Origin of the sequence: Blattabacterium sp. DPU, assembly GCF_011290385.1 — a bacterium.
Taxonomy (GTDB): domain Bacteria; phylum Bacteroidota; class Bacteroidia; order Flavobacteriales; family Blattabacteriaceae; genus Blattabacterium.
The window spans coordinates 257,988-314,907 of sequence record NZ_CP049785.1 but is presented as its reverse complement, the minus strand read 5'-3'; the positions used below and the strand labels follow the sequence as shown (position 1 = coordinate 314,907).

The window sequence follows — 56,920 nt, the reverse complement described above, 5'->3', positions numbered from 1 at the left end:
AAAAGGTATTCCAAATAAAGATAAAAGACTTTTAGCTTCTTCATTTTTTTTTGCAGAAGTAACAAATGTAATATTCATACCCATATTTTTCTTAATTTTATCAATATTTATTTCAGGATAAATAACTTGTTCTACAATTCCCATGTTATAATTACCATGATTGTCAAAACTACTTTTTTTTACTCCATTAAAATCCCTTACTCTAGGTAAAGAAACAACAATAAGTCTTTCTAAAAATTCATACATTTTTGTTCTTCTTAAAGTGACTTTTACACCTATAGGCATTCCTTTTCTAAGTTTAAATCCTGATTCATCATGTCTAGAATAACAGAAAATAGCCTTCTGTCCTGTAATATATGTTATTTCGTTCATAGAATAATCTATAATTTTTTTATCTGAAACGTAAGAACCTACTCCTTGATGAATTACTATTTTTTTTAGTTTGGGAACTTCCATAATAGAATTATATCCAAATTTTTTTTTTAAAATGGAAACTATTTTTTCTTTATAAAGTTTTTGTAATTTAGATTGATAAATCATTTTTTTCAAATTCTTTTCAAATTAGATAAATGTATAGGCGCTTCTTTTTCTATAATTCCTCCTTTAGGTTTTTTTGAAGTAGGTTTAGTATGTTTTTTAATCATATTGATTCCACTTATAATCGCTTTGTTTTTTTTTGGAAAAATTTTTACAATTATCCCTTCAGAACCTTTATGGTTTCCTGATAAAATTAACACTTTATCTTCTTTTTTTATTTTCTTCATATAAAAATATTTTTTACAAAACTTCTTGTGCTAAAGAAATAATTTTCATATATTCTTTTTCTCTAAGTTCTCTTGCGACAGGTCCAAAAACTCTTGTTCCCATTATTTCCCCAGAAGGGTTAATTAATACACAGGCATTATCATCAAAGCTTATATAAGATCCATCTTTTCTTCTTGTTCTATTTTTTGTTCTGATAACCACAGCTTTACAAACTTGTCCTTTTTTAACTGTACTACCTCCAGGAACGGATATTTTAACTGTAATTACAACAGTATCACCTAATGAAGCGTATCTTTTTTTAGATCCCCCTAAAACTCTAATAATTAAAGCCTCTTTAGCTCCTGTATTATCTGATACTTTACACCTAGATTCTTGTTGTAACATTATTTTTCATATTTTTCCAATATAGAAACTAATCTCCAACATTTTCTTTTGCTTATAGGACGTGTTTCCATAATGCTGACTTGATCTCCATTTTTAGATATATTTTCCTCATCATGAACCATATATTTTTTATTTTTTGTAATACTTTTTCCATAATATTTATGTTTTACCTTCTTCATTTCATATACTACAATAGTTTTATTCATTTTATCACTTATAACAGTTCCTTGTCTCTGTTTACGAAGATTTCGAATTTTTTTTTCACATTTATGTTCTTTTATCATTGATTTTTTTATTATATTTAGTTTTTAATTGAGCAATATTTCTCCTAAGAAATCTAATTTTCATAGGATTTTTAAGCGTTTTAATATGATGATGAAATTTCATATTTTGATAATTTCTTTTTTCCTTATCAATTTTTTTTATCAAATCATGAATCGTAAAATTTTTTACATCTAAACTATTCATAATTTTATTTCATTAGAAAAAATAAATTTCATTTTTATAGGAAGTTTCTGAGCTGCTAATCTTAAAGCTTCTTTGGCTACATTCATTTCTACTCCATTTACCTCAAATAAAATTCTACCAGGTTTAACTACAGATACCCAAAATTCAACAGGTCCTTTTCCTTTTCCCATACGTACTTCTTGTGGCTTTTTTGTAGCTGGTTTATCGGGAAAAATATTAATCCATAATTGTCCTTCTCTTTTCATATATCTTGTAGCAGCAATTCTTGCTGCTTCTAATTGTCTAGAAGTAATCCAAGCGCCTTCTAAAGCTTTAATACCGTATAATCCTCTGGAAAGAAGAATTCCTTTTTTAGCATTTCCACGGATTCTTCCTTTTTGTTTTTTTTTATATTTTGTTTTTTTGGGTTGTAACATTTAATAATTCATTTATTTTTTTTTCTATTAAAATGATGAAATTTATGAGCTTTTTGTTTTTTTTGAATTTCTAGTAAAGGAGACAATTCTCTTTTTCCATATATTTCTCCTTTCATTATCCACACTTTAATTCCTATACTTCCATAAACAGTATGAGCAACCGACATATGATAATCTACATCAGCACGAAAAGTTCCAAGAGAGATCCTTCCTTCTTTATAAGTTTCACATCTAGCCATTTCTGATCCATTAAGTCTCCCAGAAATTTGAATTCTTATACCTTGAGCATTCATTCTTATAGCAGAAAGAATAGATAATTTTATTGCTTTTTTATAAGAAATACGATTTTCTAGTTGTCTTACCAATCCCTTGGCAACTAATGGAGCATCTAATTCAGGACGTTTAACTTCAGAAATATTAATTTGAACTTCTTTTTTGGTAAGTTTTTTTAATTCTTTTCTTACTGTATCTACTTCATCTCCTCTTTTTCCTATAACAAGAGCGGGTCTAGATGTTCTTATTGTTATTGTTATAAATTTTAAAGTTCTTTCTATAAAAATGCGAGAAACTATTCCTTTTGGAAATCTTGCTTCTATATATCTTCTTACTTTAAAATCTTCTTGTATTCTATCTTTATAATTGTTACACCAACTAGACTGCCATCCTGTTATAATTCCAAGACGATTAACTATCGGATTTGTTTTTTGTCCCATAAAAATAATTATGTTTCTTTTTTTTGATCTAAAAAAACTATAATGTTACTTGATCTTTTTCTTATTCTATGTCCTCTTCCTTGAGGAACAGGTCGTAATCTCTTTAAAGTTTTACCTTGATTAACTCTAATTTCTTTTATATATAAAAATTCTTTTTTTTTAGAAGAAGACTGATTATATTTTTTTTCCCAATTAGATAATAAAGAAAGAAGTAATTTTTTGAAAATAAGAGAAATTCTTTTTTTTCTGCTATAAGTTAGTAAATCTAAAGCTTTAAATATTTCTTGTTTTCGTATTAAATTTGCTATCAATCTCATTTTTCTAGGAGAATTTCTTATTCCATTTAAAGAAGCGGAAACTACATTAGTCTCTTGTTCCATATTCTCCTAATTTTTTATTTTCAATTTATTTTTAGATCCAGCATGTCCTCTAAAAGTACGAGTAGGAGCAAATTCTCCAAGTTTATGACCTATCATGTTTTCTGTAATATATACAGTAATAAATTGCCTTCCATTGTGAACAGCAAAAGTTTGTCCTACAAAATCAGGCAAAATAGTAGAAGGTCTAGACCAAGTTTTAATTATGGTTTTTTTATCTAGTTTAATATTATTTAATACTTTCTTATATAGTTTTTGAGATACATATGGTCCTTTTTTTAAAGATCTTGCCATAATTATGAAATTATTACTTTTTTCTTCTTTGTAAAATATATTTATCAGAATACCGCTTTTTAGAACGAGTTCTAAATCCTTTAGCTGGTTGTCCTTTTCTATTTCGAGGTATTCCGCCAGAAGCTTTTCCCTCTCCCCCTCCCATAGGATGATCTACAGGATTCATAGCTACTCCTCGTGTTCTAGGTCTTTTTCCTATATGTCTTTTCTTTCCAGCTTTTCCATATATTTCTAACTGATGGTCAGGATTCGAAATAACACCAATGGTAGCCATACAGTTTATCATTATCATCCTAATTTCACCGGAAGGAAGTTTAATTGTTGCATATTTTTCATCTTTTGCAATCAATTGAGCAAAAGATCCTGCACTTCTTGCTATTTTAGCACCTTGTCCAGGTCTTAGTTCTATACAGGATATATTAGTTCCTAAAGGAATATCACTTAAAAAAGTAGAATTCCCTATGTTAAAAGGTACATTTTTACCGGAAATTACTTTTTGTCCAACCTTAAATCCTTCCATTGCAACAATATATTTTTTTTCTCCATCTTCATAATGAAGTAAGGAAATAAAAGAAGATCGATTTGGATCATATTCTATAGATTTTACAATTGCATAAATTCTAAATTTTTTTCTTTTAAAATCTATTATTCTATATTTTTTTTTATGACCACCTCCAAAATAACGCATAGTCATACGACCTACATTATTTCTTCCTCCAGACTTACATTTTCCTCTTACTAAAGTTTTTTCGGAATTATCATTTGTGAGTTGATGAAAAGAATTTACAATTCTAAAACGTTGACCGGGTGTTACAGGTTTTAATTTCTTGATTGACATTAAATTTCTTTTTGATTTAAAAAATCAATTTTTTGATTTTCATAAAATTGAACAACAACTTTTTTTATTTTATTAGTTTTTCCATAAAGAAATCCTTTTTTTGTATACTTAGATTTATCTTTTCTAGGATAAATCATAGTTCTAATTTTCTTTATAGAAAATCCCAATAATTTTTTGATCTCTTTTTTTATTTGAATTTTATCACAATTTATATTCACAGAAAAAACATAACAATTATATTTTTCTCCTCGATAAGATTTTTCTGTAATAAAAGGTTTGATCAAAATCATATTTTCAAAAATTGAAAAATTTTTTTATAGAATTTTCAGAAAAAATAATATATGGAAAATTCATCAATGAGAAACAATCTAATTCATTTACGTTTAATAATCTAAAATTTTTCAAATTTCTAGAAGATAAATACAAATTTTTATTTGTTTTTTCAATTATCATTAATGACTTTTTATTTTCTAATTGCAAAGATTTCAATAAATTTAAAAAAAATTTAGTTTTTGGAACATCTAATTTTAGATTTTCTATAATCAAAATTTTATTTTGAATTAATTTTTGTTCAATGATAAATTTTTTAACTATATTTTTAGTACGTTTGTTTAATTTTATTAAATATTTCCTTGGTTTAGGACCAAAAACTCTTCCTCCTCCTCTGAAAATAGGATTTTTTATATCACCTTTTCTAGAACCTCCAGTTCCTTTTTGTCTATGTAATTTTCTAGTACTTCCAGATAATTCTCCTCTTTCTTTAGTTTTATGTGTTCCTTGACGTTGAGCTAACAAATATCTTTTAATTTCTAAATATATAGAATGATTGTAAGATTTTTTTAAAAAAACATTATCACGAAATTCTATTTTTTTATCAGTATAATTTCCTTTTATGTCTAAAATTTTTAATTCCATTCTTTTTTTTGAATCATTAAATATGAATTTTTATTTCCTGGAACTGCCCCTTTTAAAATCATAATATTATGATTAATGTCTATTTTCAATATTTTTATATTTTTGATGGTAACACTTTTATTTCCCATTCTTCCAGCCATTTTTTTTCCTTTAAAAACACGTGATGGATCAGATCCAGCTCCTATTGATCCTGGAGCTCTTAAACGATTATGTTGTCCATGAGTTCTTTCCCCCACTCCTGAAAAATTATGTCTCTTAATTACACCTTGAAAACCTTTTCCTTTAGAAATTCCTTTTACATTAACTAATTCTCCTTCTTTAAAAAAATCTATATTAATTAAATTTCCTAAAATAAAATCAGATACTTTATTTACTTTAAATTCCAATAATTTTTTCTTGGGTGACAATCCTGCTTTTTTAAAATGATTTAACAAAGATTTATTAATTTTCTGAATTTTTTGATCATCTATCCCCAATTGAATAGAAGAATAACCATCATTTTCTATTGTTTTTATTTGAACAATATAGCAAGGTCCAGCTTGTACAAGTGTACATGGTACATTTTCTCCATTCTTTAAAAAGATACTAGTCATTCCTATATTTTTTCCTATTAATCCTACCATATTTTTATACTTTTATTTCTGCTTCCACTCCACTAGGCAATTCTAATTTCATTAATGCATCTACTGTTTTAGATGAAGCATTATGAATTTGCAATAGTCTTTTATGAGTTGGTAGAAAAAACTGTTCTCTTGATTTTTTATTCACATGAGGAGAACGTAATACCGTAAATATTTTTTTTTCAGTAGGCAAAGGAACTGGACCATTCAATACTACTCCCGTAGGGAGTACAGAATTTACAATTCTTTCGGCCGATTTATCTAATAAATTATAATCATATGATTTTAATTTAATTTTTATATCATGACCCATAGTATATTAATTTTTTTCTACTATTATTTTTTTATTTTTTTGTTTTGATTTTTATTTTCTATAATATTATTTATAACATTTTCAGGAACCGTTTCATAATGAGAAAATTCCATAATAGAAGTTCCTCTACCAGAAGAAAGGGTTCGTAATACAGTAACATATCCAAACATTTCTGATAATGGAACTAAAGCTTGAATTACTTTTATATTATTTTTACTATTCATATCTTGTACAATCCCTCGTCTACGATTTAAATCTCCTATTACATCTCCCATATTTTCTTCTGGAATTAAAATTTCCAATTTCATAATTGGTTCTAACAAAACAGGTTTAGCTTTTTTAGCCGCTTTCCTAAAACCTAATTTACCGGCTAATTCAAAAGATAATTGATCAGAATCAACAGAATGATAAGATCCATCTAAAATAGTAACTTTAGCACTATCAATTTCGTATCCAGATAAAGGACCATTTTTCATCATTTCTCTAAATCCTTTTTCTATAGAAGGAATATATTCTTTTGGAATATTTCCTCCTTTTATTTTATTAATAAAATCTAAACCAGATTTACCTATGTTTCCGGGTTCTAATCTAAATAATATATCAGCATATTTTCCTCTACCTCCTGTTTGTTTTTTATAAATTTCTCTATGTTCCACTAAATCCGTTAGAGCTTCTTTGTATTCTACTTGAGGTTTTCCCTGATTAACTTCAACTTTAAATTCTCGTTTCATTCTATCTACTATTATCTCCAAATGAAGTTCTCCCATTCCAGAAATAATGGTTTGACCTGTATAATTATCCGTTCTAACTTGAAAAGTAGGATCTTCTTCCATTAATTTAGATAATGCCAAACTCATTTTATCTATATCTGATTTATATTTAGGTTCAATAGCTAATCCAATTACTGGATCAGGAAATAATATTTTTTCCAATAAAATTGGATATTTTTCATCACATAAAGTATCTCCTGTTTTAATATTTTTAAATCCTACTACAGCTGCTATATCTCCAGCTCCAATTTTATCAATTGGATTTTGCTTATTTGCATGCATTTGATATATTCTAGAAATACGTTCTTTATTCCCTGACCTTGCATTAAAACTATAAGAACCTGATTTTATTTTTCCAGAATAAACTCTGAAAAAAGCTAATCTACCTACGAAAGGATCACTTGCTATTTTGAAGGCTAAAGCCGAAAAAGGCTCATTTTCACTAGGTTTTCTTTTTTCTTTTTTCTGACTAATAGGATTAATTCCTACTATATCTTTGACTTCAAGAGGAGAAGGCAAATATCTACATATAGCATCTAATATGGTTTGAACTCCTTTATTTTTAAAAGAAGAGCCACATAAAATTGGAATTACTTTCATTTTTATAGTATTTTTTCTTAAAGAAAAAATAATATCTTCTTGTGAAAGAGAAGAAGAATTTTTATTTCCATATAAAAATTTTTCCATTATTATATCATCATGTTCAGATAATGTTTCAAGTAGTTGATTTCTATAATCATTTACTATATTTTTCATATTATCTGGAATAGGAATTTTTTGATAAGTCATTCCATAATCTTTTTCATCCCAAATAATAGCTTGATTAGATATCAAATCTATGACTCCCTTGAAATCGTCTCCTATTCCAATAGGAACTTGAATAGGAACTGAATTTGCTCCTAGAATCTTTCGTATTTGATAACAAACATTGAAAAAATCAGCACCTTGTCTATCCATTTTGTTCACAAAAGCTATTCTAGGAATCGAATATTTATCTGCTTGTCTCCATACAGTCTCAGATTGAGGTTCTACTCCATCTACAGCACTAAATAAAACAATCATGCCATCCAAAATTCTCATGGATCTTTCCACTTCTACAGTAAAATCAACATGACCTGGAGTATCTATAATATTGATTTGATATCTTTTTTCATTATATATCCATTCACAACATGTTGCAGCAGAAGTTATGGTAATTCCACGTTCCTGTTCTTGTTGCATCCAATCCATAGTAGCAGCTCCATCATGAACCTCTCCTATTTTATGATTTATACCTGTATAAAATAAAATTCTTTCTGTAGTAGTGGTTTTTCCCGCATCAATATGTGCTGCTATTCCTATATTTCTTGTATACCTCAAATCTTTTGCCATAAATAACTAGAATCTAAAATGCGAAAAAGCTTTATTTGCCTCAGCCATTTTGTGAATATTATCTTTTCTTTTCACAGCTTCACCTTGTTCTCGAAATGCATCCCATGTTTCATAAGCTAATTTATGAGCCATTGTTTTTTCATTTCTAACAGAAGCACAAGATATTAATAATTTCATTGCTTTTGTTATTTTACTATTAGAAGAAACAGGAACGGGAACTTGAATGTTAGATCCTCCCATACGACGGCTTCTAACTTCTACATGAGGCATCACATTTTTTAATCCCTCTTTCCATATTTCTAATGCAGATTTTTCTTCTTTATCCTTTATAATATCTATTTTTTCCATAGCATTATAAAATATACTATAAGCTATATTTTTTTTACCATTTTTCATCAAATGATTTACAAAACGTGTAACTAAAGAATCATGAAATTTAGGATCTGGAAAATATATTTTTTCTTTTTTTCTAACTTTTCTCATTAATATTTTAATCTTTTTTAGTTATTTTAGCTCCATATTTACTTCTACTTTTTTTTCTACCATTCACTCCAGCTGTATCTCTAGCTCCTCGCACTATTTTATATTTTACGCCTGGTAAATCCTTTACCCTTCCTCCTTTTACTAATACTATTGAATGCTCTTGAAGATTATGTCCTTCTCCTGTAATATAACTAATTACTTCTCTTCCATTTGTAAAACGAACACGAGCTACTTTTCGCATGGCAGAATTTGGTTTTTTCGGTGTAGTAGTATAAACTCTAGTACATACTCCTCTTTTTTGGGGACAAAATTCTAAAGCTATAGATTTTCGTTTTTTACAAATGGGGACTCTTCCTTTTCTAATTAATTGCTGTATGGTAGGCATATTCTATATTTAAAATGCAAATTATGTTATTTAACAATAAGTTACAAAACTTAAAATTAATGAATATTAAATATTATGTAATATGAATTTTTTTATTTTGAAAAAAATCTTCTTCTAATGATTTAATATTAAGTTCTTTATATATATATTGAAAAGTTGAGAGTAAACAAGGTAATCCATCTACAATAGCTACATTGTGTTCATAATGAGCTGAATTTTTTTTATCTAGTGTAGTCACCGTCCATCCATCTTTATGAAAAACAATTTTAGATGAGCCAATATTTACCATTGGTTCTATGGAAAGAACTAATCCTTCTTCCAACTTAAGTCCTTCTCCCTTTTTTCCGAAATTTGGAATTTTAGGATCTTCATGCATATTTTTACCTAATCCATGACCTACAAGATCTTTTACTACATTATATCCATTTTTTTCAATAAAAGATTGGATTGAATAACCTATATCTCCGATATTATTTCCATATTTACAATTAGATATTCCAATATAAAGAGATTTTTTAGAACAATCTAAAAATTTTTTTGTATTATAAGACACTTCACCTACTTCAAAAGTATAAGCATGTTCTCCATAAAAATTATTCATATAAACACCACAATCTATAGATAGTATATCTCCTTCACATAAAGGATCTGGATTTGGGATTCCATGTACAACTTGATTATTTGGAGAAACACATAAAGTGTTTGGAAAATTATATAATCCTAAAAAAGCTGGAATTCCATTATGATCACGAATAAAACTTTCTGCTAATTTATCAAGATAAAGGGTATTTACTCCTGGTTTTATTTCTTTAGCTAACATTCCTAATGTTTTAGAAGCTAAAAAGGCACTTTTTTTTATTAATATTATTTCTTCAATAGTTTTCAAGTGTATCAAAATATTGTTATTTTTTATATTTTCTAATCATAGAAGTTCCACTCATAATTTTAGGAATAGGAAGATCCATTAATTGTAAAATAGTAGGTGCTACATCTGATAAAACTCCTTTTTTTCTTAAAAAAATATTTTGTTTTTTTATATCTTTTCCTAAAAGAATAAAAGGAACTAATGATGTAGTATGTGCTGTATGAGGACTTCCGTCTGAATTTATCATGTATTCTGCATTTCCATGATCTCCTACTATGATTACTGTATATGAATTTTTTATAGCTTCTTCAGAACAAGATTTAACACATTGATCAACAAATTCACACGCTTTTATTGTTTCTTTCATTTTTCCGGTGTGTCCTACCATATCTGGATTTGCAAAATTCATACAAATAAAATCTGATTGTTTATTATTTAATTCAGGAATAATTTTATTTACTATATTTTCTGCACTCATTTCAGGTTTTAAATCATAAGTAGCAACTTTAGGAGATTCACATAAAATTCTTATTTCTCTATCAAAAGGTGTTTCTTTTCCTCCTGAGAAAAAAAAAGTTACATGTGGATATTTTTCTGTTTCGGCTATACGTATTTGTTGTTTTCCTTCTTTTTCTAAAATATCTCCTAAAGTATTCGATAAATATTCTTTTTCAAAAAGAACATGAATTCCTTTATATTTAGAACTAAAATTAGTCATAGTTATATAAGACAAATTTAATTTTTTAGTTTTTGAAAAAATAGTATTTTTTTCTGTAAAAAGTTCTGTTATTTGTCTAGAACGATCAGGACGAAAATTAAAACAAAAAACAACATCTTTATTCTTTATTTTTGAAATAGGAACTTCATTTTCATCAACAATTATTAAAGGAGATAAAAATTCATCTGTTATTCCATTATTATAAAATTTCTCTATGGTTGAAAGAACATTTTTAGTATAAATTCCTTTTGAATAAACCATTGCATCGTACGCTTTTTTAGTTCTTTCCCATCTCTGATCTCGATCCATCGAATAATATCTTCCCATAACAGTAGATAATTTTCCAACATATTGTTTATTTATATTTAAAAGTTTTTTTATATAAAAAATACTCTTTTTTGGAGAAGTATCTCTTCCATCTGTGAAAGCATGTATAAAAACATCTTTTATTTTTTTTTTATGAGCTATTTTTAATAAATAAAAAAGATGATTTATATGAGAATGAACACCTCCATCAGATAACAATCCAATAAAATGAATTCTCTTTTTAGAAAGAGAGATTTTATCAAAAAAAATATTTATTCTTTTTAGAAATGAATTATCTTCTATAGAAGTATTAATTTTTTCTAAACTTTGAATAATTTTACGTCCAGATCCCAAATTGATGTGACCAACTTCAGAATTACCCATTTGTCCTTTAGGTAATCCAACATCATATCCAGATGCTTTTAATTTACTACAAGGATAATTTTGATAACAAAAATCAATAAATGGAGTATAAGCTCGTTCTATTGCAGAAGAATAATAATTTTTAGAAGAAGAAAGGCCCCAACCATCCATAATTATTAATATTAATCTTTTCATTAAATTCTTAAATATTTATTCTTTTAAATATATTTATTTTTATATTTTTATCGTATTTATCTAAATATTTTTGAACAGATATTTCATTATTTTTTATAAATTTCTGATTCAAAAGGGTATTTTCCGATAAAAATTTTTCAATTTTACCTTGTAACATTCTTTTTTTTATAACATCAGATTTATTTTTTTTTTGTATTTGATTTTCAAAAATTTCAATTTCTTCGTTTATTAATGATCTAGGAATTTTTTCTTTATTAATAGCTATAGGATTCATAGCGGTTATATGCATAGCTATATTCTTAGCTACAGATATATCATTTATTTTATTTGAAAAACCTACTAATGTTGCTATTTTATTAGTATGATGAGTATAATTTATCACAAATGGAGCATTAATTTTTTCAAAAATTTTTAATTCTAATTTTTCTCCTACAATTCCCATTTGATTTATAATCATTTTTTGTATAGTTTCATATTTATCATACGAACTATGTAAAAAATCAATTTTATTATTAAATAATAATGAATGTTTAGAAAGTATGGATAAAAAATATAAAAATTCAGAACTTTTGGATAGAAAATCGGTTTCACAACTAATTCCTATGATTGTTCCACAAGAATAATTAGAATTAATAGAAGAAAGAAGAGCACCATCTTTCATATGAAATGAAGAACGGGTCACTGCTATTTTTTCTCCTTTTTTTCTTAAAGTTCGGATAGCATCATCGATATTTCCTTTAGAATAAATCAATGCTTTTTTACAATCCATAACTCCAATTCCTGTTATTTTTCTAAGTTCATTAATTTTATGAATGGAAATTTTCATAATTTTTTATTTTTATCTTCACGTTCATTTTTATGAATGGAAATTCCATGTTGAATAGCTTTTGATATAAATTTTAAAATAATATCTATAGACTTGGAAGAGTCATCATTAGAAGGAATCGGATATTGAATATCGTTAGGATTTGTGTTAGTATCTACCATAGCAAAAATGGGTATTTTTAATTTTTTAGCTTCAGTTAAAGCTATTTTTTCCTTATTAGGATCCACTAAAAAAACCCCACCTGGTATATGATTCATGTTTGAAATACTTCCTAAATTTTTATATAGTTTGGTGTATAAACGATCAATTAATAATCTTTCTTTTTTAGACAAGGTATCAAAAGTTCCGTTTTTTTTCATTTTTTCTATATTATTCATTTTTTTTACAGACTTACGAATTGTTGTAAAATTAGTGAGTAACCCTCCTAACCATCTTTCTGTTATGCAAGGCATATTTATACTTTTTGCATAATAGCATACCTTTTCTCTAGCTTGAGCTTTTGTCCCTACCAATAATATTTTTTTTCCATTTATTACTATTTTTTTTAAAACATGGCAAGCTTCCTCTAATTTTAAAATTGTTTTTGTTAAATCTATAATATGAATTCCTCCCTTTTTCATAAAAATAAAAGGACGCATATTAGGATTCCATTTTCGTGCAATATGTCCAAAATGAACTCCAGCTTTCAATAAATCTTGAGTATTGATTTTCATTATGTTTTTGTTAATTTAATATTCTAACGTTTTGAAAATTGATATTTTTTTCTGGCCTTTTTTTGCCCAAATTTTTTTCTTTCTACTTCTCTTGAATCACGTGTTAACAATCCTTCAGACTTTAGTTGACTTCTATTTTTTATATCAAGTTGACAAAGTGCACGAGATATAGCAAGACGAATTGCTTCTGCTTGTCCATTAAATCCACCACCAAAAACTTTGATATTTATATCAAATTGATTTAATTTTTTTACTATTTCAATAGGATATAAAATTTTTTTGTGAAGATATTTCGGAAAATATTGATCTAATTCTTTAGAATTTATAGTAATTAATCCATTTCCTACTTTTAAATATATACGTGCAAGAGATCTTTTTCTTCTTCCTATAGTATGTATCATAATTTTATAATTTTAATAAAATAGGTTTTTGGGCTTTATGTTTATGTTCAGATTTTGGATATACATGTAAATTTTTTAATATCAATCGCCCTAAACGATTTTTAGGTAACATTCCTTTAACTGATTTATATATTATATTTCTTGAATCTCTATTAAATAAATTTTGAATAGAAATTGTTTTTTTTCCACCAGGATAACCTGTATAATAAATATATTTTTTATCATTCCATTTTTTTCCAGTAAGTTTAATTTTGTCAGAATTAATAACGATGACATGATCTCCACAATTTACGTGTGGAGAAAAAAAAGGTTTGTGTTTCCCCATTATAATATGAACAACTGTAGTGGATAAACGACCCAAAATTTGACTTGTTGCATCTATTATGATCCAAGATTGTATTACGTTATTTTTTTTAGCTGAAATCGTTTTAAAACTCAAAAAATCCATATTATTTTATTTAGTTTGATTAATATAAGAAATTTAAAAATTTTAATGAATGACTTTTTGTCATAAAAAAAATTTTTTATAAAAGCTTTTTATTGTCAGAGTTTCTATTCCTTTTATTTATAACATTATGGCATAATGATTGGAGTGCTATTCAATGAAATTAACATATGAAAAAAACGTAACAAAATGAGTAAAATTATAGGAATAGATCTAGGAACAACAAATTCTTGTGTCGCTGTTATGGAAATCAATGATCCTGTTGTTATCCCTAATTCAGAAGGAAAAAGAACTACCCCATCTATAGTGGCTTTTGTTGAAGGAGGAGAAAGAAAAATAGGTGATCCCGCAAAAAGACAAGCTGTTACTAATCCTCAAAAAACTATTTTTTCAATAAAAAGATTTATGGGGAGAATGTATTCAGAAGTCACTGAAGAATTGAAACATATTCCTTATAAAGTAATAAAAGGAGGAAATAATACTCCTCGTGTTGATATAGAAAAAAGATTATACGCTCCCCAGGAGATATCTGCTATGATTTTGCAAAAAATGAAAAAAACAGCTGAAGATTATCTGGGAGAAGAAATTAATAGAGCAGTGATTACTGTTCCTGCTTATTTTAATGATGCACAAAGACAAGCAACGAAAGAAGCTGGAGAAATAGCAGGATTAAAAGTAGAAAGAATAATAAATGAACCTACTGCTGCTGCTTTAGCATATGGATTAGACAAAAGTAATCAAAATAAAAAAATTGTTGTATACGATTTAGGAGGAGGAACTTTTGATGTTTCTATATTAGAATTGGGAGATGGAGTTTTTGAAGTTTTATCAACTAATGGAGATACTCATTTAGGAGGTGATGATTTTGATCAAGTTCTCATTAATTATTTAGCTAATGAATTCAAATCCAAAGAGTCCTTGGATTTAAGAAAAGATCCTATGGCTTTACAACGTTTAAAAGAAGCGTCTGAAAAAGCTAAAATAGAATTATCTTCTTCAAATCAAACAGAAATAAATCTTCCTTATATTACAGCTACAGAATCAGGTCCTAAGCATTTGGTTTTAACATTAACTCGTTCAAAATTTGAACAATTATCCGAAAAATTAATACAACGTTCTATAAGTCCTTGTTATAAAGCATTGAAAGATGCAAATTTAACTACTAAAAATATAGATGAAGTGATTTTAGTAGGAGGATCCACACGTATTCCAAAAGTACAAGAAGAGGTAGAAAAATTTTTTGGTAAAAAACCATCTAAAGGAGTAAATCCAGATGAAGTCGTCGCTATTGGAGCGGCTATACAAGGAGGAGTATTAACAGGAGATGTACAAAATGTATTATTATTAGATGTAACACCTTTGTCTTTAGGAATTGAAACTTTAGGAGGCGTTTTTACTAAACTTATAGAATCTAATACAACTATACCAACTAAAAAATCAGAAATTTTTTCTACAGCATCTGATAACCAATCAGCCGTAACCATACGTGTAGGACAAGGCGAAAGACCTATGTTTAATGATAATAAAGAAATAGGTCGTTTTGATTTATTAGATATTCCTCCAGCACCCAGAGGAATTCCTCAAATTGAGGTAACTTTTGACATAGATGCGAATGGAATACTTAATGTATCTGCAAAAGATAAAGGAACAGGAAAAGAACAGTCTATACGTATTGAAACCTCCTCTGGTTTAAATCAAGAAGAGATAGAAAAAATGAAAAAAGAGGCAAAAGAAAATGCCCAAAAAGATGAAAAAATAAAACAAGAAATAGAAAAATTAAATGCGGCAGATAATCAAATATTTCAATCTGAAAAACAATTAAAAGATTATGGGGATAAATTATCTGAAAATAATAAAAAAAATATAGAAAATTCTTTAAAAAAATTGAAAGAAGCTCACTTTAAAAAAGATTTTACTTCTATTGAAAATTACATGAAAAAATTAAACGAAGCTTGGACTAATGCTTCTCAAGAAATTTATAATACAAAAAATGCAAATCAACAATCAAATAAAAAAGAAGATGAAGAAAAAAGTAATAAAGGAAATGGAAATGTACAAGATGTAGATTATGAAGAAGTAAAATAAAAAAAATGAGTTTGTTATAAAGGGAGTTTGTTATAATGGAATAATGGAAATCATAGTTATTCCTCCAATAACTTTTTCTCCCTTTTTTACTAAAATTATAGAATTTAATGGTAAGAAAATATCAACCCTGGATCCAAATTTAATAAATCCAAACTCTTCTCCTTTTTTCACTATAGAATTTTTTTTTGCATAAATAATAATACGTCTAGCCAAAAAACCAGCTATTTGTCTAAATAATATTTTTTTTCCTTTATTTGTTTCTATTACTGTTGTTGTATGTTCATTATGTAATGAAGATTTAGGTAGCCAAGCTATTATATATTTTCCAGGATGATATTTCACATAAATAATTTTTCCAGAAACAGGAAATCTATTAACATGTACATTAAAAGGAGACATAAAAACAGAAATACATATACAGTTTTTATGGAAAAATTCATTTTCAAAAATTTTTTGTATACTCAAAATTTTTCCATCAGCAGGGGATATGATTATTTCTTTATTTTCATTTTCATAAATTCCATTAAAATTTCTTTTTGGATTTCTAAAAAAAAAAATTAAGAAAAAATAAAAAATAATAAAAAAACATGATAAAAAAACAAAAATTAGTCTAGAAAATAAATAAAAAGAAAAAAATATTAATAATAATATGATGATTAGTGTATATTTTAAAAATGACATTCCTTCTTTATGAATCATGATTATAAAATTTTATAATTTTTTTTAGAAAATATAAATAAGACTTGTTACTATAGTGGCTACTATAGGAATTACAAAAATAAAACTATCGAATCTATCCAAAAATCCTCCATGACCAGGAAACAAAATACCTGAATTTTTTACACTACAAGATCTTTTAATTATAGATTCTACAAGATCTCCTATAGTAGAAAAAATGGGGACCGAAAAAGATAAAATAAACCAATATTTTTCTCCCCATGTTTTGTACAAAAAAAATCCTAATATTATACAAGAAAATAAACCTCCAATAACCCCTTCTATTGATTTTTTTGGAGAAATAGATATAGCTATTTTCCTTTTCCCCCATTTCTTTCCTATTAAATAAGATAAAGAATCATTTGTCCATATTAAAATAAATATTCCTAAAATTAATTGTTTACCATGATCTATTATTGTATATATGTAAGAAGCTAAATAGAATGGCATAATTACATATACTAAACCAAAAATTAGATGACTTACTTGCCCTATTTTTTCTTTGTGAGAATATTTTTTAGAGAATAACTGAATTATTAAAAAAATTATAGAGTAAGGAATAAAACAAATTATGTATGGAATTAATCCTTTTTCCTTTTCAAGAAAAATATCGATGAAAATCGATAATAAAAAAAATGGAAAAGTAATTTTAATTAAAACTATGTTTGTTTTTAATATTAATAACAATTCAAATAAACAAAAAAAAGACAATATCATCATTACTATTCTGAATATTTTTTCTCCTTTTTCAATGGAAAAAATAATTGTAACAACATAAATTAAACCAGTGAAAATTCTTATTATAATGTCTAAATATTTTTTTTTTTTCATTAGTATAAAAATCTAAGTACTTTGATTAACAGTACTTAACATATCACCAATTTCATCAGGATAAGGTCTTTCTCCAAATATTTTTTTCAAATCTTCTCTAAAAATAACTTCTTTTTCCAATAATTCATTGGCCAACATAGATAATTTTTTTTCATTATTCTTCAGTATATTTTTAGCTCTTTGATATTGTTCTGTTATAATTTTAGATATTTCTTCATCTATAATTTGAGCCGTTTTTTCACTATAAGGTTTAGAAAAAGATAATTCGTTTTGTCCTGTAGAATCATAATAGGAAATATTTCCTATTTTTTCATTTAATCCAAAAATAACCACCATAGACTGAGCTTGTTTAGTGACTCTTTCTAAATCATTTAAAGCTCCAGTAGATATATTACTAAATATGATTTCTTCTGCTGATCTTCCCGCTAACAATGCACATATTTCATCTTTCATTTGTTCTGGAGTTGTTAATTGTCTTTCTTCTGGAAGATACCATGCAGAACCTAAAGATCGACCTCTTGGAACTATAGTCACTTTTACTAGAGGGGCTGCATGTTCTAATAACCAACTTATTGTAGCATGCCCCGCTTCATGATAAGCGATTCTTTTTTTTTCATTGGGTTTAATGATTTTATTTTTTTTTTCTAAACCTCCAATAATACGATCTATTGCATCAAGAAAATCTTGATTTTTTATTTGAGAACTATTTTTTCTAGCTGCAATAAGAGCAGATTCATTACAGACATTAGCAATGTCTGCTCCACTAAATCCTGGAGTTTGTCTTGATAAAAAATCTATATCTACATTTTCAGACAATACTAATCTTTTGAGATGAACTCGAAATATTTCTTTTCTTTCATTTAATTCCGGGGGATCTACTAATATAGTACGATCGAAACGACCCGGTCGAAGTAAAGCTTTATCCAAAATATCGGATCGATTAGTAGCCGCTAATACAATTACATTAGTATGAGTTCCAAATCCATCCATTTCTGTTAAAAGTTGATTTAAAGTGTTTTCTCTCTCATCATTAGATCCAGCTATGCTACTTTTTCCACGAGCTCTTCCTATAGCATCTATTTCGTCTATAAATATTATACATGGAGATTTTTCTTTAGCTTTTTCAAATAAATCTCTTACTCTGGAAGCTCCTACTCCAACAAACATTTCTACAAAGTCTGATCCAGATAAAGAAAAAAAAGGAACTTTTGCTTCTCCAGCTACAGCTTTTGCTAATAATGTTTTTCCTGTTCCTGGGGGTCCTATCAATAAAGCTCCTTTAGGAATTTTTCCTCCTAGTTTAGTATATTTTTGGGGACTTTTTAAAAAGTCTACTATCTCCTGAACTTCTTCTTTAGCTCCTTCTAACCCAGCAACATCTTTAAATGTTATTTTTACATTATCATTTTCATCAAATAATTTAGCTCTAGATTTTCCTATATTAAATATTTGTCCTCCAGGGCCTCCACTAGCAGATCCTATTCTTCTAAATAAAAAAATCCAAAAAATAATCAATAATATAAAAAATATACCATAATCAAATAAAAATTTAGTTATGGTATACTCTTGTTGATTTTTAAAATCAATAATAGTATTTAAATTGTATTTTTTTTTGTATTCTTCAAATTTTTTCTGAAAAAATTGTAAATCTCCTATTTCAAATTCATATTGTAATGACTGTGTCATAAATCTTCTTCCAGATTCATGATTATTAATAATATTATGATTGGAATTATTAAATGGTAAAAATTCTTTTTTTAAATATACATATACTATTTCTTTATGTTTTACTATAATCTTTTCAACTTCTCCTTTAGATAGAATATCAAAAAAAGTATCCTGATCTATTTTTTTGGGATTAGAAAAAGAAGATTTAAAAAAAAATATACCCAAAAATATAGCAAATATAACTGCGTATACCCAAAAAAAGTTACTTTTACTTTTTATTTTTTTATCTATCATATAAATTTCCTCATTACTTAATTTTTTTAAATAAGAATTTTATTCAATATTATGATTCCAAATATTTTCTATATTATAATACAATCTTATCTTTTTTTGAAAAATATGGACAACAATCGAAATGTAATCAACTAAAATCCATTCTCTATTTTTTAATCCTTCAATATGATATGGTTTTTTTTGTAATTTTTCAATTGTTATTTTTTCTATGGATTGAGAAATAGCATATACTTGATTATGAGAATCTCCATTACAAATAACAAAATAATCACAAATAAAATTTTCTTTGTTTTTTAAATTTATAATAGATATATCTTTTCCTTTAACCATTTGAATTCCTTCTATGATTTTATTTAATAACAAAACAAAAATTATTATTTTTTAATTAATATAAACAAAAATAAGGTTTTCGTTTCAAAGAAATTAAATTTTACAAACAATATAAAACATTTTGAAAAAATTTATTTGGCCTATAAATCTAATTGTGTTGGAAAAAATTAATTCTACAAATCAGTATGCCAGAAAATATATTTCTGAATATAATTGGACAGTTATTTGGACAATGAATCAAACTCAAGGAATAGGAATGGATCAAAAATTATGGTATACAGAAAAAAAAAAAAATTTAACTTTTAGCATTATTTTGAAACCCATTAAAATTTTATATGCAAAAAAAAAACATATAATAAATATTATTACAAGTAATGCTATACATAAAATTTTATCTAAATACTATAATCAGAAAAATAAAGAAAAAATTTGGATTAAATGGCCAAACGATATTATTGCGAATAATAAAAAAATAGGTGGAATTCTAATAGAAAATAGTATTTTTTCCCAAAAAATTCATACAATTATTATTGGAATAGGCTTGAATGTGAATCAAGAACAATTTTCAAAAAATTGGAATGCTTCTTCTTTAAAAAAAATTTTTGATCTAAATTTTGATTTAGATTCCTTGTTTTACACAATTATATATTACATTCAAAAAGAATATCTTTTTTTCACAATTTTAGGAGAAAAATTTATACGAAAGTATTATCTTACACATTTGTATCTAAAGGATCAAATTTCCATTTTTTATATTTATAAAACAAACAATTACATATTAGGAATAATACGATCTATAACAGATCAAGGTTTTTTAATAATAGAATTTAACAAAAAATTCTATTTTTTTGATCATAAAGAAATAAAATTTATTCCTTCATAGGATTTTTATATTTTTTATTTCCTATTTTTTTAATCATCTCTTTCCAAGAGTTATGTTTTATCATTTTTTTTTCTTGAATTTTTAAAAAAATTTTTTTTTCATCTAATATTAATTCCTTAATAAAAAAGAAAAATCCAATGTTAATTATATTAGATATAAAATAATATAAAGATAATGCAGAGGCATAACTATTTATAAAAAATAACATAACAATAGGCATTAAATATAATAAAAAATTCATATCCGAAACAGAAGAATTATTCTCATTTTGAGAAAAATCATTTTTTCCATCATTACTAAGTTTTGTATATACTAATAATGCTAAAGAATATAATAGAGTTAATAAACTTACATGATTTCCATAAAAAGGAATGAAGAAAGGTAATTTTAAAATTGAATCATATGAAGTTAAGTCCTCTACCCACAAAAAAGATTTTCCCCTCAAATTAATTAAAGTAGGAAAAAATTTAAATAAAGAATAAAAAATAGGAATTTGAAATAATGTAGAAATACATCCAGACATTGGATTGATTCCTACATTATGATATAATTCCATTATAGCTCTCTGTTTCTTCAATACATCTCCCTTATATTTAGAATTTAATTTTTCTATTTCTGGACGAATCAACTTCATCATGGCACTTAATTTATATTGTTTGTAAGTAATCGGATACAATATAAGTTTCACGACTATAGTCATCAAAATAATAATAATACCATAATTTAAATTTGTTCTTTCCAAAAATTGAAAGACTACTAAAAAAAAATATTTATTAATCCATTTAAGAAACCCCCATCCAAATGGAATTATATTTTCAAAATTATTTTGATATTTTTTTAATAAATTCAAATCTAAAGGACCAAAATAAAATCGAAAAGAAGAATGAATTTCTTTATTTTCATTTGTATTTATAAATGTATTTAATTGAATTTTTTTTAAAAAAGATCCAGAAAAAAAATTTTCAGATTTAATAAAAACATTTTTTAATTTTTTATCGGGAATAAAAATAAAAGAAAAAAATTGTTGTTTATGAGCTATCCAATTTGTTTCATCTATATTTTTATCTTCTGTTTTTTTCTCAGATAAATATTTTACAGAAGAAATAGAATTTTCATTAAAAATAGAATAATAAACTTGAGTATAAGAATTTTCCCAATCTCTATCCTTTTCTAAGGATAAAATATTATGTTCTAATCTTAAATGACATCTATATCCTTCCTTAAAAAAAGAAGAAAAATTTTGAGTTCTAATAGAAAAATGAATATCATATTGATTTTCTCTTATTTTATATATATAATCTATAAATCCTTTTCCATAAGGATTAGTAGCTCTCATTATTAGGATTTTTATTCCATTTTTTTCATTTTTTACGAATAAAAAAGGTTTAAAATATAAAAGGTTTGTATCAATATTAAATCCTTTTTTATTTTGAAAAAATAATTTGTATTCTAGACTAAAATTTTTTATTAAATAAAGGTTTTTAGCATGATGTGATAATGAATCATCATATGATTTATATTTTTTTAAAATAACATCACTAATAATTCCTCCTAAACTAGACAGTTTAAATTTTAAAACATTATTTTCTAATAGAAAAAAATTATTTTTTTTATTGTTATCTGTTCTAAAAATTTCTTTTTTTACAACAAATTTTTTATGGTTAAAATTTAATTCTTTTTCTTTATATTCTTTATAGTTGTTAAAATAAGTAAAAGTTATTAAAACAAATAATATAAGAACTAATCCTATGATAGAGCTATAATCTAAATTTCTATTCCTCATATATAAGAAGAATTCTGAGAATCTATAGATACTTGTATAAAATTAGTAAATAAGGGATGTGGATTTGTTACTGTACTTTGATATTCTGGGTGATATTGAACTCCTAAAAAAAAAATATGATTTTCTAATTCTAATGCTTCTACTAAACCTGTTTCCGGATTGATACCAACTGCTTTCATTCCAGCATTAGAAAAATATTTTAAATAATTATTATTAAACTCATATCTATGACGGTGTCTTTCAAAAATTTCTTTTTTTCCTCCATAAATAGAAAATATTTTAGATCCTTCTACAAGAGAACATTTCCAATTTCCTAAACGCATTGTTCCTCCTATATGAGTTGATTTTTTTTGTTTTTCCATTAAACTTATTACTGGATGAGATGTATTCGGATTAGTTTCATGACTCTCTGCTTTTTTGAATCCCAATACATTTCTAGCAAATTCTACTACAGCAATTTGCATGCCTAAACATATTCCAAAAAATGGAATTTCATTTTCCCTTGCATATTTTGCCGCAAGTATTTTTCCTTCTATTCCTCTATTTCCAAATCCTGGAGCAACTAAAATTCCTGAAATTCCTTTAAAATATTTTTTTAAATTTTTTTCTTTAATCATTTCTGAATAAATCCATTTTATATTAACATAAGTTTCATTTTCTGTTCCTGCATGAATTAAAGCTTCTATAATTGATTTATAAGAATCGTGTAAAGAAACATATTTTCCTACTAATGCTATTTTAGTCTCAAATTTTGGATTTTTATGTTTTTTAATAAAAATTTTCCATTTTTTTAGATTTGGAATAGGAAGAGTAGATAGATTTAAATGATTTAATACTACTTCATCAAAATTTTGTAAATGTAATAAACAAGGAATTTCATATATAATTTTGGTATCTATTGATTCAATAACATGTTTTGGTTTTACATTACAAAATAATGCCAATTTTTTTCTAATATTATTGGATATATGTTTCTCTGTTCTACAAACTATAATGTCTGCTTGTATTCCATTTTCCATCAAATTTCGGACAGAATGTTGCGTTGGTTTTGTTTTAATTTCTCCAGTAACTGTTATATAGGGAAGTAATGTTAAATGAATAACTAATCCATTAAATTTTCCTAATTCCCATTTTAATTGACGTACTGATTCAATATAAGGTAAACTTTCAATATCTCCTACAGTTCCTCCTATTTCAGTAATAATAATATCACAATTACGAGATTCTCCAAGAATTTTAATCCGTCTTTTAATTTCATTAGTAATATGAGGAATAACTTGTACAGTTGTTCCTAAATAATATCCTTTTCTTTCATTATCTATTACAGTTTTATATATTAATCCAGATGTTACATTATTTTCTTTAGTTGTCGGTTGATTTAAAAATCGTTCATAGTGTCCTAAATCTAAATCAGTTTCTGCTCCATCTTTTGTAACAAAACATTCTCCATGTTCATAAGGATTTAAAGTTCCCGGATCTATATTAAAATAAGGATCTAATTTTAATATAGAAACTTTATACCCTCTAGCTTTCAATAACATACCTAATGAAGCAGAAATAATTCCTTTCCCTAACGAAGAAGTTACACCTCCTGTAACAAAAATATATTTTGTTTTCATCAAAATAACAATAAAACAACCCAATTGGGTAAAAAATATGAATAACCTAAATAAATAATTATTATTCAAAAAACAGGAATTTATGATTTTTTTTTTATATTTACCAAACTAGGGACAAGTCCTACACAATCAGCTCCCTATAACTCCTCCAGGGTGGGAACACAGCAAAGGTAATTAGGTAGTAGCGATGTGATGTAGTTTAGCTTGTCCCTTTAAAAAGAAATCTCTGTATGGAAGATTCATTAAAATGTAATTTTTGTGGTAGGAATAAAAATAATATTACTTTTCTTGTATCAGGAATAAATGGACACATTTGTAATTTATGTATAGAAAAAACTTATTCCATAATTCATAAAAAATTTTATGAAAAAAATACTCATAAAAATAATAACGAATTTATCGAAATCAAAAAACCTAAAGAGATTAAAACTTTTTTAGATCAATATGTTATAGGACAAAATGAAGCAAAGAAAATTCTGTCCGTTGCTGTTTATAACCATTATAAACGCATTCAAAAACAAAATAGTACAAAAAAAAATATAGAAATAGAAAAATCTAACGTATTATTAATTGGAAATACAGGAACAGGAAAAACATTATTAGCAAAAAGTATATCAAAACTATTAAAAGTTCCTTTTGCTATAGCTGATGCAACGACTTTGACTGAAGCTGGATATGTGGGAGAAGATGTAGAATCTATTTTAACTAAATTATTACAATCTGTTAATTATGATATAGATTCTGCTGAAAAGGGAATTATTTTTTTAGACGAAATAGATAAAATTTCTAGGAAAAGTAATAATCCTTCTATTACTAGAGATGTATCGGGAGAAGGAGTTCAACAAGCATTACTTAAAATATTGGAAGGATCTGTAATTAATGTTCCACCCCAAGGAGGAAGAAAACATCCAGATCAAAAAATGATACAAGTAAATACTGAAAATATATTATTTATAGGTGGAGGAACTTTTGATGGAATGGAAAAAATTATTTCTGACAGAATAGAAAAAACATCTATAGGTTTTATCACTAAGAAAAGAAAAAAAATAGATAGTGAAAAAAATGGTTTAGAAAATAATATTCTTGCTGAAGATTTAAAAAAATTTGGATTAATTTCTGAAATAATCGGAAGATTTCCTGTTATTACCTATTTAAATCCATTAAATAAAAATATGTTAAAAAAAATCTTAGTTGAACCTAAAAATGCTTTAATCAAGCAATATAAAAAATTGTTTGATATGGATCATATATCTTTAAATATAACAGATGAAGCACTAAATATTATAGTAGATCAAACTTTACAATTAGGGTTAGGAGCTAGAGGATTACGAACATTTTGTGAAAAAATATTTGTAGATTATATGTTTGACATAGAAAATATTCAACCAACACTAAATATAGATCAAGATATTGTAAAACAAAAACTTTTTTGTTCTTAAAAAATTATTTTTTAATCATTTCCCATAATTTTTGTATTAATTCAGATAATCCTTCTTTTGTAAAAGAAGAAATAAATACAATATCTTCTTTGAATTTATTAAAAAAAGATTCTCTTATTTTCTTTTTTTTTTCATCTTTTATTAAATCTGATTTAGATATTGCTAATAAACGTTTTTTTTTCAAAAAATTCGAGTTAAATTTTTTTAATTCATTTAATAAAATAAAGTATTCTTTTTTTTTATTTTTCGTATCTGATGAAATTAAAAATAATAAAACAGAATTTCGTTCTGCATGTCTTAAAAAATCATGTCCTAATCCTTTTCCTTCGGAAGCTTTTTCTATAATTCCTGGAATATCAGCTACTAAAAAAGAATTAAAATCTGTTTTCACTACTCCTATATGTGGAATTGTAGTTGTAAAAGCAAAATTTCCTATTTTGGGTTTTGCTCTTGTAATTGTTGAAAGTAAAGTAGATTTTCCAGTATTAGGAAAACCTATAAATCCTACATCTGCTAAAATTTTCAATTCTAAAAAAATCCAATTTCCTTTTGTTTTAATTCCCGGTTGTGCATAATAAGGAGATTGACAAATTGAATTTTTAAAAAAAACATTTCCTTTTCCACCTTTCCCACCTCTGAATAAAACTTCTTTTTGAAAATTTTGGGTTATTTCCATTATTATATTTTTTTTTTCATCTTTTACTATAGTACCTATAGGTACTTCTATTAATAAATCCTTTCCATTTGCTCCAGTTATATTATTTCCTTTTCCAGGAAGTCCAGATTTAGCTATCCAATGTTTATGATATCTTAAATGTAAAAAAGTATGAATATGAGAATTTCCTTGAATAAGAATATTTCCTCCTTTTCCTCCTGATCCTCCATCAGGCCCTCCTCTATTTACAGATTTATCCCTATAAAAATGAATAGATCCTGACCCTCCATCTCCACTTTTACAAAAAATTCTTATAAAATCTACAAAACAATTTTTCATGAAATTATTTTTATAAAAGATTTATAATTTTCTTTTCTACAAAAAAAGAAATTTGTTCAACAGATAAAGAAGCATTTAATCTTATTATATTATTTTTCCATTTATAATTTTTCCATATTAAAGAAGTTTCTTTTTCGTATTCTTTTATTCTTCTTTGAACCGTAATAATATTCGTGTCATCATTACGATAACTCGTTTTTCCTCTTTTTAATAATCTATTTATTATCAAATTTTTTTGAATAAAAAAATAGAAAATTATATTAATTTTTCCTAAACAAAATTTTTTTAATATTTTTTCTAAAGAAAAGATTTGATTTTTAGTTCTAGGATATCCATCATAAATAATTCCTTTAGCATTAAAATATTTTTGTATTTCTATGTAAAACATATTTGTAGTAATTGCATCAGGAACTAATATTCCTTTATTTATGTAACAACTTGCTAGTTTCCCCAGATTAGTTTTTTTTTTCATATGATCTCTAAATATCATTCCAGTAGATAGGTGTATGAAACCAAATTTATTTGATATGATTTTAGCTTGAGTTCCTTTTCCACAACCTGGTGGGCCAAACAATATAATATGTATCATAAAACAATAAAATTATGAATTTCATGTAAACATGTAAAAAAAGTAGATGTATAATCCGTATTATATGCGGAAATATAGAAGAAAGTAATATATTTTTAATTGATTTATTTACAAATGAATAGACTTACCATAAGCGTTAGCTATAGATTCTACAATAGATTCACTTAATGAAGGATGGGGATGTATACTTCCTAAAATTTCATAGCTAGTTGCTTCCAATTTTCTAGCAACTACCACTTCTGAAATCAAATCTGTAACATGATTTCCTATCATATGACATCCTAACCATTCATCATATTTTTCATCAAAAATGACTTTCACAAAACCATCAGTATTTTCATCAGAAATAGATCTGCCTAAAGCACTAAAAGGAAATTTTCCTATTTTAATTTGAAATCCTTTTTTTTTAGATTCTTGTTCTGTATAACCTACTGAAGCAATTTCAGGAAGCGAGTAAACACATTTTGGAACATTATTGTAATCTATTTTTTGACAATTTAAACCTTTTATATTATCAATGCAATTTATGGCTTCATGCGATGCAATATGAGCTAAAGAAGGAGTTTTAATAACGTCTCCGATTGCATAATATCCATCTATATTTGTGCGGTAATTTTCATCTACGACTATAAATCCTTTTTCTGTTTGAATTCCTATTTCATCTAATCCAATACATTTTATATTGGGAATAACGCCTGTAGCGTATAATATAATATCTGCTTTTAATACAATATTTTCTGATTGGGTTTTGATTTCTACTTCATAATTTTCATTCTTATAAATTATTTTATTTATACTAGAGGACACATAGTTTTTAATTCCTATTTTATTAAAAGAATATTTTAAATAATCAGAAATATCCTGATCTCCATTAGGAAATAAATTAGAACATATTTCGATAATCGTTACTTTTGTTCCCATAGAATGATAAAAATAAGCAAATTCTAATCCTATTGACCCAGAACCTATGATTATTATTCTTTTTGGTAAAGAAGATAAGGATAAAGCTTCTCTATATGTTATAATTTTTTTTTCATTATATTGAAATTTTATATTTTTATCAATTTTTGGAATCGCACCAGTAGCAATAATAATATGTGAGGCAGAATGTTCTTCTTCGCTTTTTTTATTTTTGAAAATTTCTATTTTTTTTCCTTTTTTTAACCGTGCTTTTCCATAAATTACATGAATTCCATTTTTTTTCATTAGAAATGAGACTCCTTTTTTTATTTTATCAACAATTTTTCTACTTTTAGAAATAATTTTAGGGTAGTCTATTTCAATACTTTCATTTTTTATTCCAAATAATTCTCCATTTTTTTTTATGGATTGTAAAATTTTTGCGCTATTCAAAAGTGATTTAGTAGGAATACATCCCCAATTTAAGCAAATACCTCCAAGAGATTCTTTTTCTACCACAGCTGTTTTCATTCCAAGTTGTGCTGCTCGTATGGAAGCTACATACCCCCCAGGTCCACTTCCTAAAATAATAACATCGAAATGCATAATCGTAATATTAATAAAATAAATTTACAGATTTTTCTATTTTTATTGATTGTATAAATTATTATAAAATAAGAGTTATTTATTAAAAATGTTATAAATTTGCAATTATACTAATGAAACATTTTTATGAAATTTTTTATAGATACAGCTAATTTAGAAGAAATTGATGAAGCAAGATCATTGGGTATGTTGGATGGTGTTACAACAAATCCATCTTTAATATCAAAAGAATCTGTATCCAATCAAAGAGATGTTCACAAACATTATATATCTATATGTAAACGTTTAAAAAATGACGAAAATGTAAGTATAGAAGTCATTAGCACTAGTTATCATGATATGGTAAAAGAAGGAGAAGAATTAGCTCTTCTACATCCAAAAATTGTAGTAAAAATACCCATAACAAAAAATGGAATTAGAGCTATTAAACATTTTTATAATAAAAAAATAAAAACTAATTGCACTCTTATTTTTTCTATGGGACAAGCTCTATTAGCGGCTAAAGCTGGAGCTAGTTATATTTCTCCATTTTTAGGTAGATTAGATGATGTATCTTATAACGGATTAAATTTAATACAAAACATAAAAAATGTGTATGATACTTACCATTTTAAAACAAAAATATTAGCAGCTTCTATACGGAATCCTTTACATATTACAGAATGTTCTAAAATTGGAATACATGCCGTGACTTCTCCTATAAATGTCATTCGTTCTTTATTGAATCATCCATTAACTGATATAGGATTGAATAAGTTTATAAAAGATTTTCAGAATAAAATAAATTAAATTTTTATTTTTTCAGATAATAAATATTGAATAGAAATAGATGTAGCTTTTGGAAGTTTTTCATAAAATCTGGATAACTCAATTTGTTCTTTATTTTCAAAAATTTCTTCCAGATTATTTTTATTTATAAAATTGAATTCCTCCAACTTATTATATAAATCTTCTTTGATTTGATTGTTTATTTTTTGGCTTATTTTTTCCAAAATACATATAGTTTCGTATATATTTTTTCCTGATTTTTTTTCTAATTGAACACAATCTATAGTCTCTGTATTTATTGGAACATTAACATCTTTCAAAAAATTCATCATAATTTTTTATTTTTATGGATATTTTTCATGTCTTTGTCAAATAAATATAATCCACCTTTATCTCCCCCTATTAATTCGATTTTATCCAAAATCATTTTAATCAAAGCTTCTTCTTCTATTTGTTCTTCAACATACCATTGTAAAAAATTATATGTAAAATAATCTTTTTCTTGCAAAGAAACTTCTACTAAAGAATTTATTTCTTTGGAAATTTTTTGTTCATGTTCAAATAATTTCAAAAACAAATCTTTTAGAGATATATATGTTATATTAATAATTGATATATTATTATCCAAAAAAACATTTCCTCCTCTTTTATTAATGTATCTAATCAACTTTAACATATGGATTCTTTCTTCATTTGAATGATCATATAAAAATTCACATATTCCTTCATAACCTTTTTTTTCTATACAAGAAGCCATATATAAATATATATGAGAAGATTCTAATTCTCTATTTAGTTGTCTTATTAATCCTTTTTGTATTTTTTCATTGAACATAATTCATTATTATTTAGTAAATGTAATATTTTTTTTCTTAAATAATGAGATCCAACTAACAATGGTAATCTTACATATGAATTACATATTCCTATTATATCTAATAAAGTTTTGATTCCTGTAGGATTTCCTTCTTCATAAATAATATCTATAATCTCAATAATATTATAAAAGATAGAAAAAGCTTTTTTAACATTATTCTCCTCTCTTGCTAAGGAGACCATATTAGAAATTTTTTCAGGAAGTCCTTGAGCAATCACAGAAATAAGACCTTCTCCCCCACCTAAAATAACTGGTAATGCCATAAAATCATCTCCTGATATTACACTAAAATTTTTGGGTCTATTCTTTAAAATATTATAAGATTGCAAAATATTTCCTGACGCTTCTTTTATTCCTATTATATTTTTGAAATCATGAGATAAACGTAAAACCGTATCCGGTATAATATTAGATCCAGTTCTCTTAGGTACATTATACAGAATAATATTAGCCTCCGTACAATTAACAATAGATTTGAAATGTTGATATATTCCTTCTTGAGATGGTCTATTATAATAAGGAGAAACTGAAAGAATAGCATAAAAATCAGATAAGTTTTTTATGCTATTTATTTTTCTTATAACATTTTCTGTATTATTTCCTCCTATTCCCAATACTAAAGGAAGTTGTTTATAATTAGTACTTTGAATACATTTTACAACATCCCATTTTTCTTCTTCTTTTAGAGTAGCTGTTTCTGCTGTTGTTCCCAATGCAACTAAATAATCAACATTATTATCCAAAACATATTTTACAAGTTTTTCAAGTCCATTGAAATCAATTTTTCCATCCTTTTTAAAAGGGGTAACTAACGCTACACCTGTTCCGTATAATTTTTCCATATATTAGTAGTATATATTAGCTTCATTATAAATTAATTAATCATTTTAAAATAAAACAGATGTAAGCGTATATAAACACGAAATAATGATTAAAAACGACTAATAGTCTCTTCTTATTCTTGGCCTTGCTACAGATACAATAATATTCCTCCCCATAAGTTCTGTTCCATTTAATTTTTCTATAGCTTGTTTTGCATTTTCTTCATTTGACATTTCTATAAAACCAAATCCTTTACTTTTTTTATTTGATGTAGATTCATCAAAAATTATTTTAGCATGAGTCACTTCTCCTACAGATTCGAAATATTTTTTTAATTCTTGTTCTGTCATATCATAAGATAAATTCCCTACGTATAGTTTCGTATTGTCCATATTAAAAATAAATTGTTTTAAAAGCAAATTTAGAAAAATATTTTTTCTAAAAAAGAAAAATATATTACTTAATGCAAAAGAAAGCAATTTAAATAATTGATTTATTTTATTATTGCAAATAATTGATAAAATTCAAAAATTTTATTTTTAAATTTTTCAATAAATGTTAAAGAATATCTTTAATGAATAATTTTTCTATTGTATCATCATTATTAGATAATGATTTTTATAAGTTTACCATGCAAAATGCTGTCATAAAATTATTTCCATTTGCAAAAGCGAAATATGAATTTATAAATAGAGGAAGTCATCCTTTTCCTAAAAATTTTGCTAAAATATTGAAGGAAAATTTAAATAAAATGGCTTATTTAAAACTTTCAAATGAAGAAAGAATCTATTTAGAAAAATATTGCCCTTATTTAGATTCTTCTTATTTAGATTTTTTAAATAAATATCAATATAATCCAAAAGAAGTAAATATTCTTCAAAAAGGAGAAAATATACAAATGCATATAGAAGGATTATGGAGTAGTACTATATTATGGGAAGTTCCTTTAATGGCGATAATGTCTGAACTATATTATAAATTAACAGGAGCTAGAAAAATATCCGAAAAAAAAATAACGAAAATAACTAAAGAAAAATTAAAAAAATATAAAAAATTACAAGTTAAAATTGTAGAATATGGAACAAGAAGAAGATATTCTTATAAAGTCCATAAATTAGTATTAAAAATATTAACAGAAGAAGGCCCTCCTTTCTTCATAGGAAGCAGTAATGTTCATTTTTCTCATATCTTTTCAATTAAACCGATAGGAACTCAAGGACATGAATGGATTATGTTTCATGCAGCAAAATATGGATTTAACATAGCTGATTGTGTAGCTATGGAAAATTGGTTGAACATTTATAAAGGAAATTTAGGAATAGCTTTATCCGATACATATACATCCCCAATTTTTTTTAAAAACTTTAATAAGAAACTGTCCAATCTTTTTAAAGGAGTAAGACATGATAGTGGAGATCCTATTTTTTTTGCCAAAGAAACAATAAAACATTATAAAAAATTTAAAATAAATCCTATAAGAAAAAAAATTATATTTTCGGACAATCTAGATCCACATAAAGTGGCTTATATTTCTTCTTTTTGTAGAAATAAAATAAATACCTGTTTTGGAATAGGAACTAATTTCACTAATGACGTAGGTTTACCTTCAATGAACATTGTCATAAAAATGGTTAAAGCTCTTCCAAAAAAAAAATGGATATCAGTGGTAAAACTTTCTAATGTTCAAGAAAAATCTACAGGTGAAAAAAATATGATTTTTTTAGCCAAAAAAATTCTTCATATATAAGAAATAGTTATTATTTTACTATGTCATAATGACATTAATATATTTAAAAAATATATGAAAAATAAAAGTTTTTATATTGAAAATTATGGTTGTCAAATGAACATATCAGATAGCGATATTGTTACTTCTATTTTATCAAACCATGGGTTTGTTTTATCTGAAAACGTAGATAAAGCAGATATAATATTGTTAAACGCTTGTTCTATTAGAGAAAAAGCAGAATTAGCTATAAAAAAAAAATTAGAACAATTAAAATTTTTTAGAAAAAAGAAAAAAATTTGGATTGGAATTATAGGATGTTTTTCAAAACAAATTAAAAATTTTTTATTGAAAGAAAAAATAGTAGATTTTTTCGTAAATCCAGATTCTTATAGAGAAATTCCTAATTTTATTTATTATTCTATAATGGGAAAACAATATTTTTATGATAAAAAGAAAAAAAATGAAACTTATGCTGATATAAATTTTGTAAAAAGAAAACAAAATGATCAAAAAATAACAACTTTTTTAAGCATAACAAGAGGTTGTAATAATATGTGTACATTTTGTATCGTTCCTTTTACTAGAGGTAGAGAAAGAAGTCGAGATCCATATTCTATAATTGAGGAATGTAAACGTTTATATCATAATGGATATAAAGAAATAACTCTTTTAGGACAAAATGTAGATTCTTATTTATGGATAGAAGAAAATAGAACTGTAGATTTTTCACAACTTTTGGATTTTTTAGCTAGAGAAATTCCTTTTATGAGAATTAGATTTTCTACATCTAATCCTCATGATATGTCTGATAAAGTATTAAAAGTAATTTCTCAACATAAAAATATTTGTAAACATATTCATTTACCTGTTCAATCTGGAAGCAATAAAATATTAAAATTAATGAACAGAAAATATACACGAGAAAAATATCTTTTTTTAGTTAAAAAAATTAAAAATATTATACCTGGATGTTCTATTTCTCATGATATAATGACTGGATTTTGTAATGAGAAAGAGGAAGATCACCAGGATACTATAAGTTTAATGAATAAAATTAAATATAATTATGGATACATGTTTTCTTATTCTCCTAGACCTGGAACTTATGCATATAGAAAATTAAAAGATAATGTACCTGAAAATATTAAAAAAAGACGATTAAAAGAAATTATTGATTTACAAAGAAAACATTCATTTTATAGGATGCAAGAACATTTAGGAAATGTAGAAGAAGTTTTAGTAGAAGGAGAATCAAAAAAAAATAACCAATATTGGTATGGAAGAAATACACAAAATATAGTTGTAGTTTTTCCTAAAAAAAACTTAAATATAGGGGATTTAGCTCATGTAGAAATAACAAATGCTACATCTGCAACTTTAATAGGAAAACATTGAAAATGATGTAAAAAATAAAAACATGGAATCCATCTTTATCCAAAATGTTAAACAAAAATTTGGAATTATTGGATATGATTATGCTTTGCATAGAGCCTTAGAAAAAGCGACACAAGTAGCTCCTACTGATATTTCTGTATTAGTTCTTGGAGAGAGTGGAGTAGGAAAAGAATTTATTCCAAAAATTATTCACCAATATTCTTCTAGAAAACATCATGATTATATTGCGGTAAATTGTGGGGCTATTCCAGAAGGAACTATTGATAGTGAACTTTTTGGACATGAAAAGGGATCTTTTACAGGAGCTACAAATATGCGAAAAGGTTATTTTGAAGTAGCAAATGGAGGTACTATTTTCCTAGATGAAGTAGGAGAATTACCCTTAACAACACAAGTCCGTCTTCTCAGAATATTAGAATCTGGAGAATTTATGAAGGTAGGGTCTTCTAAAATTCAAAAGACTAATATACGTATTGTAGCAGCTACTAATTTAAATATGACAGAATCAATACAAAAAGGAAAATTTAGAGAAGATTTATATTATCGTTTAAATACGGTACAAATTAATGTGCCTTCTTTACGTTCTCGTAAAAATGATATTAAATTTTTATTAAAAAAATTTTCCAATGATTTTTCAGAAAAATATCATATGCCTCCAGTTATATTTACCGAAGAATCTTTAAATTATTTAGAAAATTATTCTTGGCCTGGAAATATTAGACAATTAAAGAATTTTGTAGAACAAATTTCTGTAGTGGAAACTAAACGTGAAATTTCTGCAAAAAAATTAAAAGAATATATTCCAGAAAATATTCCATCGATATCTTTTTCTAATCATCATGTACATAATGTAATAGATACATCTTTTCATAATAGAGAAAGAGATTTTCTTTATAAAATTCTATTTGATATGAAACAAAATTTGAATGATTTAAAAAACATTACTTTTCAATTGATTAAAAATAATTCTAATGCTAGATTTATTGAAAAAAATCAACCACTTATGGAAAAAGTTTTTGGAAAAATAATTGATAATAGAAATGATTCAATTTTTCAATTAGAAGATTCATCTAAATCAAAAAAAGATTTAGATTATGAAGAAGTAGAAGAAAATTTATCGAAAAATAATTTATCTTCTTTTTCTTTACAAAAAAAAGAAATAGAATTTATTCGAAAAGCCTTGAAGAAAAATAATGGAAAAAGAAAAAAGGCAGCAAAAGAATTAGGAATTTCAGAAAGAACATTATATAGAAAAATTAAACAGTATGGATTATAAAAAAATTATTTTTTTTTTCATGTTTTTTATGATAGTCAGTTGTTATCATTCATCTTTTTCATCATTATTTGATGCAAATAAGACAATAGAAATAGGAGATATTTCAGAAGTAGTTAATATACCTAAAAGATCTATTTCTTTTGATTTTAAGAAAAGTATTGAAGAATATATTATGAAACATAATCCTTCTAATTTAGTATTGAAAAATGGGGATGTTGTTTTGGAAGGTGTTTTTCTACATTATGCCATTATTCCAATGGAAAATTATCCGTTAAAAAAAATTAAAGTAACAGCGAAAATATCTTACAAAGATCAAATTGAACCTGAAAAAAGTTGGGAAGAAAATTTTACTGTATCCGAAGAATTTTATAATAAAAAAAATCTTTTTTCAAAAGAAATTATTGACAAAATAATAGAAAAATTAACAATTCAGGTATATCATAAAATATTTCACGATCCAAATAATAATTGGCAAATCACAAAATAAACATATGGAAAACATATCTATAATTATATTTGGATTTTTTATCATTATAATGTGTCTTTTACTTATATTGATGATTTTAGTACAAAATCCTAAAAAAGAAAGTATTCATCAATCTTTTATGGAGAAAAATTTTAGATTTTTTGGAATTAAGAGAACAAATACATTTTTAGAGAATATTACTTGGATTTTGTCTATTATTATATTTTTTTTAATTTTATTTTTCAATTTTTTTCTAAAATCAAAACATTAAATAAAATATGCCATAATGGCATTTAGTCTCGTTAAAATAAAAAATTTTTCATTTGGCATGTTTTTGGCTAATTTGATAATTAGAACCATTAACCTTAAAAATTATTTATAATATGGTGGAAGTAAAGATTAAACCTTTAGCAGATCGCGTTCTCGTACAACCTGATCCTGCTGAAACAAAAACTGCTTCAGGTATTATTATTCCTGATACAGCCAAAGAAAAACCACAAAAAGGAACCATAATAGCAGTAGGAAAAGGAAAAAAAGATGAACCCATGAATTTAAAAGAAGGAGATAGAGTTTTGTATGGTAAGTATTCTGGTACAGAATTGAAATGGGAAGGAGAGGAATATCTTATAATGCGAGAATCTGATATAATAGCTATTATATGATTTATTTTTATAATTAAGGTAAATTCATTAAAATTTTAAAAAATTATGGCAAAAGATATTAAATTTGATATTGAAGCAAGAGATAAACTAAAAAAAGGAGTAGATGCATTAGCCAATGCAGTGAAAGTAACTTTGGGCCCAAAAGGAAGAAATGTTGTATTACAAAAATCTTTTGGGGGGCCTCAAATCACTAAAGATGGAGTTACCGTTGCTAAAGAAATAGAATTAGAAGATCCTATAGAAAATTTAGGAGCTCAAATGGTTAAAGAGGTGGCTTCTAAAACTAATGATGTAGCTGGAGATGGAACTACAACTGCTACTGTATTATCTCAAGCTATTGTTAGAGAAGGGTTGAAAAACGTAGCAGCTGGAGCTAATCCTATGGATTTAAAAAGGGGAATAGATAAAGCTTTAGAAGTTGTTATATTAGATCTAAAAAGACAATCTAGAGAAGTTGGTGGAAATACGGAAAAAATAAAACAAGTCGCATCTATTTCTGCAAATAATGATGAAAAAACTGGAGCACTGATAGCTGACGCTTTTGAAAAAGTAGGAAAAGAAGGAGTAATTACTGTTGAAGAAGCAAAAGGAACAGATACATCTGTAGATGTAGTTGAAGGAATGCAATTTGATAGAGGATACCAATCTCCTTATTTTGTGACAAATACTGAGAAAATGATAACAGAATTTGATCAACCTCAAATTTTATTATCTGATAAAAAAATAGCAGCAATGAAAGATTTGTTACCTATATTGGAACCTGTAGCTCAATCTGGTAAACCATTATTGATTATATCCGAAGAAGTAGAAGGTGAAGCATTGGCAACATTAGTTGTTAATAAAATACGAGGAACTTTAAAAGTTGCAGCTATTAAGGCTCCCGGATTTGGAGATAGAAGAAAAGCTATGTTAGAAGATATTGCTATTCTTACAGGAGGAACTGTAATTTCTGAGGAAACAGGAAGTAAATTAGAAGATGTTAAGTTGCATATGTTAGGAAAAGCAGAAAGAGTAATTATAGATAAAGATAATACTACTATAGTTAATGGAGGTGGAAATAAAAAAGATATTAGAGCACGTGTAGATCAAATTAAAGCTCAAATAGAAACAACTACATCCGATTATGATAAAGAAAAATTACAAGAACGTCTTGCAAAATTAGCTGGAGGAGTAGCTGTCCTTTATGTTGGAGCGGCTTCAGAAGTTGAAATGAAAGAAAAAAAAGATAGAGTCGATGATGCGTTGAATGCAACTAGAGCTGCTGTGGAAGAAGGAATAGTAGCTGGAGGTGGAGTAGCTTTAGTTCGTGCTATAAAATCTCTATATAACACAACAGGAGATAATGCAGATCAAGATACTGGTATACAAATAGTAAGAAGATCACTCGAAGAACCTTTACGTCAAATTGTAGCTAATGCAGGAGGAGAAGGATCAGTAGTTGTGGCTAAAGTAGCAGAAGGAAATGGTGATTTTGGATATGATGCAAAAATTGGAGAATATAAAAATATGATAATGGAAGGAATTATAGATCCAACTAAAGTAGCAAGAGTAGCATTGGAAAATGCCGCTTCCGTATCAGGTATGTTGTTAACTACTGAATGTGTTGTTACAGAAATAAAAAAAGATGAACCTAATATAGCTCCACCAATGCCAGGAGCTGGAGGTGGTGGAATGGGTGGAATGATGTAAAAAGATGTAAAATTAAAATAGTGTCTTGTAAGACACTATTTTTCAAATCCAATCAAACAAATCCAATCAAATCCAATTTTTCTGTATTTTTAGAGTTTTCTCTATAACATCTCTTACGCAACCTCTACCTCCCTTTTTAGGAGATACATACTTAGATATATCTTTAACTTCCTGTACTGCATCTATTGGAGAGCAAGGCAAAGCCACAGATTTCATGATTTCAATATCAGGAATATCATCTCCCATATAAAGTATTTTTTTTTTAGTAATATTTAAAATATTACAATATTCATCTAAATATTTTTTTTTATTATCCACTCTTTGATAAATATGACGAATATTTAATCCTCTCAAACGTCTGAAGACCATCAAATCAGCTCCACTTGTAATAATACATAAATTATATCCCTTTTTTTTTGCTAATTGCATTGCATATCCATCTTTAACAAACATTTTTCTTACTAAATTTCCATCTGGGAGCAAGTTTAAAGTACAATCTGTCAATACTCCATCGACATCAAATATGAAAGTATCAATATCATTCATTATACTTATATAATTCTCCATAAGACCCTAAATAAAAGTAATAAACAATCATTCATTAAACAAAAATTCACAAAATATTAATTGTAACAATCAAGTTCATTAAATATCTTCAAAATTAATATTTGTAAAATTTTTTATTTCTGATGTTTTCTTTTGTTGCACTTCTTTATCCTTAATTTCTTGATTATATGTAGTGTGATTTTTAAAATCTTTTTGATGACGTTCTGAAATAACTTCTCTTCCTTTTTCATTAATAATAAATCGAATCATATCATCAAGTATACTTTGAAATTTTGAAAAATCTTCTTTGTATAAATAAATTTTGTGTTTTTTATAAGTAACTTCTCCTGTTTCAGAAAAATTTTTCTTACTTTCAGTTATAGTTAAATAATAATCACCTGCTCTTGTTTCTCTAGCATCAAAAAAATAAGTACGGCTACCAGTTTTTAGAGTTCGTGAACAAATTTCATTTCTTTCTTTGATATTTTCTTTTTCGTCCATTTCAAAAAATATTATAATACTATACAAGCAAATCTAAACAAAAAAAATGGTCTATACTATTTTTTCGTTATAATTGTTCAAAATTATTTTTTACAAGAAATGTTATGTTTTTCTATTTTTGAAATTTTTCCATTTTTCAGGACAATAAATAAGTCAAAATCAGATATATAAGAAGTATCATGAGTTATAATAATAATAGTACTATATCTCATTTCTTTTTTTACATAACGAATAATTAATTTTCTAGTTTTTTGATCTATAGCAGAAAAACTATCATCGAATATAAGTATTTTTGGATTTCTTATTATAGCTCTAGCTATACATATTCTTTGTTTTTGACCTCCAGATAAAGTTATTCCTCTTCCTCCTATAATGGTATTATATCCATTTTTAAAGTTTAAAATATCATTTTCAATCATAGCTATTTTAGCAGCATCATATACTTTATTTGGAGTAACTTTATCTACACATCCTAAAGCGATATTATTATAAATAGAATCTGAAAATAGAAAAGATTCTTGAGGAACATAGCCAATATTATTTCTATAATTATATAAATTATGATTTTTTAAAGATAAATTATCTATTAATATTTTTCCTTGAAATGGATCATATAAACGAGACATTAATCTTCCTATAGTTGTTTTTCCTGATCCTGTTTTTCCTGTTAAAATTAAAGTTTTTCCTTCCTTCAAAGTAAATGATATTTTACTGACTGTATAATTATGTTGTTTTGTATTATTTTTTCTATAAAAAAAACTTACATTTTTAAATTGAACTTTTCCTAGAATTTCTGTTCTTATTGAATTATTATTTAATATATCAGGTTTTTCCTTCAAAAATTCACTAATACGAATTTGAGATACCTTGGCTCTTTCTGAAATCGAAACTACCCATCCTAATATAATAAAAGGAAAAATTAAAACATTTATATATGTAAAAAATTCAGCAATAGTTCCAATTTCCTTTATTTCCCCTTCAAAGTATTTTTTCCCCCCAAAAAAAATAATTAATACATGACAAGTTCCTATAAAAAATATAATAATAGAAGATAATATTGTATCAATTTTAGATAATTCTAAACTTTTTTTTTTATATTTTAATGTAATTTTTTTATGCTTTTTTTCAAAAAAAGATTCAACTCCAAATGATTTAATAATATTAATTCCTGAAAAAGTTTCTTGTATGAAAGAGCATATCATAGACTGAAATTTTTGAACTTCCTCACTTTTTTTGGTAATAAAAATACTAATAGAATAAATGAAAATAAAAAGAATAGGAATAGGTAAAAGAACATAAAAAGTTAGCATTTTATTAATTCGCAACATTTGCATAAAAACCATAAAAAAAAGAATTATGAGATTCAAAAAATACATCATTCCAGGACCTATATATTGTCTAATAAAAGAAACATCCTCTGTAAGACGATTCATTAAATCTCCTGTAGAATTTTTTTTATAAAAAGATGAACTTAATTTTTGATAATGTGAAAAAATTTCGTTTTTTATATCAAATTCTATCATTCTAGATGTAGTAATTATACATTGCCGCATATGATATTTTACAAATCCTCCTATAATTGGAATTATCAATATAATACTGGTATAAATACAAATATCTTTTTTTAAAGAAAAAAGAGAATTCGATGTATTTGAAAAATTTGTAAATAGATTTCTGATAGTATTAACGGATTTTCCTATATAGGGAATAGGAAGTAAGGTTAAAATATTTGACACTAAAATTAGTAAAAATCCTATACACAAACGTAACTTGTACTTTAAACAATATCTTTTGCTAAAAGCAAATAAACCACTCATATAACACACAAAAATACAAACTTTTTAAGTTTGGTTTTTTATTTATATAATTGTACAAAAAATTTAGTTGTGCATAGAAAAACACTATTTTAAAAAAAATGTCAATAAGAAGACACTTCAGAATAAGAGGATTACAATTCTTATATGCTCAACATTTATCTAAAATGGATTCAAATAAAGTTGAAAAAAATATGCTTCAAACTCTTGAATCTTTACATCATATGTATATTTTTTTTCTCTACTTAATTTTAAAAATTAGAGAAAATGCTTTAAAAAAATTATATAAAATAGATATTATACAAAAATTAGCATATAATTCAGTATTAAAAATATTATCCAAAAATAAATATTTAATAGAAGAATATAATCATGCAAAAAATTCTGAAAAAATTTTATGGAATCAACAAGACAAATATATTTTTATATTATTAAAAGAAATGCAAAAATCAAATTTTTGCAAAAAATATTCAATGAAACCTAATTCTTCTTTTGAAGAAGAAAAAAGATTTTTAATAAAATATTATAAAAATTTTATTATTCAAAACAAAAAATTAATAGAATATATAGAAGATTTATATTATTTTAATGTAGAAGAAGATTTATACATAGTTCATTCTATGGTATGTAAAACTTTACAATTCATTAATTATTCGACTCCTCAAAATTTTAAATTATATAATATTTATAAAAACAATGAAAATAAAAAATTTATCATCAATTTATATAGAAATACAATTTTTCATAAAGAAGAATTTAATAATTTAATCAATGATATGTCAAATAATTGGGATATAGAAAGAATAGCGATTATAGATTTGATTATTTTACAAATGGCGATTTGTGAATTTTTATATTTTCCAAATATACCTCCTAGAGCAACTATGAATGAATATATAGAAATTACAAAAATATTTTGTATGGAAAAAAGTAAAACTTTTATTAATGGAATATTAGATCAAATATTTAGATTTCTATATAAAAAAAATAAAATATTTAAAATAGGAAAAGGACTTATGTAAGTCTAATAAAAATATATTCTTATGTTTTTTATACTACAACAGAATTCTATTGCAAACACCATTTGTATGTTTGTATTGATTTTTATTATATTTTATTTCTTTATGATACGTCCTCAAATAAAAAAACAAAAAATTGAGAAAAAATTTCAAGAAAATTTAAAAAAAGGAAATTATATAGTGACAAATTCAGGAATACATGGTAAAATTGTAGATATTACGGATCACTTTTGTATCCTAGAAACTGTTACAGGAAAAATAAAATTTGAAAAAAATACAATTTCAAAAGAATTAACTCAATTACGTTATAATGTTAATAATAATATAATAAATTATGATAAAAAAAATCAAAAATAGAAAAATAAAATTAATAGGGATAACAGGAAAAATGGGGTCCGGAAAAAGTTTATTTTCTTCTTTTTTCAAAAAAAAAGGAATTCCTGTTTATCATTCAGATCAAAGAGGAAAAATATTGATGAATAAAATAGAGATTTTAAAAAAAAATATTATAAAATATTTTGGTAAAAATTCTTATAACAAAAAAAAAGATAAAATAAATAAAACATATTTATCCCAAATTGTATTTAAAAACCCTATAGCATTAAAGTTATTATGTAATATTGTACATCCATGGATATTTCTTGATTTTCAACAATGGATGTCTTCTTTTTCACAAAAAAGAATTATATATGTTATAAAGGAATCTGCCATATTATTTGATACTGGAAGTTATAAAGAATGTGATTTTATTATCAATGTAAATTCATCCAATAAAAATATTATTGAAAGAATAATTAAAAGAGATAATTTAAACGAAAATCAAATTGTAAATAGATTAAAAAATCAAATATCTAATGAAAAAAGAGAAAAAAAATCTGATTTTATTATTAATAATAATTATCTATCCTCATATTATTTACAATATAAATCGGATAGGATACATAAACTTTTGGAAAAACTAATATTACAACATGGGAAAAGGTGATAAAAAAACTAGAAGAGGAAAAATAAAAAATAAAACTTATGGAAATCTTCGTCCAAATCCAAGAAATTCCAGTAATAAAAAAAAAAAGTAATTAAAAATGTTCATCTTTTTTACTACTAAAAAAAGATAAAAAATATATCAATTGAGCTAAACTTCCCAAAGCAGAAATAACGTAAGTCATAGCAGCCCAATTTAGGGATTCTTTTGCTTTATGATATTCTTGGTAGTTTACTACATTTTTATTTTTTAGCCAATTCAAAGCTCTATTACTTGCGTCAAATTCTATAGGCAATGTGAGAAAAGAAAAAATGACAACCAAAAAAAATAATCCTATTCCTAATTTTAGGATCAAAGAATCTTTTCCTCCTGAACTATAAAAAATAGTTAATCCAGATACAATCGCTAAGTTAATGAATTGAGAGCTAAAATTAAGAATAGGAACTAAATGATTTCGCAATTTTAATAAATTATAACCTAATCTATGTTGTAAAGCATGACCACATTCATGAGCCGCTACTGCAGTTGAAGCTGTTGTTGTATCATTATAAACCTTTTCGCTTAAATTAATTGTTTTATTTATAGGATTATAATGATCAGTTAGTTCTCCTTCTATAGAAAGGACATGAACGTCATATATTCCATGATCGTTTAACATTTTTTCTGCGATTTCTTTTCCACTCATATGTGAGTGTAAATAAAGTTTAGAATAAGCTCTAAACTTATTTTTCAATATTGTATTAACAATAACACTTAGTAAAAAAGTAGTTCCAACAATGAAATAATAAGTCATAAAAATCTATTTTTTAAACAAAATTATTAATTTATCAATTAAAATGAAAATATATATAAATTAGCTTATTATGTCAAATTTTTGACTATGAATATACCAAAAGGAAACAACCTAAAAAGAGTCGTAATTATTGGTGCTGGATTTGCAGGATTACAAGTAGCAAAAAAATTAAAAAGAGATAAATTTCAAGTAGTTCTTATAGATAAAAATAATTATCACACTTTTTTACCTTTATTGTATCAAGTAGCGACAGCAGGTTTAGAACCAGATTCTATAGCACATTCCATTAGAAATATTATTAAAAAAACAAAAAATTTTTTCTTTAGATTAGCTAAAGTTTATTATATAAATACAAAAAAACAAAAAATATATACCAATATAGGAGATTTATGTTATGATTATTTAATTGTAGCAACAGGATCTATAACTAATTATTTTGGAAATAAAAATATAGAATCTTTTGCTCTTCCTATGAAATCTATTCCAGAAGCTTTAAATCTAAGAAGTCTTATTTTACAGGATTTTGAATCTGCTTTATTAACGAAAGATAATAAAAAAAAAGAGAGACTTATGACTTTTGTCATTGTAGGAGGAGGACCTACCGGAGTTGAATTAGCTGGAGCTTTAGCTGAAATGAAAAAATATGTATTACCACATGATTATCCTGATTTAGATATTCGATATATGAATATTCACTTATTACAAGCTACTTCTAGATTATTGGATGGAATGTCTGAGTCCTCAGCTAAACAAGCTTATAAAAATTTAAAAGAATTAGGAGTTATTATTTGGTTAAATTGTTTGGTTAAGGATTATAATGGAGAAATAGTTTTTATGGAAAAAGATAAAAAGATAGAATCTTCTAATGTAATATGGGCCGCAGGAGTAAAAGGTGCTATTATAAAAGGGTTTTTACAAGAAGATATAAAAGGAGGTAGAATTTTAGTAGATAATTATCTTAATACTTTAAGATACAAAAACATTTTTGCTATTGGAGATATTGCTTATATGAATAAAAATAACCATTATCCTAATGGTTATCCGATGACTGCTCAACCAGCTATACAACAGGGTAATTATTTGGCTAAATATTTAAATTGTTTATCAGAAAAAAAAAAGATAAAACCTTTTATTTATAGAAATTTAGGTTCTATGGCTACTATTGGAAGAAATAAAGCTGTATGTGATTTTCCTTATTTAAAATTAAAGGGTTTTTTAGCATGGATTGTTTGGATGTTTGTTCATTTAGTTAGTTTAGTCGGTTTTAGAAATAGAGCTATAGCTTTAACAAATTGGATTATTCAATATTTTCATTATAATAAAAGTGTTCGTTTAATTATAAGACCTTTCCATAGAAAAAAAAAAATTATTTAAAAATAAGTTGAGAAAGAATATTTTTTATTTTATTTTCTGTTTCCATGTATTCTTGATGTATATCACTATCTATGGTAATTCCACTACCTGCATATAAAGTCATCTCTTTTTTATCTTCTTTTATGTTGACACATCTCAAATTAAGGTATAATTCCATATTTTTTTGATTTACCATACCAATATATCCTGTATAAAAATTTCTTTTACATTTTTCATTTTTATAAATAAAATCCAAGGATTTTTCTTTTGGAAATCCACATATAGAAGGAGTTGGATGTAAACGACTCAATATTTCATAATAATCCGGTTCTTTATGAAAAGAAAAAAAAATTGAAGTTTCTAAATGCTTTAAGTGACCTATTTTTAGTATTTTAGTATTTTCTACATGAATAGATCCTTTATAAAATTTCAGCAGATGAAGAATATATCTTATTACAATTTTATGTTCCTCTATTTCTTTTTTTGTCCATTTATGATCTCCCCAAATAGTTCCTGCTAAAGCGGATATTTTTAATTTATTATTAAAACATTTCATAAGTAATTCTGGAGTACATCCAATCCAAAATCCATGATGAAAATCATACCAAAGACTTATTAAAGCATTAGGATATGCATAAATTAATTTTGTAAATGTATTTTTAAAATAAAAGCAACGAAAAGAAATTTTTATAAATCTGGATAAAACAACTTTTTTAAAAAATCCTTTTTTTATACTATCTACAGCTTTTTTTATTAAATCTTTATATTTCATAGAATATGTTAATAAAGAAGAATTATTTTCCCAATAAGAATAGGAAATATTTTCTTTTTTAGAATATTTTTGTATATCTACATAATAAATTTTTTTAGGATATATTTTTATAGTGTGATTATGATCAAAATTTTTTATCAAAAAAAATTTTTCACTTACAGAATTATAATTATAGTTTGAATAAAAAAATATTTTTTTATCATAAGGTTTTCTAAAGAGAACAAAATTATTATGGTTATAATAATTTTTGATAATTTTTCTATATAAAGAAAAGACACTAATTTCTATGGACATATTTGTTTTTTGATAATTATTATATTAGTTAGTTTACAAAAACTAATGATATTTTTTTTTTCATCATAAATATTAACTTGAACAAAATGTAAAGTATTTCCTTTATGACAAATTTTAGCTTTAGCAAACAAAATACCTTTTCTTATGGATCTAACATGATTGGCAGATATTTCAATACTAAAAACATTGAAATCGTTTTCTTTTTTATTTTTTTTAACATTAATGAGAGAAATAGAACTCCCCACACTTTCAGCTAAAATCATAGTAGCTCCTCCATGTAAATAACCAAAAGGTTGAAGAAGATTACTATTTATAGGCATTTTTGCTATCAGTGTATCCAATTTATTGGATAAAAAAATAAATTGAATTTGCATCATGTTTATTAATGTAATTTGTTTTAAATCATTTAATTCATTTAATATTTTTTGAATTTTATTTTTCATAAAAAAACTTTATAAAAAAATAAACAACACATTTATTAAAATAATGAATTTACACTATATTATGTTTGTCTATATAATAAAATAAATATGAAAAAAAAAGAACGATATGATGAATATCTTATTCCTTTAATAGGAATGAAAAATCAAATTATTGGATTTGAAAATAAAAAAGAAATTCATATGAAAGGACTACTACATAGTGCCATTTCTGTTTTTATTTTTAATACCAAAAATGATTTAATGTTGCAAAAAAGATCTTCAATAAAATATCATTCTTCTTTACTTTGGACTAATACTTGTTGCAGTCATCCTAGAAAAAATGAGTCTCTTTTAAAAGCAGCTCATCGTTGTCTAATAGAAGAAATGGGTTTTGATTGTTTTTTGGAACAAAGATTTAGCTTTATTTATAATGAATTTTTAAGTAATGGTTTAATAGAAAATGAATTAGATCATGTTTTTGTTGGATACTATGAAAAACCTCCAGTTATTAATTTTAAAGAAGTAGATAGTTGGAAATGGATCTCATTAAATGAATTAGTAAAAAATATTTCTGTTTATCCAGATTCTTATACTATTTGGCTAAAAATTATTATTAATAAATATTTTAATCAACTAAACTATGATAGTTACTGTAAGTAGAAAAGGATATTTTAGCGCTGCACATAAACTTTATAATAATTGTTGGAGTTATGAAAAAAATATTGAAATATTTGGGAAATGTGCCCATTTTAATTATCATGGTCACAATTATGAATATATTGCTAGTATTACAGGAAAAATAGATCCAGAAACAGGATTTGTTTTCAATTTACAAAAATTGAAATCTATTCTCTATGATGAAATAGAAAAATTTTTTGATCATAAAAATATGAATTTAGATATTGAAGAATTTTCATCAAAAAATCCAACTATAGAAAATATAGTTATTTTCATGTGGAATAAAATAAATAAAAGAATATCTTCTAACTTAGATTTAAAAATAACTTTGTACGAAACGAAAAATAATTTTGCTGAATATGACGGAAAATAAAAAAAATATTATTAAAAAAACAATTTTATATAACAATCATATTGAATTAGGGGCAAAAATGGTTAACTATTCTGGTTTTTACATGCCTCTTCAATATATTTCTTCTTTAAAAGAACATATGTTTGTAAGAAATCATGCTGGAATTTTTGATGTAAGTCATATGGGAAAATTTATTTTGAAAGGAAAAGATTCTGATAGATTAATTCAATATATAACTACAAACAATTTATGTAAAATTAAAATTGGACAAGCACAATACACTTGTATAATTAATGAAGAAGGAGGGATCATAGATGATTTAGTTATTTATAAGATTTCTGATAAAGAATTTTTACTTATAGTAAATGCAGCTAATATTGAAAAAGATAAAAAATGGATAAAAGATCAAATCAAGAAACAAAAACATTCTGATGTAAAATTAATAGATATTTCTTTAGAATATTCTATTTTATCTATTCAAGGACCATCATCTCTATTTTATATTCAAAAATTAACAAATGTATCATTAGATAAAATTCCTTTCTACCATTTTAAAATAGGAACATTTTCAGAAATAAAAAATGTATTAATTTCTAGAACAGGATATACAGGATCTAAAGGAATAGAAATTTATATTTCTAACGAAAATGCAGAAAAAATATGGAATAATATTTTAGAAACGAGAAAAGGAAAAATAATTCCTTGTGGAATAGCAAGTAGAAATTCGTTAAGATTAGAAATGGGATACCGATTATATGGACAAGATATATCTGAAGATATAACCCCTATAGAAGCGGATTTATCTTGGATAGTTAAATTTGAAAAAGAATTTATAGCAAAAAATATATTACAAAAACAAAAAAAAGAAAAAAAATATAAAAAAAAATTTCTCTCTTTTACGGTAGAAGAAAAAAACAAAATACCAAGACAAGGACATTTACTAATAGATAAAAATGGAACAAATATTGGCTATGTAACTTCTGGTATTTATTCTCCAATTTTAAAAAAAGGAATTGGATTAGGATATTTAACCAATAAAAAAAAAACAAATTCTATATTTCTTTTTATAAGAAATCAAAAAATACCCATTAAAATAGGTAAATTACCTTTTATAGAAATACAAAATTAAATATTTGATCTTATCTAATAAAAAAAAAATCATAATATATTTTGAACATATTAAAAAAAATTTTTTATTGGCTGTTCCTGTATTTTTTACTCAATTAGGTGTAATATGCATAGGTTTATCTGATAATATGATGGTTGGTTTTTTAGGAAAACAAGCTTTAGCTTCTGTTTCATTAGCTAATGCTGTTTTTTTTGTTGTAATCATTTTTGGATTAGGAATATCAACAGCAATCTCTACTTTAATAGCATCTACGGATGCAAAACAAGAATATAAAAAAGGAGCTATTATTTTTCATCATGGATTAGTTTTCAATTTTTTTTTGTCTGTATTTATGTATGGATTAATATATATATTTTGTTACATTTTTCCTTATTTAGGACAACCTAAAGAAATATTAAATGAAACCATATTTTTCTTAAAAATAATATCTATTTCTTTGATTCCTTGGATGATGTTCGAAGTTTTTAGGAAATTTTCGGAAGGGTTATCTCTAGTATTTCCTAGTTTGATTGTTACTTGGATTTCTGCTTTTATTAATATTATACTAAATTATATTTTGCTTCATGGAAAATGTGGTTTTCCTAAATTGGGAATTATTGGCGTTGCTTATGCTACTTTAATATCTCGTACAACTATGTTAATAGGTATTTTCGTTTTATTATATAAATACGAAAAAGTACGAAATTATTATAATCAATTAAAATATTTTTTTTTAGAAAAAAAATATATAAAAAAAATATTGAAAATAGGTATTCCTTCTGGATTGCATATGCTATTTGAAATGAGTGCTTTTGCTTTTTCTTCTTTTATATCAGGAAAATGTGGAATTAAAGTATTAGCAGCTCATCAAATAGTTATTAGTTTAGTTTCTTCTACTTTTCTTCTTAGTAGTGGGTTTTCTGTAACAGCTACAATAAGAATAGGAAAACAACTAGCTTTAAAAAATTATTTAGAATTGAAAAGGATAGGAAAATCTATTTTTTTTATGGGTTTTATTTTTATGATAATTTGCAGTTTTTTCTTTTTCTTTTTTAGAAATTATATTCCATATTTTTATATAAAAAATGATAATGAAGTTATTTTTATTGCAAAAAAAATGATTGTGATTGCTAGTTTTTTTCAATTATCTGATGGATTACAAGGAATAATATTAGGAGCATTAAGAGGATTACAAGATGTTCATATCCCTATGTGGATCAGTTTTTTTTCTTATTGGATTATTGCTATACCTACAGCATGGTTTTTATCTATTAAAATGGGAGGAATAGGAATATGGATTGGATTAGGATTAGGATTAACTACTTCAGCTATATTATTTTTTATAAGATATGAAACTATAATTCAAAAGCTTATTAAAAAAATAGAATAAACATTTAATATTCAATTAAATAATTAATATGATATTAATATATATATTTGTCGTGCAATATATAAATTAGCATTTTTACCATTCTTTGTATGAAAACATTTAAAGAATATAATTTTTTTGATGATAATATAATTCGAGCTATAGAAGATATTGGTTTTAAATATCCAACACCAATACAAGAAAAAGTTATTACTTTTTTATTGTCTTCAAAAAAAGATATTATAGCATTAGCTCAAACTGGAACAGGAAAAACGGCTGCTTTTGGACTTCCAATTATTCAAAAAATAGATTTTGATTCTACTTTTCCTAAAGCTTTAATTTTATGTCCTACAAGAGAATTGTGTATACAAATAACACGAGATCTTTGTCGTTTTTCAAAATTTTCATCATTTATAAAAATTGTTTCTTTATATGGAGGAGCTAATATTAATTCTCAAATTCAATCTTTGAAAAGTAAAACTCATATTATAGTAGGAACTCCGGGAAGAATTATTGATTTAATGAAAAGAAAAAAATTATGTTTTGATAAAATTCAATATTTAGTACTTGATGAAGCTGATGAAATGTTAAATATGGGATTTAAAGATGAATTAGATTCTATCATAGAAAAATTACCAAAAAATAGACAAAGTCTCTTATTTTCAGCAACAATGTCTAAATATATGAACGTAATAGCTCATAAATATTTAATAGATCCTGTAGAAATTATTACAGGAAAAAAAAATATAGGTTCAGATGATGTCAAACATATTTATTATATAATAGAAAATTTTAAAAAAAAATATTTAGCTCTGAAAAGAATTGTAGACATAAATCCTGATATTTATGGGATTATATTTTGTGGTACTAAAAAAGAAACTAAAGAAATAGCAGAATTTTTAATTAAAGATGGTTATAATGCAGATGCTTTATATGGAGATCTTTCACAAACACAACGTGAATCTGTTATGAACAGATTTAGAAATAGAAATTTACAATTTCTTGTAGCAACAGATGTTGCTGCTCGTGGACTAGATATTAATAATATAACTCATGTTATTAATTATAATCTTCCAAAAGAAAGTGAAATCTATGTTCATAGAAGTGGGCGTACTGGTCGAGCTGGAAATGTAGGAATTTCTGTTTGTATTATACAAAAAAAAGAAATTAGAAATTTGAAAGAATTTGAAAAAAGAATTGGAAAAAGTTTTGATCGTGTTATGGTTCCTACCGGAAAAGAAATATGTGAAAAACAACTTTTTTATTTTATAGAAAAAGTAAAAAAAACAGTTGTAGATGAAAAATTAATGAATAAATTTCTTCCTGAAATACAAAAAAATTTAGAATTTTTTGATAAAAAAGAATTAATAAAACGTTTTTCTTGGATAGAATTCAATCATTTTATAAATTTTTATAAAAATTCTCAAGATTTAAATCCAATCTCTTACAACAAAAAAAATTGTAATTTTTTGTATAATAAAAAAAAATTCTTTTCAAAACTTTTTTTAAACATAGGATTTAAAGACAATTTGACAAAATTAGGACTGATAAATTTAATCAATCAAGCAGTTAATAATTCACGTATTAATATTGGTCACATAGAAATTTTATCAAATTCTTCGTTATTTGAAGTAGAAAAACGTTATAGAAATAAAATATTAATAGGAATGAGTAGAATAAACCATATGGGAAGACCTCTTTCTATAGAAATTAAAAACTAGAATTTTTATGGCAGGGAATATATTTGGAAATTTATTTAGAGTTAGCACTTTTGGAGAAAGCCATGGAATCGCATTAGGTGGAGTTATCGATGGATGTCCAGCAGGAGTAAAATTAAATTTCAAAGAAATTCAATATGAATTAAATAGAAGAAAACCGGGACAATCATCTATAGTTACTTCTAGAAATGAACCTGATCAAATAAATTTTTTATCTGGAATATTTAATAATAAAACCACAGGAACTCCCATTGGTTTTATTATTTATAACAAAGATCATAAATCGGATGATTATGATCATATTCAAGAAGTTTATCGCCCGTCTCATTCAGATTTAACATATGAAAAAAAATATGGAATCAGAGATTACAGAGGAGGAGGACGTTCTTCTGCAAGAGAAACAATATGTAGAGTAGTAGCTGGAGCCATTGCTAAACAATTAATAAAAAATATTAAAATCATATCTTATGTTTCTTCTGTTGGAGATATATTTTTAAATAAATCTTATCAAGAATTAGATCTTTCCAGAGAATCAATAGAAAAAAATCCTATAAGATGTCCTGATCCAGATACTGCGAAAAAAATGATATCTAAGATTCAGGAAATTAAAAATAAAGGAGATACTATAGGAGGAATAATTACTTGTGTAATTAAAAATATTCCAATAGGAATTGGAGAACCTGTTTTTGATAAATTACATTCTGAATTAGGAAAAGCTATGCTTTCAATTAATGCTGTAAAAGGATTTGAATATGGAAGTGGATTTCATGGAACTAAATTGACTGGTTCTCAACATAATGATTTATTTTTAAAAAATGGAAAAACCAAAACAAATTTATCCGGAGGAATACAAGGAGGAATTTCAAATGGAATGGATATTTATTTTAGAATAGCGTTTAAACCTGTAGCTACAATAATGAAAAAACAAAAAACCATAGATAAATATGGAAATATTGTTTTTATAGAAGGAAAAGGAAGACATGACCCTTGTGTTTTACCTCGTGCTATTCCTATTGTTGAATCTATGACCGCTTTAGTTTTAGTAGATTACTGTATGTATAATAATTTATCTAAATTTTCTTCAATTACAATTGAATAAAAAATTTCTTATTTTTATCATAGGGCCTACTTGTGTGGGAAAAACACGTCTTTCCTTATTTTTAGCTGAAAAATTAAAAACTGAAATTTTATCCTGTGATTCTAGACAATTTTATAAGGAATTAAAAATAGGAACATCTATACCTACTGTGGAAGAACTATCTCAGATTCCTCATCATTTTATTGGACATTTAAGCATTCATAATACTTATAATGCTAAATTGTTTGAAATAGATTCTTTAAAAAAAATATCAAAATTATTTACTAAATATTCTATATTAATTATGGTAGGAGGTTCTAGTTTATATGAAAAAGCAGTAACAGAAGGCTTATCTGAATTTCCTGAAATAAATCCTAATGTTAGAGATTATTTAATTTATCATTTTAAAAAAAATGGAATTTCTTTTTTACAAAAAGAATTTTTTAAATTTAAAAAAACAGGAGAATCAATAGATATTTGTAATCCTAGACGTTTAATTCGATATTTAGAAATAGTTCTATCTACAGGAAAAAATCCTTCTTTTTTTTTTCATAAAAAAAAGAAAAGAAACTTTATAATATTGAAAATAGGATTAATAATGCCTAAATATAAAATTTTTTATAGAATAAATAATAGAGTAGATAATATGATGAAAATAGGTTTATTAGATGAAGCTAAACTCTATTATCATTATAGAAATTTAAATAGTTTACAAACTATAGGATATAAAGAAATATTTGATTTTATTCATAAAGGAGAAATGGATTTGAATAAAATAGGAGAAAAAATAAAAAATAATACCCGAAAGTATGTTAAAAAACAATTGACTTGGTATAAAAAGGATCCATCAATTATATGGTTTGACCCAAAAAAAAAAGAAGAAATATTAAATTTTATTCTATTAAAAATAGTGGGCAATACTGGATTTGAACCAGTGACCCCCTGCTTGTAAAACAGATGCTCTAAACCAAACTGAGCTAATTGCCCTTTCCTTAATTGAAAAAATAAAATTTACTCAAATGTAAGAAAAAAATTTAAGATTTCAGATACAACAAACGTACTCCCACTAATTAAAATTAAATCATTTTTATTAGCTTGACTTTTGGCATACAAAAAAGCTTTTTTTACAGAAGAAAAAAAAGTGATTTTATCTTGTTGTTTAAATATTTTGTAAACTAATATTGTTAAATCATGAATAGAATATTTTCTATCTATATCAGGTTGACAGAAATAATAAAAAGATTCAATAGGAAAATGTTTTAATAATTGATCTACTTTTTTTTCTTTTACAAAACCCAATACTAAATGTAATTTTTCATATGATTCTTTTTTTAACTGTTTATTTATCATATATATACCATTTTCATTATGAGCTATGTCACAAATAATTCTAGGATTTTTTTGTTTCAATATGTGCCATCTTCCTTTAAAAGGAGTATTTTTTATAACGTTTTTTAATCCTTTTTTTATTGATTGATTAGATACTATGATATTTTTTCTATAATGTAGAATCCTTATTATTTTTAATACTATATTTCGATTAAAATCTTGATAATTTACTTTAAAAGGTATTTTATATTGATAATCTTTTCTAGATTTTGTAGAGAAATAAATTGGAGCATTTTTTTTAAAAGCTTCTTTAAGAAAAAGGAATCGAACTTCTTTCGATATTTTTCTCCCTATTATTACTGATACGTTTTTTTTTATAATTCCAGCTTTTTCCGAGGCTATTTTTAATTGGTTATTTCCAAGAGTTTCTGTATGATCTATACTGATATTTGTAATTACAGATATTTCCGGAATAATTAAATTAGTGGAATCCAATCGTCCTCCCATCCCTACTTCAATAATTGCTATATTTACTTTTTTATATTTAAAATATTGAAAAGCTAAAGCTGTATTCATTTCAAAAAAAGAAATTTTTTCTTTTTCTATAAATTTTTTATTTTCATTTATAAAATCTATAACAAAATCTTTTTCTATAAAAATTCCATTATAGGTTATTCTCTCTCTAAAATCTATTAAATGAGGAGAAGTAAATAGACCTATATTATATTTTTCTTCTTGTAAAATAGAAGATAACATGTGTACTGTAGATCCTTTTCCATTCGTTCCTGCTACATGTACACTTTTAAAAAAATTTTGAGGATTTCCTAAATGATAACAAAAATTTTGTATTCTTTTTAAACCTGGTTTATATGATTTCAATCCTGTATTTTGATAAATTGGAAGACGATTGAAAATCCATTGAACTGTTTCTGTATAATTCAAAACCCAACTATTATTAAAATAACATAGCAAAAATATATTTTTTTCAAAAAATTGGTTATATTCGTACTAAAAATAGAATCACATATACATTTTATAGAAAAAATTATAGAAGAAGATATAAAAAATGGATTTCCTATCGAGAAAATAAAATTTCGTTTTCCTCCAGAACCGAATGGATTTCTTCATATTGGGCATGTGAAGGCTATATGTTTAAATTTTGAGTTAAGTGAAAAATATAAGTGTCCAATTAATTTAAGATTTGATGATACTAACCCTATAGGAGAAAACAAAAATTTTATAGATTCTATAAAAAAAGATATCCTTTTTTTAGGATTCCATTGGAATTATGAAAGTTATGCATCGGATTATTTTACTCAACTTTATAAATGGGCTATAAAATTAATAAAAGAAAATAAAGCTTATGTAGATGATCAATCTCAAGATATTATACAGTTTCAAAGAAAAAATCCTTTTGAAAGGGGAATTGATAGCGATTATAGAAATCGATCTGTAGAAGAAAATTTATTTCTTTTTGAAAAAATGAAAAATGGATTTTTTGGGGAAGGGTCTTGTGTTTTAAGGGCTAAGATTAATATGAGTTCTTCAAATATGAATATGAGAGATCCAATTATGTATAGAATTTTACGAAAAAAACATCATAGAACAGGATCTCAATGGTGTGTTTATCCTACTTATGATTGGACACATGGTTTATGTGATTATATTGAACAAATATCTCATTCTTTATGTTCTTTAGAGTTTGAAAATAGACGCCCATTATATAATTGGTATTTGGATCAAATTTTTATTGAAAATAATAATAGAATCAGACCTAAACAAATAGAATTTTCAAGATTAAATTTAAGTCATACTATAACTAGTAAAAGAAAAATTCAATATTTGATTGAAAAGAAAATCATTCAATATTGGGATGATCCACGTATTCTAACAATATCGGGATTACGTCGTAAAGGATACACTTCTGTTGCTTTAAAAAATTTTGTTCATAAAATAGGAATTACAAAAAGAAATAATGTAATAGATATATCCTTTCTTGAATTTTGGATTAGAAAACATTTGAATAAAATATCAACTAGAGTTATGGTGGTATTACAACCGATTAAATTAGTTATTGATAATTATTTAAATGTTACAGAATGGGTAGAAGCAGAAAATAATCCCGAAGATTCTAATTTTGGAAGAAGAAAAGTTCCTTTTTCAAAATTTCTATATATAGAAAAAAATGATTTTTTGGAAAAAAATGAAAAAAATTTTTTTCGTCTTTGTATTGGAAAAGAGGTAAGGCTTAAAAATGCTTATATCATAAAAGCCAATTCTATAATAAAAAATTATAAAGGAGAAATAAAAGAAATACATTGTACATATGATCCCAAAAGTAAATCTGGAAAAAAAAATCAAATTGAAGAAAAAAGAAGAGTGAAAAGTACTTTACATTGGGTTTCTATAAAACATTCTTTTCCCAT

At 24.9% G+C, this 56,920-nt stretch carries 67 protein-coding genes, 1 tRNA gene and 1 other RNA gene (2 of these 69 only partly in view); 25 read left to right on the top strand and 44 right to left on the bottom strand.

The window, feature by feature from the left end:
- From rplE to rplM, 23 genes are all read right to left on the bottom strand, one after another.
- A protein-coding gene (gene rplE, locus G9C01_RS01550; RefSeq protein ID WP_166265547.1) for a 50S ribosomal protein L5 crosses the window boundary here: on the bottom strand, nucleotides 1-540 show its 5' portion. 21 nt of this gene lie to the left of the window's left edge; only the first 540 of its 561 coding nucleotides appear in the window; its start codon is at nucleotides 538-540; its stop codon lies beyond the left edge, outside the window.
- Between the two features lie 5 nt (nucleotides 541-545).
- Nucleotides 546-764 carry a 50S ribosomal protein L24 gene (rplX, locus tag G9C01_RS01545; protein WP_166265544.1) on the bottom strand — a complete coding sequence of 73 codons (219 nt, stop codon included), beginning with the start codon at nucleotides 762-764 and terminating at the stop codon, nucleotides 546-548.
- A 13-nt stretch (nucleotides 765-777) separates the two neighbouring features.
- On the bottom strand, nucleotides 778-1,149 hold the full coding sequence (gene rplN, locus G9C01_RS01540) for a 50S ribosomal protein L14 (protein ID WP_166265541.1): 372 nt from the start codon (nucleotides 1,147-1,149) through the stop codon (nucleotides 778-780).
- On the bottom strand, nucleotides 1,149-1,433 hold the full coding sequence (gene rpsQ / locus G9C01_RS01535) for a 30S ribosomal protein S17 (RefSeq protein ID WP_166265538.1): 285 nt from the start codon (nucleotides 1,431-1,433) through the stop codon (nucleotides 1,149-1,151). Before rpsQ ends, rplN begins: the two co-directional genes overlap by 1 nt.
- On the bottom strand, nucleotides 1,417-1,617 hold the full coding sequence (gene rpmC / locus G9C01_RS01530) for a 50S ribosomal protein L29 (protein ID WP_166265535.1): 201 nt from the start codon (nucleotides 1,615-1,617) through the stop codon (nucleotides 1,417-1,419). Before rpmC ends, rpsQ begins: the two co-directional genes overlap by 17 nt.
- Nucleotides 1,614-2,033, bottom strand: coding sequence for a 50S ribosomal protein L16 (gene rplP / locus G9C01_RS01525; protein ID WP_166265532.1), 420 nt, complete (start codon nucleotides 2,031-2,033; stop codon nucleotides 1,614-1,616). The genes rpmC and rplP overlap by 4 nt, the downstream gene beginning before the upstream one ends.
- 8 nt (nucleotides 2,034-2,041) lie before the next feature.
- Complete coding sequence (rpsC, locus tag G9C01_RS01520; protein WP_166265529.1) at nucleotides 2,042-2,746, bottom strand: 30S ribosomal protein S3; 705 nt, start codon at nucleotides 2,744-2,746, stop codon at nucleotides 2,042-2,044.
- A gap of 8 nt (nucleotides 2,747-2,754) precedes the next feature.
- Nucleotides 2,755-3,126, bottom strand: coding sequence for a large ribosomal subunit protein uL22 (locus tag G9C01_RS01515; protein ID WP_166265526.1), 372 nt, complete (start codon nucleotides 3,124-3,126; stop codon nucleotides 2,755-2,757).
- A 6-nt stretch (nucleotides 3,127-3,132) separates the two neighbouring features.
- On the bottom strand, nucleotides 3,133-3,417 hold the full coding sequence (gene rpsS, locus G9C01_RS01510) for a 30S ribosomal protein S19 (protein WP_166265523.1): 285 nt from the start codon (nucleotides 3,415-3,417) through the stop codon (nucleotides 3,133-3,135).
- 13 nt (nucleotides 3,418-3,430) lie between these two features.
- Nucleotides 3,431-4,255 (bottom strand): 50S ribosomal protein L2, encoded by an 825-nt coding sequence (gene rplB / locus G9C01_RS01505; protein ID WP_166265520.1) that lies wholly within the window; start codon nucleotides 4,253-4,255, stop codon nucleotides 3,431-3,433.
- Entirely contained in the window at nucleotides 4,255-4,545 is a 291-nt protein-coding gene (rplW, locus tag G9C01_RS01500) for a 50S ribosomal protein L23 (protein ID WP_166265517.1), read from the bottom strand. Before rplW ends, rplB begins: the two co-directional genes overlap by 1 nt.
- A 4-nt stretch (nucleotides 4,546-4,549) precedes the next feature.
- On the bottom strand, nucleotides 4,550-5,170 hold the full coding sequence (gene rplD, locus G9C01_RS01495; RefSeq protein ID WP_166265514.1) for a 50S ribosomal protein L4: 621 nt from the start codon (nucleotides 5,168-5,170) through the stop codon (nucleotides 4,550-4,552).
- Nucleotides 5,161-5,793 (bottom strand): 50S ribosomal protein L3, encoded by a 633-nt coding sequence (gene rplC / locus G9C01_RS01490; protein ID WP_166265511.1) that lies wholly within the window; start codon nucleotides 5,791-5,793, stop codon nucleotides 5,161-5,163. The genes rplD and rplC overlap by 10 nt, the downstream gene beginning before the upstream one ends.
- A 4-nt stretch (nucleotides 5,794-5,797) precedes the next feature.
- Complete coding sequence (gene rpsJ / locus G9C01_RS01485; RefSeq protein WP_012840772.1) at nucleotides 5,798-6,103, bottom strand: 30S ribosomal protein S10; 306 nt, start codon at nucleotides 6,101-6,103, stop codon at nucleotides 5,798-5,800.
- A 23-nt stretch (nucleotides 6,104-6,126) separates the two neighbouring features.
- Nucleotides 6,127-8,244 carry an elongation factor G gene (gene fusA / locus G9C01_RS01480; RefSeq protein ID WP_166265508.1) on the bottom strand — a complete coding sequence of 706 codons (2,118 nt, stop codon included), beginning with the start codon at nucleotides 8,242-8,244 and terminating at the stop codon, nucleotides 6,127-6,129.
- Nucleotides 8,245-8,250: 6 nt separating this feature from the next.
- Nucleotides 8,251-8,727, bottom strand: a complete 477-nt coding sequence (gene rpsG, locus G9C01_RS01475; RefSeq protein ID WP_166265505.1) for a 30S ribosomal protein S7 — start codon at nucleotides 8,725-8,727, stop codon at nucleotides 8,251-8,253.
- A gap of 7 nt (nucleotides 8,728-8,734) precedes the next feature.
- Nucleotides 8,735-9,112 carry a 30S ribosomal protein S12 gene (gene rpsL / locus G9C01_RS01470; RefSeq protein WP_166265502.1) on the bottom strand — a complete coding sequence of 126 codons (378 nt, stop codon included), beginning with the start codon at nucleotides 9,110-9,112 and terminating at the stop codon, nucleotides 8,735-8,737.
- A gap of 73 nt (nucleotides 9,113-9,185) precedes the next feature.
- Nucleotides 9,186-10,007: a type I methionyl aminopeptidase gene (gene map / locus G9C01_RS01465; RefSeq protein ID WP_166265499.1), complete on the bottom strand. Its 822-nt coding sequence runs from the start codon at nucleotides 10,005-10,007 to the stop codon at nucleotides 9,186-9,188.
- Between the two features lie 7 nt (nucleotides 10,008-10,014).
- Nucleotides 10,015-11,559 (bottom strand): 2,3-bisphosphoglycerate-independent phosphoglycerate mutase, encoded by a 1,545-nt coding sequence (gpmI, locus tag G9C01_RS01460; protein ID WP_166265496.1) that lies wholly within the window; start codon nucleotides 11,557-11,559, stop codon nucleotides 10,015-10,017.
- Between the two features lie 7 nt (nucleotides 11,560-11,566).
- Complete coding sequence (tsf, locus tag G9C01_RS01455; RefSeq protein ID WP_166265493.1) at nucleotides 11,567-12,385, bottom strand: translation elongation factor Ts; 819 nt, start codon at nucleotides 12,383-12,385, stop codon at nucleotides 11,567-11,569.
- Nucleotides 12,382-13,098: a 30S ribosomal protein S2 gene (gene rpsB, locus G9C01_RS01450; RefSeq protein WP_166265490.1), complete on the bottom strand. Its 717-nt coding sequence runs from the start codon at nucleotides 13,096-13,098 to the stop codon at nucleotides 12,382-12,384. The genes tsf and rpsB overlap by 4 nt, the downstream gene beginning before the upstream one ends.
- Before the next feature lie 23 nt (nucleotides 13,099-13,121).
- The gene (gene rpsI, locus G9C01_RS01445; protein WP_166265487.1) at nucleotides 13,122-13,499 is read right to left on the bottom strand and encodes a 30S ribosomal protein S9; all 378 of its coding nucleotides are present in this window, start codon (nucleotides 13,497-13,499) and stop codon (nucleotides 13,122-13,124) included.
- Nucleotides 13,500-13,503: 4 nt separating this feature from the next.
- Nucleotides 13,504-13,947, bottom strand: coding sequence for a 50S ribosomal protein L13 (rplM, locus tag G9C01_RS01440; RefSeq protein WP_166265484.1), 444 nt, complete (start codon nucleotides 13,945-13,947; stop codon nucleotides 13,504-13,506).
- A 186-nt stretch (nucleotides 13,948-14,133) separates the two neighbouring features.
- Here rplM and dnaK point away from each other — a divergent pair, with 186 nt between their 5' ends.
- On the top strand, nucleotides 14,134-16,029 hold the full coding sequence (gene dnaK, locus G9C01_RS01435) for a molecular chaperone DnaK (protein WP_166265481.1): 1,896 nt from the start codon (nucleotides 14,134-14,136) through the stop codon (nucleotides 16,027-16,029).
- A 30-nt stretch (nucleotides 16,030-16,059) separates the two neighbouring features.
- Here the strand turns inward: dnaK and G9C01_RS01430 are convergent, their stop codons facing one another.
- From G9C01_RS01430 to rsfS, 4 genes are read right to left on the bottom strand one after another with little or no spacing between them, the layout of a single operon-like run.
- Nucleotides 16,060-16,728, bottom strand: coding sequence for a phosphatidylserine decarboxylase family protein (locus G9C01_RS01430; protein ID WP_166265478.1), 669 nt, complete (start codon nucleotides 16,726-16,728; stop codon nucleotides 16,060-16,062).
- Between the two features lie 24 nt (nucleotides 16,729-16,752).
- Nucleotides 16,753-17,577, bottom strand: a complete 825-nt coding sequence (locus G9C01_RS01425) for a phosphatidate cytidylyltransferase (RefSeq protein WP_166265475.1) — start codon at nucleotides 17,575-17,577, stop codon at nucleotides 16,753-16,755.
- A 12-nt stretch (nucleotides 17,578-17,589) separates the two neighbouring features.
- Nucleotides 17,590-19,539: an ATP-dependent zinc metalloprotease FtsH gene (gene ftsH, locus G9C01_RS01420; protein ID WP_166265472.1), complete on the bottom strand. Its 1,950-nt coding sequence runs from the start codon at nucleotides 19,537-19,539 to the stop codon at nucleotides 17,590-17,592.
- Between the two features lie 39 nt (nucleotides 19,540-19,578).
- Nucleotides 19,579-19,902 carry a ribosome silencing factor gene (rsfS, locus tag G9C01_RS01415; RefSeq protein ID WP_166265469.1) on the bottom strand — a complete coding sequence of 108 codons (324 nt, stop codon included), beginning with the start codon at nucleotides 19,900-19,902 and terminating at the stop codon, nucleotides 19,579-19,581.
- Between the two features lie 88 nt (nucleotides 19,903-19,990).
- Between rsfS and G9C01_RS01410 the strand changes: the two genes are divergently transcribed.
- Nucleotides 19,991-20,752 (top strand): biotin--[acetyl-CoA-carboxylase] ligase, encoded by a 762-nt coding sequence (locus G9C01_RS01410; RefSeq protein ID WP_166265466.1) that lies wholly within the window; start codon nucleotides 19,991-19,993, stop codon nucleotides 20,750-20,752.
- Here G9C01_RS01410 and yidC read toward each other — a convergent pair.
- Together yidC and G9C01_RS01400 are read right to left on the bottom strand one after the other, a co-directional pair.
- On the bottom strand, nucleotides 20,739-22,535 hold the full coding sequence (yidC, locus tag G9C01_RS01405) for a membrane protein insertase YidC (protein WP_166265463.1): 1,797 nt from the start codon (nucleotides 22,533-22,535) through the stop codon (nucleotides 20,739-20,741). The genes G9C01_RS01410 and yidC overlap by 14 nt on opposite strands.
- Nucleotides 22,532-24,154, bottom strand: coding sequence for a CTP synthase (locus tag G9C01_RS01400; protein WP_166265460.1), 1,623 nt, complete (start codon nucleotides 24,152-24,154; stop codon nucleotides 22,532-22,534). The genes yidC and G9C01_RS01400 overlap by 4 nt, the downstream gene beginning before the upstream one ends.
- 112 nt (nucleotides 24,155-24,266) lie before the next feature.
- Here G9C01_RS01400 and ffs point away from each other — a divergent pair.
- An RNA gene (gene ffs, locus G9C01_RS01395) (signal recognition particle sRNA small type) lies at nucleotides 24,267-24,367 on the top strand.
- A 17-nt stretch (nucleotides 24,368-24,384) separates the two neighbouring features.
- On the top strand, nucleotides 24,385-25,593 hold the full coding sequence (gene clpX / locus G9C01_RS01390; protein ID WP_166265457.1) for an ATP-dependent Clp protease ATP-binding subunit ClpX: 1,209 nt from the start codon (nucleotides 24,385-24,387) through the stop codon (nucleotides 25,591-25,593).
- A 4-nt stretch (nucleotides 25,594-25,597) separates the two neighbouring features.
- On the opposite strand, the gene obgE is transcribed toward clpX, so the two are convergent.
- The 3 genes from obgE to lpdA all read right to left on the bottom strand — a co-directional run bounded on the left by obgE (nucleotide 25,598) and on the right by lpdA (nucleotide 28,682).
- Complete coding sequence (gene obgE, locus G9C01_RS01385) at nucleotides 25,598-26,587, bottom strand: GTPase ObgE (protein ID WP_166265454.1); 990 nt, start codon at nucleotides 26,585-26,587, stop codon at nucleotides 25,598-25,600.
- 10 nt (nucleotides 26,588-26,597) lie between these two features.
- Entirely contained in the window at nucleotides 26,598-27,176 is a 579-nt protein-coding gene (locus G9C01_RS01380; RefSeq protein ID WP_166265451.1) for a nucleoside monophosphate kinase, read from the bottom strand.
- Nucleotides 27,177-27,284: 108 nt separating this feature from the next.
- Nucleotides 27,285-28,682 (bottom strand): dihydrolipoyl dehydrogenase, encoded by a 1,398-nt coding sequence (gene lpdA / locus G9C01_RS01375; protein ID WP_166265449.1) that lies wholly within the window; start codon nucleotides 28,680-28,682, stop codon nucleotides 27,285-27,287.
- Between the two features lie 126 nt (nucleotides 28,683-28,808).
- Between lpdA and fsa the strand changes: the two genes are divergently transcribed.
- Complete coding sequence (fsa, locus tag G9C01_RS01370; protein WP_166265447.1) at nucleotides 28,809-29,471, top strand: fructose-6-phosphate aldolase; 663 nt, start codon at nucleotides 28,809-28,811, stop codon at nucleotides 29,469-29,471.
- Here fsa and G9C01_RS01365 read toward each other — a convergent pair.
- The 4 genes from G9C01_RS01365 to G9C01_RS01350 form a co-directional block, all read right to left on the bottom strand.
- Nucleotides 29,468-29,779, bottom strand: a complete 312-nt coding sequence (locus G9C01_RS01365) for a hypothetical protein (RefSeq protein WP_166265444.1) — start codon at nucleotides 29,777-29,779, stop codon at nucleotides 29,468-29,470. The two genes, fsa and G9C01_RS01365, sit on opposite strands and share 4 nt — an antisense overlap.
- A complete protein-coding gene (locus G9C01_RS01360; protein ID WP_166265441.1) occupies nucleotides 29,779-30,285 on the bottom strand; it encodes a ferritin in 507 nt (168 codons plus the stop codon). Before G9C01_RS01360 ends, G9C01_RS01365 begins: the two co-directional genes overlap by 1 nt.
- Nucleotides 30,255-31,169 (bottom strand): 4-hydroxy-tetrahydrodipicolinate synthase, encoded by a 915-nt coding sequence (gene dapA, locus G9C01_RS01355; protein ID WP_166265438.1) that lies wholly within the window; start codon nucleotides 31,167-31,169, stop codon nucleotides 30,255-30,257. The genes G9C01_RS01360 and dapA overlap by 31 nt, the downstream gene beginning before the upstream one ends.
- Nucleotides 31,170-31,268: 99 nt before the next feature.
- Complete coding sequence (locus G9C01_RS01350) at nucleotides 31,269-31,541, bottom strand: RNA recognition motif domain-containing protein (protein ID WP_166266394.1); 273 nt, start codon at nucleotides 31,539-31,541, stop codon at nucleotides 31,269-31,271.
- Nucleotides 31,542-31,723: 182 nt separating this feature from the next.
- Between G9C01_RS01350 and pncB the strand changes: the two genes are divergently transcribed.
- From pncB to groL, 7 genes are all read left to right on the top strand, one after another.
- On the top strand, nucleotides 31,724-32,896 hold the full coding sequence (gene pncB / locus G9C01_RS01345) for a nicotinate phosphoribosyltransferase (protein WP_166265435.1): 1,173 nt from the start codon (nucleotides 31,724-31,726) through the stop codon (nucleotides 32,894-32,896).
- A 54-nt stretch (nucleotides 32,897-32,950) separates the two neighbouring features.
- Entirely contained in the window at nucleotides 32,951-34,273 is a 1,323-nt protein-coding gene (gene miaB, locus G9C01_RS01340; protein WP_166265432.1) for a tRNA (N6-isopentenyl adenosine(37)-C2)-methylthiotransferase MiaB, read from the top strand.
- 22 nt (nucleotides 34,274-34,295) lie between these two features.
- Nucleotides 34,296-35,549 carry a sigma-54 interaction domain-containing protein gene (locus G9C01_RS01335; protein ID WP_166265429.1) on the top strand — a complete coding sequence of 418 codons (1,254 nt, stop codon included), beginning with the start codon at nucleotides 34,296-34,298 and terminating at the stop codon, nucleotides 35,547-35,549.
- Complete coding sequence (locus G9C01_RS01330) at nucleotides 35,539-36,036, top strand: hypothetical protein (RefSeq protein ID WP_166265426.1); 498 nt, start codon at nucleotides 35,539-35,541, stop codon at nucleotides 36,034-36,036. The genes G9C01_RS01335 and G9C01_RS01330 overlap by 11 nt, the downstream gene beginning before the upstream one ends.
- Nucleotides 36,037-36,040: 4 nt before the next feature.
- The gene (secG, locus tag G9C01_RS01325; protein ID WP_166265423.1) at nucleotides 36,041-36,286 is read left to right on the top strand and encodes a preprotein translocase subunit SecG; all 246 of its coding nucleotides are present in this window, start codon (nucleotides 36,041-36,043) and stop codon (nucleotides 36,284-36,286) included.
- 112 nt (nucleotides 36,287-36,398) lie between these two features.
- Nucleotides 36,399-36,677: a co-chaperone GroES gene (locus G9C01_RS01320; protein WP_166265420.1), complete on the top strand. Its 279-nt coding sequence runs from the start codon at nucleotides 36,399-36,401 to the stop codon at nucleotides 36,675-36,677.
- A 45-nt stretch (nucleotides 36,678-36,722) separates the two neighbouring features.
- Nucleotides 36,723-38,366 (top strand): chaperonin GroEL, encoded by a 1,644-nt coding sequence (groL, locus tag G9C01_RS01315; protein WP_166265417.1) that lies wholly within the window; start codon nucleotides 36,723-36,725, stop codon nucleotides 38,364-38,366.
- 66 nt (nucleotides 38,367-38,432) lie between these two features.
- On the opposite strand, the gene G9C01_RS01310 is transcribed toward groL, so the two are convergent.
- The 3 genes from G9C01_RS01310 to G9C01_RS01300 all read right to left on the bottom strand — a co-directional run bounded on the left by G9C01_RS01310 (nucleotide 38,433) and on the right by G9C01_RS01300 (nucleotide 41,149).
- A complete protein-coding gene (locus G9C01_RS01310; protein ID WP_242673960.1) occupies nucleotides 38,433-38,912 on the bottom strand; it encodes a KdsC family phosphatase in 480 nt (159 codons plus the stop codon).
- A 99-nt stretch (nucleotides 38,913-39,011) separates the two neighbouring features.
- Nucleotides 39,012-39,413 (bottom strand): DUF3276 family protein, encoded by a 402-nt coding sequence (locus G9C01_RS01305; protein ID WP_166265411.1) that lies wholly within the window; start codon nucleotides 39,411-39,413, stop codon nucleotides 39,012-39,014.
- Nucleotides 39,414-39,496: 83 nt separating this feature from the next.
- Nucleotides 39,497-41,149, bottom strand: coding sequence for an ABC transporter ATP-binding protein (locus G9C01_RS01300; protein ID WP_242673959.1), 1,653 nt, complete (start codon nucleotides 41,147-41,149; stop codon nucleotides 39,497-39,499).
- A gap of 179 nt (nucleotides 41,150-41,328) precedes the next feature.
- Between G9C01_RS01300 and nusB the strand changes: the two genes are divergently transcribed.
- Genes nusB through G9C01_RS01280 form a run of 4 tightly spaced genes read left to right on the top strand, consistent with a single transcriptional unit; the run spans nucleotide 41,329 to nucleotide 43,322 of the window.
- The gene (nusB, locus tag G9C01_RS01295) at nucleotides 41,329-42,249 is read left to right on the top strand and encodes a transcription antitermination factor NusB (RefSeq protein ID WP_166265405.1); all 921 of its coding nucleotides are present in this window, start codon (nucleotides 41,329-41,331) and stop codon (nucleotides 42,247-42,249) included.
- 21 nt (nucleotides 42,250-42,270) lie between these two features.
- Nucleotides 42,271-42,603, top strand: a complete 333-nt coding sequence (gene yajC / locus G9C01_RS01290; RefSeq protein ID WP_166265402.1) for a preprotein translocase subunit YajC — start codon at nucleotides 42,271-42,273, stop codon at nucleotides 42,601-42,603.
- On the top strand, nucleotides 42,581-43,231 hold the full coding sequence (gene coaE / locus G9C01_RS01285; RefSeq protein ID WP_166265399.1) for a dephospho-CoA kinase: 651 nt from the start codon (nucleotides 42,581-42,583) through the stop codon (nucleotides 43,229-43,231). Before yajC ends, coaE begins: the two co-directional genes overlap by 23 nt.
- Nucleotides 43,218-43,322: a 30S ribosomal protein THX gene (locus tag G9C01_RS01280; RefSeq protein WP_166265396.1), complete on the top strand. Its 105-nt coding sequence runs from the start codon at nucleotides 43,218-43,220 to the stop codon at nucleotides 43,320-43,322. The genes coaE and G9C01_RS01280 overlap by 14 nt, the downstream gene beginning before the upstream one ends.
- Here G9C01_RS01280 and G9C01_RS01275 read toward each other — a convergent pair whose 3' ends face one another.
- A complete protein-coding gene (locus G9C01_RS01275) occupies nucleotides 43,323-44,021 on the bottom strand; it encodes a zinc metallopeptidase (RefSeq protein ID WP_166265393.1) in 699 nt (232 codons plus the stop codon).
- Nucleotides 44,022-44,108: 87 nt separating this feature from the next.
- Here G9C01_RS01275 and G9C01_RS01270 point away from each other — a divergent pair, with 87 nt between their 5' ends.
- Nucleotides 44,109-45,395 (top strand): NAD(P)/FAD-dependent oxidoreductase, encoded by a 1,287-nt coding sequence (locus G9C01_RS01270; RefSeq protein WP_166265390.1) that lies wholly within the window; start codon nucleotides 44,109-44,111, stop codon nucleotides 45,393-45,395.
- Here G9C01_RS01270 and G9C01_RS01265 read toward each other — a convergent pair.
- Both G9C01_RS01265 and G9C01_RS01260 read right to left on the bottom strand, forming a co-directional pair.
- A complete protein-coding gene (locus G9C01_RS01265) occupies nucleotides 45,388-46,440 on the bottom strand; it encodes a chorismate-binding protein (RefSeq protein ID WP_166265387.1) in 1,053 nt (350 codons plus the stop codon). The genes G9C01_RS01270 and G9C01_RS01265 overlap by 8 nt on opposite strands.
- Nucleotides 46,431-46,883, bottom strand: coding sequence for a PaaI family thioesterase (locus G9C01_RS01260; RefSeq protein WP_166265384.1), 453 nt, complete (start codon nucleotides 46,881-46,883; stop codon nucleotides 46,431-46,433). Before G9C01_RS01260 ends, G9C01_RS01265 begins: the two co-directional genes overlap by 10 nt.
- An 87-nt stretch (nucleotides 46,884-46,970) precedes the next feature.
- Here G9C01_RS01260 and G9C01_RS01255 point away from each other — a divergent pair, with 87 nt between their 5' ends.
- From G9C01_RS01255 to miaA, 7 genes are all read left to right on the top strand, one after another.
- Nucleotides 46,971-47,522, top strand: coding sequence for an isopentenyl-diphosphate Delta-isomerase (locus G9C01_RS01255; RefSeq protein WP_166265381.1), 552 nt, complete (start codon nucleotides 46,971-46,973; stop codon nucleotides 47,520-47,522).
- On the top strand, nucleotides 47,503-47,913 hold the full coding sequence (locus G9C01_RS01250) for a 6-pyruvoyl trahydropterin synthase family protein (protein WP_166265379.1): 411 nt from the start codon (nucleotides 47,503-47,505) through the stop codon (nucleotides 47,911-47,913). The genes G9C01_RS01255 and G9C01_RS01250 overlap by 20 nt, the downstream gene beginning before the upstream one ends.
- On the top strand, nucleotides 47,900-49,021 hold the full coding sequence (gene gcvT, locus G9C01_RS01245) for a glycine cleavage system aminomethyltransferase GcvT (protein ID WP_166265376.1): 1,122 nt from the start codon (nucleotides 47,900-47,902) through the stop codon (nucleotides 49,019-49,021). The genes G9C01_RS01250 and gcvT overlap by 14 nt, the downstream gene beginning before the upstream one ends.
- A 130-nt stretch (nucleotides 49,022-49,151) precedes the next feature.
- Entirely contained in the window at nucleotides 49,152-50,390 is a 1,239-nt protein-coding gene (locus G9C01_RS01240; RefSeq protein WP_242673963.1) for an MATE family efflux transporter, read from the top strand.
- Nucleotides 50,391-50,479: 89 nt separating this feature from the next.
- Nucleotides 50,480-52,090, top strand: a complete 1,611-nt coding sequence (locus G9C01_RS01235; protein ID WP_166265370.1) for a DEAD/DEAH box helicase — start codon at nucleotides 50,480-50,482, stop codon at nucleotides 52,088-52,090.
- 7 nt (nucleotides 52,091-52,097) lie between these two features.
- Nucleotides 52,098-53,186, top strand: a complete 1,089-nt coding sequence (aroC, locus tag G9C01_RS01230; RefSeq protein ID WP_166265367.1) for a chorismate synthase — start codon at nucleotides 52,098-52,100, stop codon at nucleotides 53,184-53,186.
- A 34-nt stretch (nucleotides 53,187-53,220) separates the two neighbouring features.
- Nucleotides 53,221-54,117 (top strand): tRNA (adenosine(37)-N6)-dimethylallyltransferase MiaA, encoded by an 897-nt coding sequence (gene miaA, locus G9C01_RS01225; protein ID WP_242673962.1) that lies wholly within the window; start codon nucleotides 53,221-53,223, stop codon nucleotides 54,115-54,117.
- Here miaA and G9C01_RS01220 read toward each other — a convergent pair.
- Both G9C01_RS01220 and G9C01_RS01215 read right to left on the bottom strand, forming a co-directional pair.
- A tRNA-Val gene (locus G9C01_RS01220) sits at nucleotides 54,077-54,152 on the bottom strand. The genes miaA and G9C01_RS01220 overlap by 41 nt on opposite strands.
- A gap of 24 nt (nucleotides 54,153-54,176) precedes the next feature.
- The gene (locus G9C01_RS01215; protein WP_166265364.1) at nucleotides 54,177-55,436 is read right to left on the bottom strand and encodes a bifunctional folylpolyglutamate synthase/dihydrofolate synthase; all 1,260 of its coding nucleotides are present in this window, start codon (nucleotides 55,434-55,436) and stop codon (nucleotides 54,177-54,179) included.
- A 51-nt stretch (nucleotides 55,437-55,487) separates the two neighbouring features.
- On the opposite strand from G9C01_RS01215, the gene glnS reads away from it, so the two are divergent.
- Nucleotides 55,488-56,920, top strand: the 5' portion of a protein-coding gene (gene glnS / locus G9C01_RS01210; RefSeq protein ID WP_242673958.1) for a glutamine--tRNA ligase. Its footprint extends 259 nt past the window's final position; 1,433 of the gene's 1,692 nt are visible here — the first part of the coding sequence; it begins with the start codon at nucleotides 55,488-55,490; its stop codon lies off the right edge, out of view.

Coding starts and splice junctions, on each gene's coding strand:
- G9C01_RS01380 (WP_166265451.1), bottom strand. CDS start 27,176: ATGATACATATTATATTGTTTGGCCCACCAGGTTGTGGAAAAGGAACT.
- coaE (WP_166265399.1), top strand. CDS start 42,581: ATGATAAAAAAAATCAAAAATAGAAAAATAAAATTAATAGGGATAACA.
- G9C01_RS01365 (WP_166265444.1), bottom strand. CDS start 29,779: ATGAATTTTTTGAAAGATGTTAATGTTCCAATAAATACAGAGACTATA.
- rplP (WP_166265532.1), bottom strand. CDS start 2,033: ATGTTACAACCCAAAAAAACAAAATATAAAAAAAAACAAAAAGGAAGA.
- G9C01_RS01255 (WP_166265381.1), top strand. CDS start 46,971: ATGAAAAAAAAAGAACGATATGATGAATATCTTATTCCTTTAATAGGA.
- lpdA (WP_166265449.1), bottom strand. CDS start 28,682: ATGCATTTCGATGTTATTATTTTAGGAAGTGGACCTGGGGGGTATGTA.
- G9C01_RS01265 (WP_166265387.1), bottom strand. CDS start 46,440: ATGTCCATAGAAATTAGTGTCTTTTCTTTATATAGAAAAATTATCAAA.
- rpsC (WP_166265529.1), bottom strand. CDS start 2,746: ATGGGACAAAAAACAAATCCGATAGTTAATCGTCTTGGAATTATAACA.
- rpsQ (WP_166265538.1), bottom strand. CDS start 1,433: ATGATAAAAGAACATAAATGTGAAAAAAAAATTCGAAATCTTCGTAAA.
- rpsS (WP_166265523.1), bottom strand. CDS start 3,417: ATGGCAAGATCTTTAAAAAAAGGACCATATGTATCTCAAAAACTATAT.
- rplD (WP_166265514.1), bottom strand. CDS start 5,170: ATGGAATTAAAAATTTTAGACATAAAAGGAAATTATACTGATAAAAAA.
- dapA (WP_166265438.1), bottom strand. CDS start 31,169: ATGGAAAAATTATACGGAACAGGTGTAGCGTTAGTTACCCCTTTTAAA.
- miaB (WP_166265432.1), top strand. CDS start 32,951: ATGAAAAATAAAAGTTTTTATATTGAAAATTATGGTTGTCAAATGAAC.
- yajC (WP_166265402.1), top strand. CDS start 42,271: ATGTTTTTTATACTACAACAGAATTCTATTGCAAACACCATTTGTATG.
- rpsI (WP_166265487.1), bottom strand. CDS start 13,499: ATGATACATACTATAGGAAGAAGAAAAAGATCTCTTGCACGTATATAT.
- dnaK (WP_166265481.1), top strand. CDS start 14,134: ATGAGTAAAATTATAGGAATAGATCTAGGAACAACAAATTCTTGTGTC.
- G9C01_RS01430 (WP_166265478.1), bottom strand. CDS start 16,728: ATGATTCATAAAGAAGGAATGTCATTTTTAAAATATACACTAATCATC.
- secG (WP_166265423.1), top strand. CDS start 36,041: ATGGAAAACATATCTATAATTATATTTGGATTTTTTATCATTATAATG.
- G9C01_RS01270 (WP_166265390.1), top strand. CDS start 44,109: ATGAATATACCAAAAGGAAACAACCTAAAAAGAGTCGTAATTATTGGT.
- rplX (WP_166265544.1), bottom strand. CDS start 764: ATGAAGAAAATAAAAAAAGAAGATAAAGTGTTAATTTTATCAGGAAAC.
- rplW (WP_166265517.1), bottom strand. CDS start 4,545: ATGATTTTGATCAAACCTTTTATTACAGAAAAATCTTATCGAGGAGAA.
- rpsJ (WP_012840772.1), bottom strand. CDS start 6,103: ATGGGTCATGATATAAAAATTAAATTAAAATCATATGATTATAATTTA.
- fusA (WP_166265508.1), bottom strand. CDS start 8,244: ATGGCAAAAGATTTGAGGTATACAAGAAATATAGGAATAGCAGCACAT.
- rpsG (WP_166265505.1), bottom strand. CDS start 8,727: ATGAGAAAAGTTAGAAAAAAAGAAAAAATATATTTTCCAGATCCTAAA.
- G9C01_RS01240 (WP_242673963.1), top strand. CDS start 49,152: ATGGTTGGTTTTTTAGGAAAACAAGCTTTAGCTTCTGTTTCATTAGCT.
- G9C01_RS01260 (WP_166265384.1), bottom strand. CDS start 46,883: ATGAAAAATAAAATTCAAAAAATATTAAATGAATTAAATGATTTAAAA.
- G9C01_RS01360 (WP_166265441.1), bottom strand. CDS start 30,285: ATGTTCAATGAAAAAATACAAAAAGGATTAATAAGACAACTAAATAGA.
- nusB (WP_166265405.1), top strand. CDS start 41,329: ATGTCAATAAGAAGACACTTCAGAATAAGAGGATTACAATTCTTATAT.
- G9C01_RS01515 (WP_166265526.1), bottom strand. CDS start 3,126: ATGGAACAAGAGACTAATGTAGTTTCCGCTTCTTTAAATGGAATAAGA.
- ftsH (WP_166265472.1), bottom strand. CDS start 19,539: ATGATAGATAAAAAAATAAAAAGTAAAAGTAACTTTTTTTGGGTATAC.
- gcvT (WP_166265376.1), top strand. CDS start 47,900: ATGACGGAAAATAAAAAAAATATTATTAAAAAAACAATTTTATATAAC.
- G9C01_RS01305 (WP_166265411.1), bottom strand. CDS start 39,413: ATGGACGAAAAAGAAAATATCAAAGAAAGAAATGAAATTTGTTCACGA.
- rplC (WP_166265511.1), bottom strand. CDS start 5,793: ATGGTAGGATTAATAGGAAAAAATATAGGAATGACTAGTATCTTTTTA.
- tsf (WP_166265493.1), bottom strand. CDS start 12,385: ATGAAAATTTCCATTCATAAAATTAATGAACTTAGAAAAATAACAGGA.
- rpsL (WP_166265502.1), bottom strand. CDS start 9,112: ATGCCTACCATACAGCAATTAATTAGAAAAGGAAGAGTCCCCATTTGT.
- yidC (WP_166265463.1), bottom strand. CDS start 22,535: ATGAGGAATAGAAATTTAGATTATAGCTCTATCATAGGATTAGTTCTT.
- G9C01_RS01320 (WP_166265420.1), top strand. CDS start 36,399: ATGGTGGAAGTAAAGATTAAACCTTTAGCAGATCGCGTTCTCGTACAA.
- G9C01_RS01335 (WP_166265429.1), top strand. CDS start 34,296: ATGGAATCCATCTTTATCCAAAATGTTAAACAAAAATTTGGAATTATT.
- fsa (WP_166265447.1), top strand. CDS start 28,809: ATGAAATTTTTTATAGATACAGCTAATTTAGAAGAAATTGATGAAGCA.
- G9C01_RS01330 (WP_166265426.1), top strand. CDS start 35,539: ATGGATTATAAAAAAATTATTTTTTTTTTCATGTTTTTTATGATAGTC.
- rplB (WP_166265520.1), bottom strand. CDS start 4,255: ATGTCAATCAAGAAATTAAAACCTGTAACACCCGGTCAACGTTTTAGA.
- G9C01_RS01425 (WP_166265475.1), bottom strand. CDS start 17,577: ATGAAAAAAAAAAAATATTTAGACATTATAATAAGAATTTTCACTGGT.
- G9C01_RS01250 (WP_166265379.1), top strand. CDS start 47,503: ATGATAGTTACTGTAAGTAGAAAAGGATATTTTAGCGCTGCACATAAA.
- G9C01_RS01310 (WP_242673960.1), bottom strand. CDS start 38,912: ATGAATGATATTGATACTTTCATATTTGATGTCGATGGAGTATTGACA.
- rplM (WP_166265484.1), bottom strand. CDS start 13,947: ATGGATTTTTTGAGTTTTAAAACGATTTCAGCTAAAAAAAATAACGTA.
- clpX (WP_166265457.1), top strand. CDS start 24,385: ATGGAAGATTCATTAAAATGTAATTTTTGTGGTAGGAATAAAAATAAT.
- rpmC (WP_166265535.1), bottom strand. CDS start 1,617: ATGAATAGTTTAGATGTAAAAAATTTTACGATTCATGATTTGATAAAA.
- rpsB (WP_166265490.1), bottom strand. CDS start 13,098: ATGAAAATCAATACTCAAGATTTATTGAAAGCTGGAGTTCATTTTGGA.
- aroC (WP_166265367.1), top strand. CDS start 52,098: ATGGCAGGGAATATATTTGGAAATTTATTTAGAGTTAGCACTTTTGGA.
- pncB (WP_166265435.1), top strand. CDS start 31,724: ATGAATAATTTTTCTATTGTATCATCATTATTAGATAATGATTTTTAT.
- gpmI (WP_166265496.1), bottom strand. CDS start 11,559: ATGAAAAGATTAATATTAATAATTATGGATGGTTGGGGCCTTTCTTCT.
- obgE (WP_166265454.1), bottom strand. CDS start 26,587: ATGAAAAATTGTTTTGTAGATTTTATAAGAATTTTTTGTAAAAGTGGA.
- G9C01_RS01235 (WP_166265370.1), top strand. CDS start 50,480: ATGAAAACATTTAAAGAATATAATTTTTTTGATGATAATATAATTCGA.
- rplN (WP_166265541.1), bottom strand. CDS start 1,149: ATGTTACAACAAGAATCTAGGTGTAAAGTATCAGATAATACAGGAGCT.
- G9C01_RS01400 (WP_166265460.1), bottom strand. CDS start 24,154: ATGAAAACAAAATATATTTTTGTTACAGGAGGTGTAACTTCTTCGTTA.
- groL (WP_166265417.1), top strand. CDS start 36,723: ATGGCAAAAGATATTAAATTTGATATTGAAGCAAGAGATAAACTAAAA.
- G9C01_RS01275 (WP_166265393.1), bottom strand. CDS start 44,021: ATGACTTATTATTTCATTGTTGGAACTACTTTTTTACTAAGTGTTATT.
- G9C01_RS01350 (WP_166266394.1), bottom strand. CDS start 31,541: ATGGACAATACGAAACTATACGTAGGGAATTTATCTTATGATATGACA.
- G9C01_RS01280 (WP_166265396.1), top strand. CDS start 43,218: ATGGGAAAAGGTGATAAAAAAACTAGAAGAGGAAAAATAAAAAATAAA.